Below are 53,236 nucleotides of genomic sequence, written 5' to 3'. Positions count from 1 at the left end.
CTCGCCGACTGGATCGCCACCCGCGGCTACTCCGCCACCTCCTGACACACCACAACGACAGGGCCGGCCCCCACCCGGGGCCGGCCCTTCGTCATGCCCGCATCCGCCGCCGTCCTGGGCGACAGGTCAGTGGTCGCTGCCGGCCCCGACCGGCTCCGCCGGCCCCGTCGCGGGCTCCTGCCCCAGGTGCCGGGCCCGGCGGCGCAGCCACCAGGTGCTGCCGAGCCCGGCCAGGACTGCGATGACCAGCCCGACCCAGGAGATATCCTTGAGCCAGTGCTCGGCGGCCCGGCCGACGGTGTAGAGCAGATACGTCGTACCGAAGGCCCAGGCCAGGCCGCCGGACGCGTTGGCCAGCAGAAACCGGCGGTACGGCACGTGCAGCGCGCCCGCGAGGGGCCCGGCCAGGATCCGCAGCAGCGCCACGAACCGGCCGAAGAAGACGGCCCAGACGCCGTACCGGGCGAAGCTCTGCTCGGCCCGGGCGAGCTGCGCCGGGCCGAGGTGTCGGGGGAAGCGCCGGCCCAGCCGGGCCAGCAGTGGACGCCCGCCGCGCCGGCCGACGGCGTACCCGATCGAGTCGCCGAGGATGGCGCCGAACGCCGCAGCGCAGGCCACCCACTCCGGCTCCACCACCCCGGCGGCGGCCAGCAGGGCGGAGCTGACCAGCACGATCTCCCCGGGCAGCGGGACGCCCATGCTCTCGACACCGATCACCCCGGCGACGATCAGGTAGACCATGACCGGGGGCAGCGCGGAGAGCCAGTGCTGTACGTCGACCACCCGTCACCCCTTCCGGCCCGGCCTCGAACACTACCCCCGGCGGGCCGGCCGGGTGGAGTGCTCGGGCCGTCCCGATCACCCCCGTGGGACCGGGACGGCCGGCCGGGAACGGTCGACGGTCAGCCGGCGATCGGGGCGACGAACTCCAGGCGGTTGCCGTGCGGGTCCTCGGTGTGGAACCGCCGCATGCCGGGCAGCTCGTCGTCACCCCAGGTGACCGGGTGGCCGGCGGCGGCCAGCCGGGCGGCGAGGTCGCCCAGGTCGGGGCGGAGCAGCGCCGGGTGTGCCTTGCGGGCGGGGCGGAAGTCGTCCTCGACGCCGAGGTGCAGCTCCGCGCCGTACCCGGTGAACCAGCAGCCACCGCGGGCGGCGAGGGCCGGCGGTTTGGGCTTCTCCGTCAGGCCGAGCAGGCCGGCGTAGAAGGCCCGGGAGGCCTCCTCCGAGTTGCGGGGGCAGGCGAGCAGGACGTGATGGATCATGGTGGCACCTCCTCGTCCCGAACCCTGCCACCGGCTTGCGTCAATAGCAAGACGGACGTACGGTTTTGTTGACGACGAGAATCGGCGGTAAGTGTCACCTAACCTGGGCGGCGCTCCGGCCGGTGCGACAAACTGCTCAGGACTACTCACGGTCGCTGGTGTGAAGGAGTACGACGTGGCGAGCCTCGACACCTTCGGTGCGAAGACCCAGCTACGCGTCGGAGACGCGAGCTACGAGATTTTCAAGATTGACAAGGTGGAGGGCCACAACCGGCTGCCCTACAGCTTGAAGATCCTGCTGGAGAACCTGCTGCGGACCGAGGACGGCGCGAACATCACCGCCGACCACATCCGGCAGCTCGGCGGCTGGGACCCCACCGCCGACCCGAGCGTGGAGATCCAGTTCACCCCGGCGCGGGTGCTCATGCAGGACTTCACCGGCGTGCCCTGCGTCGTGGACCTGGCCACCATGCGGGAGGCCGTCCGCGACCTCGGCGGCGACGCCACCAAGGTCAACCCGCTCGCGCCGGCCGAGCTGGTCATCGACCACTCCGTGATCGCCGACCTGTTCGGCCGCGAGGACGCCTTCGCGCGCAACGTCGAGCTGGAGTACGAGCGCAACAAGGAGCGCTACCAGTTCCTGCGCTGGGGCCAGACCGCGTTCAACGAGTTCAAGGTCGTCCCGCCGGGCACCGGCATCGTGCACCAGGTCAACATCGAGTACCTGGCCCGCACGGTCATGGAGCGCAACGGCCAGGCGTACCCGGACACGGTGGTCGGCACCGACTCCCACACCACCATGGTCAACGGCCTGGGCGTGCTGGGCTGGGGCGTCGGCGGCATCGAGGCCGAGGCCGCGATGCTCGGCCAGCCGGTCAGCATGCTGATCCCGCGGGTCGTCGGCTTCAAGCTGTCCGGCGAGATGCCGGCCGGCACCACCGCCACCGACCTGGTGCTCACCATCACCGAGATGCTGCGCAAGCACGGCGTCGTCGGCAAGTTCGTCGAGTTCTACGGCCCCGGCGTCAGCGCCGTGCCGCTGGCCAACCGGGCCACCATCGGCAACATGTCCCCGGAGTACGGCTCCACCGTGGCGATCTTCCCGATCGACGCCGAGACCGTCCGCTACCTGGAGCTGACCGGCCGGAACGCCGCGCAGGTCGCGCTCGTCGAGGCGTACGCCAAGGAGCAGGGCCTCTGGCACGACCCGGACCACGAGCCGGAGTACTCCGAGCGCCTGGAGCTCGACCTGAGCACCATCGAGCCGTCCCTGGCCGGCCCGAAGCGCCCGCAGGACCGGGTGCCGCTTGGCGCCGCCAAGACGCTGTTCCGCTCCGCGCTGACCGACTACGTCGCCGACGACGCCGCCGCCGGTGAGCGCGGCCTCAAGCCGGGCGTCGCCCGCGAGCAGCTGCCGCGGGGCGCCAACGGGCCGGCCGACGAGGCCAGCGCCGAGTCCTTCCCGGCCAGCGACCCGCCGGCCAACGAGTTCAGCGACCCGGCCGACGAGCCGCGCGACCTGGAGACCGCGGCCGTGGGCTCCGGCGGGCGGGCCAGCAACCCGATCCGGGTGACCGGCGCCGACGGCGTCGAGTACGAGCTGGACCACGGTGCCGTGGTGATCGCCGCGATCACCTCCTGCACCAACACCTCCAACCCGCAGGTGATGATCGGCGCGGCGCTGCTCGCCCGCAACGCGGTCGACAAGGGCCTGGCCCGCAAGCCCTGGGTCAAGACCACCCTGGCCCCGGGTTCCAAGGTCGTCATGGACTACTACGAGCGCGCCGGCCTCACGCCCTACCTGGACAAGCTCGGCTTCAACCTGGTCGGCTACGGCTGCACCACCTGCATCGGCAACTCCGGCCCGCTGCCGGAGGAGGTCTCCGCCGCGGTCAACGAGAACGACCTCGCCGTCGTCTCGGTGCTGTCGGGCAACCGGAACTTCGAGGGCCGGATCAACCCGGACGTCAAGATGAACTACCTGGCGTCCCCGCCGCTGGTGGTCGCGTACGCGCTCGCCGGCACCATGGACATCGACCTGGCCAACGAGCCGCTCGGCGAGGACAGCCAGGGCAACCCGGTCTTCCTGCGCGACATCTGGCCGAACACCGCCGAGATCCAGGACGTCATCGCCCAGGCGATCGGCGCCACCGGCTTCAGCGCCGCGTACGCCGACGTCTTCGCCGGCGACGAGCGCTGGCAGTCGCTGCCCACCCCGACCGGTGACACCTTCGCCTGGGAGGGCGCGAGCACCTACGTCCGCAAGCCCCCGTACTTCGAGGGCATGCGGCCCCTGCCGGCGCCTGTTTCCGACATCGGTGCAGCGCGGGTGCTGGCCAAGCTGGGCGACTCGGTGACCACCGACCACATCTCCCCGGCCGGCTCGATCAAGGCCGACTCGCCGGCCGGCAAGTACCTCGCCGAGCACGGCGTGCCGCGCCACGAGTTCAACTCGTACGGCTCGCGGCGGGGCAACCACGAGGTGATGATCCGGGGCACCTTCGCCAACATCCGGCTGCGTAATCAGCTGGTCCCGGGCGTCGAGGGCGGCTTCACGGTCAACCACCTGACCGGCGAGCAGACCTCGATCTACGACGCCTCCATGGCCTACCAGGAGGCGGGCGTCCCGCTGGTCATCCTGGCCGGCAAGGAGTACGGCTCCGGCTCGTCGCGCGACTGGGCGGCCAAGGGCACCATGCTGCTCGGCGTCAAGGCGGTCATCGCCGAGTCGTACGAGCGGATCCACCGCTCGAACCTGATCGGCATGGGCGTGCTGCCGCTGCAGTTCCCGGTCGACGTGACCGCGGAGTCGCTCGGCCTCACCGGCACGGAGACCTTCTCCATCACCGGCGTGACCGCGCTCAACGACGGCGAGACCCCGCGCACGGTGAAGGTCATCACCGACACCGGCGTGGAGTTCGACGCCGTGGTCCGGATCGACACGCCGGGCGAGGCGGACTACTACCGGCACGGCGGCATCCTGCAGTACGTGCTGCGCCGCATGATCGCCAGCTGACGTACCACCGACACAGGGCCCCTTCCCGCACTCGCGGGGAGGGGCCCTCCGTCCGGACCCGTTCGACCGGATGCTGGTCGCCCAGGCCCGGCACGCCGGCCTCACGCTGGTGACCCGGGACACCAACATCCAGAAGCACGACATGCCAATCCCGGCGGTGTGATCAGTCTGCGCGGCGACGGGCCTCCCGGGACTTCATGGCGTGCTCCAGGAGCGTGACCAGCACGTCCCGGCTGGACTCCCGCTGCCGGGCGTCGCAGAGCAACACCGGCACGCCCGGGTCCAGGTTGAGCGCCGCCTGCACCTCGTCCACCCGGTAGCGCCGGGCGTCCTCGAAGCAGTTCACCGCCACCACGAACGGTGTGCCCCGCTCCTCGAAGTAGTCGATCGAGGGGAAACAGTCCGCCAGCCGGCGGGTGTCGGCCAGCACCACCGCGCCGATCGCGCCGAGGGCCAGCTCGTCCCAGACGAACCAGAACCGGTCCTGGCCCGGGGTACCGAAGAGGTAGAGCACCAGGTCGTCGCTGATCGTGATCCGGCCGAAGTCCATCGCCACCGTGGTGGTGCTCTTGCTCTCCACGCCGGACAGGTCGTCGACCCCGATGCCCGTCTCGGTCAGCACCTCCTCGGTGCGCAGCGGCTTCGTCTCGCTCACCGCGCCGACCATGGTCGTCTTGCCCGTGCCGAACCCACCGGCGATCAGAATCTTGATCGCGGTGGGCAGCGGCGGGGCTCCCGCCGGCCGCTCAGAGTGCCCGTAGTCCATTGATCACCGCCTCGAAAACGCTTTCGTCGGGTAGGCCGGCGCTGCCGCGTGGCGGCCGCACCACCACCAGGTCGCGGGCCATCAGGTCGCCCAGGAGGACCCGGACGGTCCCCACCGGCAGGTCCAGGTGGGCGGCGACCTCCGCCACGGACTGCATCCGCTGGCAGAGCGCGACGATGGCCAGGTGTTCCGGGCCAAGCCCGGACTCCGAGCCGACGTCCGCACGGGTCGCCGTCACCAGGGAGATCAGGTCGAACGTGCCGGTGACCGGGCGGGCCCGGCCGCGGGTGACCGCGTACGGCCGGACCACCGGGCCGGCGTGGTCGTCCACCCACCTGTCCTCGGAACCGCCCCCGACCGTCATCGCCGCTACTTCCCGCCGGCCGGCTGGTCGAGCCCTCGGGTCGGCGACGCGACGAACTTGCCCACCCGGGTCACCAGCATCGCCATCTCGTACGCGATCAGCCCGACGTCGGCGTCCTCGGCGGCGAGCACCGCCAGGCACGCGTTGCGCCCCGCCGCCGTGACGAACAGGAACGACGACTGCATCTCGATGATGGTCTGCTGGACCTGCCCGCCGCCGAACCGCTTGCCGGCGCCCCGGGCCAGGCTCTGGATCCCGGCCGCCATCGCCGCCAGATGCTCACCGTCGTCCCGGCTCAGCCCCTGCGACGAGGCCATGAGCAGGCCGTCGGAGGAGAGCGCCACGGCGTGTTCGGCCTGCTTCACCCGACCGACCAGATCGTCCAGCAGCCACGTCAAGTCGGCACTTGAAGCCGTCTTCTGCCCCACTCGTCGTCCTCTTCTCCCCCGACTGGTGTTCGCCATACGTCCCGTTACCGTGCCGCGTCGCGCGGCGCTTCCGCACCCCGCCGTCAGGTGGCCTGACCGTCCCCGCTCTCCGGCCCGTTGCCGGCCCGTGCCCCGGTGGCGGCGCCTCCCAGCATGCGGGCGGCATCGGTCCGGCCACGCCGGGTGCCCGTCTGGTAGGAGCTCATCATCCGGCGCACCTGCTCCGGCGGGCGCGACGCGTGCCCGTCCGGGTCGTCGTCGCCCGCCGCCGGCTCGCCGCGCAACTCCGGCGCGATGTTCGCCTGCCGTACCCGGACCGGCAGGCCGGAGTCGGTCACCGTGCTGGCCGGTGCCGAGTCGTCGGTCGCCGCGTCCGGGCCGGCCGGATCGGCGGTCGCGGCGACCGCCGTCGGGACCGGCACGGGCGGCTCCGGCGTGGCCGGTCGGGCCACCATGGTCGGCAGGCCGGTCGGCACGGTGGGGCCGGTGAGCGCCTCCTGCCCGGGCCGGGTCCGGGACCGGATGGGCAGCCCGGACGCATCCGGCGACGGCGCGCTGCGGGCCCGCACGGGCAGTGCCGCTGCGTCGGTCTCGTCGACGTCCGCGGCGGTGTCGCCGCCGCCGACTGGTGACGCCTCGGCCCGCGGCCCCGCCGCCGCGCCCTCGCCGGCCGCGACGGGCGCGAGCGCGCCGGCCGCGACGGGCGCGAGCTCGCCGGCGAAGGCCGGGAGGCCGTCCGAGGTGGTGGCGTCCTGGCCGGTCTCCACCAGGTCGAGGGGGATCAGCACAACGGCGGTGGTGCCGCCGTACGCGGACTCCTTGAGCTGCACCCGCACGCCGTGCCGCTCGGTCAGCCGGCTCACCACATACAGGCCGAGCCGCGAGGCGTTGGCCAGGTTCAGTTCGGAGCGGTCCACGATGCGGTGGTTGGCAGCGGCGAGGTCCTCCTCGGTCATGCCGAGGCCTCGGTCCTCGATCTCGATGGCGAAGCCGTTGGCCACCAGCTGGCACCGCACCTCCACAGAGGTGTGCGGCGGGGAGAAGGTGAGCCCGTTCTCGATCAGCTCCGCCAGCAGGTGGATGACGTCGCCGACCGCCCGGCCGGCGAGCGAGACGGGGCCCAGCGGCAGCACGTTGACCCGGGTGTAGTCCTCGACCTCGGCGACCGCGCCGCGCACCACGTCCACCATGGGCACGTTGCGCCGCCAGGCGCGACCCGGGGTCGAGCCGGAGAGCACGATCAGGTTCTCGGCGTTGCGTCGCATCCGGGTGGCCAGGTGGTCCACCCGGAACAGGTCCTCCAGCTCCTCCGCGTCGTGTTCCCGGCGCTCCATCGAGTCGAGCAGGGTGAGCTGGCGGTGGACCAGCGCCTGGGTGCGCCGGGCCAGGCTGAGGAAGACCTCGCGGACGTTGCGGCGCAGCTCGGCCTGCTCGACCGCGGTGCGCACGGCGGTCTCCTGCACCACGTTGAACGCCTTGCCCACCTGGCCGATCTCGTCGTCGCCGAATTCCAGGGGCGGGGCCTCCCTGGCGACGTCGACCTGCTCGCCGTGGCCGAGCCGCTCCACCACGCCGGGCAGCCGCTCGTTGGCCAGCCGGAAGGCGGCCTCGCGCAACCGTTCCAACTGGCGGACCAGGGCGCGGGCGGTGGTGATCGAGACGATCACCGAGGCGATGACGGCGATCAGGCCCAGGCCTGCGGCGAGCACCATCCGGACGATCACCCAGATCGCCACCGGGGTGGCCCGGTCGACCAGGGCGTCGCCGCTGGCCAGCACCGCGGCCTCCTGGTCCTCCAGTGCGGGGGCGATGGCGGCCTGCCAGTCGTCGGCCTCGACGGGCAGTGGCGCGTTGGGGCGGCCGTCGCGGACCAGTCGGTCCTCCAGGGACCGCAGCCGGGTGAAGGACTCCCCCTCGGTCATCCGGACGTACCGTTCGCGGTCGGCGTCGGGCAGCTCGGCCAGCGCCTCGGCGACGAGGAACCGTTGCGCGCCGACGAGGTGGGCGAACTGGGCGTACTCCCGGTCGTTGATCCGACCGGCGGCGGCCACCCCGGCGAAGAGGGCGTCCTCCTGGGACATCAGCTCGCGCACCCGGACCAGCTGGGTGAGGGTGACGGTGTCCTTGGCGATCTGCTCGTCGTCGAGTTTGCCCAGTGAGGCGTACACCCGGAAGAGCGAGTCGAGGACCCCGGTGTACGCGTCGGCGGCACCGGCCCGGTCGACGGAACGGGCGGCCACGGCGTCCCGCACCGGGCCCAGCGCGTCCAGCCGGGTGACCACCTCGTCGACCCGCTCCACCAGCTCGTCGTTGGAGGAGAGCCGGGCCCGCCAGGTGCGGGCCGTCTCGGCGAAGTCGGCGGCCCGCTCCTCGCTGCGCCGGCGCTGCTCCCGCAGCTGCTGCGCCTGCTCCTGGCTCGGGCGGCCGAGGTAGGCCAGCGACATCCGGCGTTCCTGCTGGAGTTCGGTGCGCAGTGACTCACTCGGCTCGGCGACCTGCGCGTCGAGCGTCTGCACGCCGAGCACGTTGAGGCCGTCGCGCAGGGTCACCCAGGCCGCGAAAGCCCAGAGCGCGGTCAGCGAGACCAGCAGGGCCACAACCTTGGTACGCAGACTTGCACTGCGGGAACCCATCACACCCGTCCCTCGCCGGTCCTGATTCACGTTTCGAATTGGCCGAATAACGCGAAGCCGGCCCCGGCGCACGCTAGCAGTGTCCGCAATTTCCCTCAAGCGGCGCAGATCAGGGGGTGCTCGGGAGATGGGCGGAACCGCGCAACCGGTCGCCGGCCGACGTGCGGGCCGCCACCACGGCGGCCCGCACGATCAGTTCCGGATGGTAGAGATCCTTGTCATGCCATAGTGGAGGATGGTTGCGAACATCGTCTGCTGTGGACAGCCACCGCGCCGCCGTGGCGACGGCGGCGTCGACCGCCGGCGAGGGCCGCCCCGCCAGGAGCACGAGCAGGCCGTACGCGGTCTCCTCCGCGGTGCCGCGCCACCGCCCCCAGGAGCCGTCGGACTGCTGGCCGTCGAGCACCCAGCCGACAGCCCGCTTCACGGCCGGACGGGCCGAGGGACCGCCGTGGTCGCGCAGGGCGAGCACGGCGCAGCAGGTGGCGTAGTAGGGCGAGGCGTGCCAACGGTCCGACCACCGGCCGTCGGCCTCCTGCCGGTCGAGCAACCAACCGGTGAGCCGGCGTATGACAGCCGCCGTCCGGGGGCCGCCGTCGCCGACCTGTCGGCCCAGCGCCTCCAGCACGTGCGCGTTCGTGGTCACCGACGTGCCGTTCTCTCCCTGCCAGGTGCAGAAGTGCTCCCCGGTGTCGTACCGGGCCAGGCACGCCGGGTCGGCCGGACGGCCCAGCAGGGCCAGCGCGTACAGGGTCACCGCGGTGGTGTCGGCGTCAGTGGGCAGGCCCGGCCCGGTGGCCACGCCGTCCGGGCCGAGCGCGTCCCGCAGCTCGGCGAGGACCCCCGCCGGCACCGACAGGGGCACGCCGGCCCGCGCCAGGGTGCTCAGCACCCAGGACCGCTCGAAGACGGTGATCGGGGTGGCGCACGACACCGGACCGCCGTGGTCGCCGGTCGCCTGACGCAGGTAGTCCACCATGGCCGGTGGGATCCCGTCGGGGCCGCCGAGCCAGGCGGCGGTGGCGGCCGGGGAGGCGCCGACCGTGCCCGCCGCGGTGGCGGTCACGGTGGGCAGCCGCCGCGCCGCGGGGCCGAGGACCTCCAGGGCGTGCAGCAGCTTCGGCGGCATCGGGCGGCCGGACCGGGCGAGCAGGCGTACCCGGTCGAGGCGCCGGCGGTCCATGCCGGCTGGCAGCGGCGGCGGGCCGGCGGCGCGCCAGCCGGCGAGTTCCGCGGGCGGCTCGGCCAGCCGGTCACCGATCCGTTCCACCAGCGCCGGGACGATCAGGTCCGCGGCCGGCAGGTCCGGCACGGGGTACGTCGCCGGGCCGGCCGCCCGGTCGTACAGCAGGCGCAGCGCCCGGTCGACGGCGCTGCGCACCCCGTCCGAGGACCAGCCGGCGGGGGTGTCCCGCGCCAGCGCGGCGAGCAGCCCCTCGGCGGCGCTCAGCGTGGGCACCAGCGCGTAGCCCTCCGGCCCGCCCCAGCCGCCGTCCGGGCGCTGCCCGGCGAGCAGGTAACGGATCCGTTCGGCGTTCCCCGGCAGCCAGGGCGCCAGGGAGACCAGCCGGGCAGTCTCGTACGGCGAGGCGGACGTGCGCCCGCCCGGCCGGACGGTCAGCCCGGCGACCAGTTCGCCGGCCGCGATCGCCGGCCCGGGATCCCCCGGAGAGGCGGCGTCCCGGGCCAGCGCCTCGGTGCTCACGGCACCCCCCAGAAGTCGGTCGACCGGTAGAAGCCGCTGGTGTAGCCGAGCTGCCGGGTCAGGTAGGCCGCCTCCCGGGGGCAGTCGGCGCGCAGCTCGTTGAGCAGCTCGGTGGCCCGCGCGACCAGGCCGGTCAGCTCCCGCTCGACGACGGCCCGGTCGTCGACCAGCATGATCGCGTTGAGGTCGCCCCAGCGCAGGTCCCGGTCGTAGGTGGCCAGGTCATTGACCAGCCGCAGGGCCCGTTGCACCGCGTCGCTGGCGGCGACCAGCCGGTCGAGCCGGGCGTGCGCGTCCGCCTCGCCGGCCTGGATCCAGTGGGCCACGTTCACCACCGTGCAGGCCAGGTTGTCGGCGTTGGCCAGGTAGTCGGCGAGCGCCGGCAGCGGTAGCAGGCCATCGCGGCCGGCCGCCCTCCAGTGCCACTCCCGCCGCATCGCCTCCAGCGTCCGACGTACCGCCTCCCGCCACGTCCCGCCCAGTGTGGCGAAGGCCGGCGCAGCGGCCAGGTCGGCGCGGATCCCGGCGAGGAAGCGGCCCAGCGGGTCGTCCGCCGCCGCGGGCGCACCGTTGGCGACCGCGAGCTGCCGGCGCACCAGCTGGTCGAGTTCGGCGGCGGAGGCGGCCAGGTGGTCCACCTGCCAGTCCAGCGCGAACCCCCAGAGCACCGCCCGGTTGGTCAACCGCAGCTCGGCGGCGTCGCACCAGGGCGCGCTGAACGCGATGGCCAGGGCGACGCTGCTGGTCAGGGCCGCGTCGAAGGGCCCAGCGGCGAAGAGGTCGGGGTGGGCGGCCAGGCCGCGTTGCAGGTCCCGCTGGCCCTGCGCGGCGAGGGCGCAGACGCGTCCGTGCTCGGCGGCCTCCCGCAGCTCGTCCATGGCCGGTACGACAGCTGTCACGGCGATCAGGCCAGCGCCAGCTGCCGGTGCGGGGTGAGCATCAGCGGCACCCGCTCCTTCGGTCGCAGCGACGCGGCGAGCTGCGGGTTGGGCATCCCGGGCTCGCAGAGCCGGTACCGGAACCGGCTGAACAGGGTCGCCACGATCAGCGGCGCCTCCAGCTGGAAGAGGTACTGGCCGATGCACTGGTGGGCGCCGCCGCCGAACGGATAGTAGGCGTACCGGTGGGCGCGCCGGGGCGCGTCGGGGGCGAAGCGTTCCGGGTCGAACACCTCGGGGCGGTCCCAGAACCGGGCCAGCCGCTGGGTGACGTACGGGCTGAGGACGATCGTCCCGCCGGCCCTGATCCGGGTGCCGCCGATGACGTCGTCGGCGATCGCGGTGCGCGGCACCAGCCAGCCGGACGGGTACGCGCGGACCAGCTCGTCCAGCACCATCCGGGTGTAGCGCAGCTCGCCGAGCTGTTCGCGGCTGACCACGTCACCGGGGCCGACCACCCGGTCGATCTCCTCGTAGAGCCGGGCGGCGATGTCGGGAAGCTGCTCCAGCAGCGGGAAGAGCCAGGTGAGCACCACGTACGTGGTCTCCGTGGTGGTGGCGAAGATGGACACCAGGTCGTCGCGGACCCGCTGCTCGTCCAGCTTGCGGCCGTCGGCGTCGCGCGCCCCGGCCAGCGCGGCGAGGATGTCGTCACCGCCCTCGGGATGGGCGCGCTCGGCGCGGACCAGCGGCAGCAGGATGTCGTCGATATTCCGCACGGCCCGACGGAACGCCCGGTCGCCCGGCATCGGCACGGCGTCCGGCAGGAACGGGGCGAGCAGCCGGAACCGCAGCGCGGTCGCCACCGTGTCCTGCTCGGCGACGACCCGTACGCCGTCGGCGACGGCGATCTTGTCGCCGAAGAAGACCCGGATGACTGCCTGGCAGATGATCCGGGAGATCTCGGCGGCCGCGTCGACCGGTGCGCCGTCGCGCGCCGGGCCGGCCAGCTCGTCGACCGCCTCGCTGATCGCCCGGCTCAGGTCGTCCACCACCGCGTCGATCCGCTTGGCGGTGAAGTGCGGCTGGAGCCGTCGCCGGCTCGCCTCCCACTCCGGGCCCTCGGAGAGGATGCCGTCGCCGGCCAGCTTGCGGACGGACTTCCACATCATGCTGTCGCCGGCCCGGGTGTAGTTGGCGGCGTTGTCGCGCAGCACGTGCTGGACGTGCGCCGGCTCGGTGACCAGGTACGGCCGGATGGTGCCGAGGTTCAGCCGGACGACCTGCCCGGGCGCCGCGTCGGCGAGGCCGACCAGGGTGCCCAGCGGGTCACGGAGCAGCCGGGGCAGCGTGCGACGCAAGGTGGCGACGTGGGGTTCAGGGTGTATTGGGGCGGTCGACTCAGTCATGGCTTACCTGCACGGCTCCTCCTCCGATGACGCACCACCTTGCGCTGCGTGCTGCCGGGGTGATGGCGCGTGACGGTTCCAGAGAGCATGTCATTGATGAATCGGCTTTTCCAGATCTTGCGTCCTGAGAAATTCTCACAGTCAACAAAAGACGTCCACGGTGGACGGTGAGGCGGGGAGCTCAGTCCGACAGATCGCGCAGGTAGTGCCACTCGGCGGCGACCGTTCGGTAACCTAATCGACGGTTGAGCGTAAGCATGGCCACGTTGCCGGCGTCGTTGCTGGTGTACGCGTACCGCAGCCCGGCCGCCCGGACCCGGCTCAACGACCGCTGCTTGACCGCGCGGGCCAGCCCGCGCCCCCGGTGCCCGCGCCGGGTGCCGGTCATCCCCGAGCGGTAACGGTCCCGCCGGTCGGCCATCGCGAAACCGAACGCGAGCACCTCCCCGTCCCGCACCGCCACCGTGGTCAACTCGCGGTCCAGGTCGGGGCGCTCCCAGTAGGCGGCCAGCCAGTCGGCGTAGCCGACCTCGTCCATCGTCACCTCGCCCGGCTCGTCCCGGGAGGCGTGGAGGTCCGCCGTGCAGAGCGGGTGGGGACCGGGCAGCTCGGCGGCGGCGAGCAGCCGCACCCCGGCCGGCAGCACCGGGTGCGCCGGCAGCACCGCCTCGGCCAGGTCCAGCATCAGGAACTCCGCCCGCCGTCCCCGCCGGTAGCCGCGCCGCTGGGCGAAGCCGACGCCGGCCGGGTCGTCGGCGACCTTCGCGTACGCGGCCACGGCCCCCAGCCCGGTGAGCCGCCGCTGCGCGGCGGTCAGCAGGGCGCCGCCGGCGCCCCGGCCGCGCCGCTGCGGGTGCACCGTGAGGTTGACGAAGCCCAGCCCGGCTCGGCGCTCTCGTGCAGCAGCCCGGTCAGCGCCGCGCCGACCACCCCGTCGGCGGTCCCGGCGACCAGCACGCCGAACCGCTCGGCCGCCGGCGCGCCGGTGAGGTGCCAGCCCAGCCACTCCTCGGTGATCATCTGATACGGCGCGGCGGCGGCCAGCACCTCGACGACCGCCGGGAGGTCGGCGGGCCGCAGCGGGCGTACGACCGGGGTCATGGTGGGCAACCTACCGTGGCGCGGCGCCGTCCGGGGGGTGTGAATCCGGGCGCGCCGGGGCACCCTGTGCCAGGCTCAGGGGCATGGACGACACCACCATCCTGAACCGGATCTCGGAGCTCGTCGACGAGGAGCACCGGCTGCGCTCCGCGGCGCAGGCCACCGAGTCCGGCACCGACGACGCGGCGCGCGACCGGCTGCGCGCGCTGGAGGAGTCCCTGGACCAGTGCTGGGACCTGCTGCGCCGCCGCCGGGCGGCCCGGCAGGCGCACGGCGACCCGGAGGCCCAGGGCGAGCGGCCGGTGCCGGAGGTCGAGCGCTACCTCCAGTAGGCCGGCACGCCGGCGACAGCCGGCACGCGAGGCGGGTACGCCCCGGACGGTCACCGGACCGTCCGGGGCGTCGCCGGATCAGCGGATGCCCGCCTCGTGCAGCAGCAGACCGGTCAGCTCGGCCGGGTCGGCCTCGGCCGCCGGCAGTCCCCGCGCGGCGAACCAGGCGCCGACCACCTTCACGTCCCGGGCCAGGAACTCCGGCCCCTGCGGGTTGGCCACCACGTCGACCACCTGCGGCAGGTCGATCATGACGAGTCGACCCTGGTGCACCAGCAGGTTGTACGGGGACAGGTCGCCGTGGGCGTACCCGGCGCGGGCCAGCACGACCAGGGCGTCCACCAGCTGCCCCCAGAGCGAGCGCAGCTCGCCCGCCTCGGGGCGCAGCTGGGCCAGCCGGGGCGCCGCCGCGCCCTCGTCGGGGTCGCCGACGAACTCCAGCATCAGCTCGGTGCCGATCAGCTGGACCGGGTAGGGCACGGCGATCCGCCCGGAGGCGGCGCCGATCTCCCAGAGCCGGCTGAGGGCGGCGAACTCGGCCGCGGCCCACTGCCCGGCGATCATCTGCCGGCCGAAGGCGGTACGCCCGGCCATCGCCCGGTTCTCCCGGGACCGGCGGACCCGGCGCCCCTCCAGGTAGCCGGCGTCGCGGTGGAAGAGCCGGTGCTGGGCGTCCCGGTACCGCTTGACCGCCAGCAGGCAGGACTGGTCGGTGTCCGGCACCGCGCGGCGGACGAGGTGGACGTCCGCCTCCTTGCCGGTCTTGAGCACACCGAGTTCGGTGTCCCGGGCGGCCAGCTCGGTGACCAGCCAGTCGGGGTGGGGTTCGGGGCCGTGGACGGCCTCGTCCCAGGAGGACCAGCGGTGCTCGGGCTCGGGCTCGTCGTCGGGTTCGACGAGGGCCGGCTCGGCGTGCCGGCCGTGCTTCAGGAAGTGTGGTTCGTCGTCGTCGAAGCGGCTCTTGCCGCGGCCACGGCGCTGCGGCGCCGGGAGGTCATGTTCACGCACGGAGCTGGTGATCCCTTGATCGAGGCTGATGGAGGCAGGTGGTACGACCCTGCAAAGACGGCCATGACCGACCTCCTCTCCTCGACCGGGACCGGCCCGGCTGCGCGTCCGCGCGGCCCCATGCTGGTCGAGCCCGGATCCGGGGGCAACCGAATTACCAAACCCACCCGGGCCGCCGACGGTTCAGGCGGCGAGCACGGTGGCGACGGCCGCGATCAGCGAGTCGACGGTACGGGTCGGCGCGAACCGGCTGTCCGCCCAGCCGCGCCCCCGGTGCAGCCAGACGCTGGGCAGGCCGACGGCGGCGGCCCCGCCGATGTCCGCCTCCGGGCTGTCCCCCACCACCCACGACCCGCGCAGCGGCACCCGGGCCCGCTGGGCGGCCAGCGCGAAGATCCTCGGGTTGGGCTTGCTGACCCCGGCCTCCTCGGAGATCACCCAGTCGGCGATGTACCGGTCCAGCCCGGTCCGCCGGATCTTGGCGTCCTGCTGGCGGACCGAGCCGTTGGTGACCACGACCGGCACCCAACCGGCGTCGTCGGCGATCCGGAGCGCGCAGGCGACCAGCGGGTCGAGCCGGGTGTTCGCCACCACCCCGTCGTGCAGCTCCTCGACCAGGTCGATGGCGGGGATGCGCAGCGCGTACCGGTCGCGGAGGGCGTCGGCGACGTCCCACCGGTCGGTGAGCCCGTCAGCGTCGACGGAGAGCAGCCAGTCGATGTCGGTGTGGGGCGCGCCGATGCCGTCCAGGAAACGCTGACCCCAGGCGCGAAACGGACCCGCCCGGTCGAGCAGGGTGTTGTCCAGGTCGAGCAGGAGCAGCGGCACGCGGGCACCTTACGGGAGAGAGGGGCGCCGTCGACAGGGCTGGGGCCGGGCGGCGTCCGTCAGGCCGGCAGCGCCGTTCGGGGGAGCCCCTGGTCGGCGGGCCGGTCGGCGAGCATGGAGTGGGCCGAGCGGGTGGCCGCCAGCGCGGCCGGGTCCAGCGTGGCGATCAGCACGGCCTCGCCGTCGTCGGCGCCGCGCACCAGCGGACGGCCCTGCGGGTCGTAGACCGCCGCGCCACCGTTGAACCGCCACGGGTCGGCACCTCCGACGGCGTTGGCGAAGACGACGTACATGGTGTTGTCCAGGGCCCGGGCGGCGTAGTAGAGGTCGCGCCGGTGCGCCGACCCGGCGAGGTAGCCGCTCGGGCAGAGGTAGCCGTGCGCGCCGTCGGCCGCGGCGGCCCGGGCGTGCTCCGGGAAGCACCCGTCGTAGCAGATGCCGAGGCCGAGCCGCCAACTGTCGACCAGCAGCGTGGCGCCCCGCCGGCCGGCGTCGAACAGGTCCCGCTCGCCGCCCCAGAGCTGCTGCTTGTCGTACCCGGCCCGGACCGTGCCGGTCGGGTCGACGACCAGGGCGGAGATGGTCCGGCGGCCGTCCGGGTGGCGGACCGCCGCGCCGACCACCACGGTGATCCGGCCGTCGCGGGCGGTGGCCCGCAGCGGGTCGAGCCGGGAGTCGTCGACCGCGCGGTCGCCGGTCGCGGCGATGTCGGTGCCGGCCGGGTCGGCGGCCAGCGTGGGCGGGTGGTACGCCGGCAGGAACAGCTCAGGCAGGACGGCGACCCGGGCGCCGTGCCCGGCGGCCCGGGCGGCCAGGCCGGCGGCGGCCACGGCGTTGCCGGGCACGTCGCCGGGGACCGGGTCGGCCTGCACGGCCGCGACGGTCAGCGGGGCGGAGGGCATGGGGGCGGAGGCGACCGGGGGCGTCGTCACCCGGCGATCCTAACCGGATCGCCGAGCCGGCCCGTCCCGGGACACCGGGTCCCAAGCCGTACGTACGGTTTGCGTAACGGAGGGTCAGCTGGAACGATCGACCTGTGCCCAGAGTAAGTCAGGACCAGCTCGACGCGCGCCGGCAGGAGATCCTCGCCGCGGCGCGGGCCTGTTTCGCCCGGCACGGCTACGAGGGAGCCACCGTGCGCCGGCTGGAGGAGGCCACCCGGCTGTCCCGGGGCGCCATCTTCCACCACTTCCGCGACAAGGACTCGCTCTTTCTCGCGGTGGCCGAGGACGACGCGGCGGCCATGGTGGAGACCGTGGCCCGCAACGGCCTCGTCCAGGTCATGCGGGACCTGCTCGCCGGGGCGGTCTCGCCCGACACCACCGGCTGGCTGGGCAGCCAGCTCGAGGTCTCCCGCCGGCTGCGCACCGACCCGGCCTTCGCCCGCCGCTGGGCCGAGCGCTCCGCCGCCATCGCCGAGGCCACCCGGGACCGGCTGGTCCGGCAGCGGGAGGCCGGGGTGCTGCGCGAGGACGTCCCGATCGACGTGCTGGCCCAGTTCCTGGAACTCGCGTACGACGGTCTGGTGCTGCACCTGGCGATGGGGCGGCCGGCCGGCGACCTGGGCCCGGTGCTGGACCTGGTCGAGGAGGCCGTGCGCCGGCGCTGACCGCCGGACGTCTCGGCTTGGTAACTCGGCGTCCTCGCACTCCGGCGCGTGGCGGCGCTGCTCCACAATGGGGCTGCGTTCCCCCGCACGACAGGAGCAGCCATGACCGACCTCGCCGCCCCGGGCGACACCTGGGGCATCCCCGGTCCCACCTTCCTCGGGCTCTACCTGATGGCGGCGCTGCTGGTCGTCGTCGGTTCGATCGTGCACCGGTCCCGGATCCTCGCCGGGCGGCCCGTCTCCGGGGCCGCCCAGCTCGGGCCGCAGCAGGTGGCCTACCTCAACGGCGGCGACCAGCTCGCGGTCTGGACCGCGCTGGGCGGCCTGCGTGGCAGCGGCGTGGTCGGCGTCCGTGCCGACCGGCGGCTCACCACCGGCGGCTCCCTGCCCACCGTGGTCACCCCGCTGGACCAGGCGGTCTACCACGCCGCCCGGCGCAACCTGCACTCCCGCGAGCTGGCCCGCGACGAGTGGGTCGCCCGCGCGCTCACCGACCTGCGCGAGGGTCTCGAACGGCAGGGCCTGGCGCTCTCCCCCGCGCAGCGCGCCGCCGCCCGGCGTGGCTCGTGGGTGCTGTTCGCCCTGGTGGTGTTCGGCGCGGCCCGGATCGCCGCCGGGCTGGCCAACGGGCGGCCGGTCAGGTTCCTGCTGGTCGCCGCCCTTGTCCTGGCCGTCGCGCTCGTGCTCTTCCGGGTGCCATGGCGGACCCGGGCGGCCGACGCCGCGCTGCGCGAGCTGCGCCGGCGCAACATCCACCTCTCCCCCGCCTCCACGCCCGCGTACGCCACCTACGGCGCAGCCGGGGCGGCGATGGGCGTCGCCCTCTTCGGCACCGCCTCGCTCTGGACGCTGGACCCGGGCTTCGCCGAGCAGGCGGAGATCCAGCGGCAGGCGCTGAGCAGCGGCGGCAGCAGCGGCGGGTCCTGCAGCTCCGGTGCTGGCGGGAGTTCCTGCGGTGGCGGCAGCTCCTGCGGCGGAGGCGGTGGAGGCGGCGGCTGCGGAGGCGGCGGTGGGTGCGGCGGATGACCGGCCCGAACGGGGTGGGCATCGGCTGGCGGCCGGAGATCGCCGGGTTCGTCGCCGAGCTGCCCGGACTGCGCTTCGTCGAGGTGGTGGCCGAGACGGTCCCGCCGGCCGGCCCGCTCCCGCCGGGGCTGGCCGAGCTGCGCGGGCGCGGCGTCACCGTCGTACCGCACGGGGTGCGGCTCTCCCTCGGCGGCGCGGAGCCGGTCGACCCGGCGCGGGTGGCCCACCTGGCCCGGGTCGCCGAACTGGTCGACGCGCCGCTGGTCAGCGAGCACATCGCGTTCGTCCGGGCCGGCGGCCTGGACGCCGGCCACCTGTTGCCGCTGCCGCGCAGCCGGGAGGCGGTGGCGGCGGTGGTGGCGAACGTCCGGCGGGCGCAGGCCGAGCTACCTGCGCCGCTCGCGCTGGAACCGATCGCCGCGCTCTTCGACTGGCCCGACGACGAGCTGGACGAGGCGGACTTCCTCACCGAGATCCTGGACGCGACCGGGGCGACGCTGCTGCTCGACGTGGCCAACGTGCACGCCAACGCCCGTAACCGGGGCGGCGACCCGCTCGCGCTGCTCGACCGGCTGCCGCTGGACCGGGTCTCCTACGTCCACGTGGCCGGGGGCGCCGAGCGCGGCGGCTTCTACCACGACACGCACACCGACCCGGTGCCGGCGGAGGTGCTCGACCTGGTCGGCGCGCTCTGCGCCCGGCGCCGGCCACCGGCGCTGCTGCTGGAGCGCGACGGGCACTACCCGCCCGCGCCGGCCCTGCGAGCGGAGCTGGACGCGCTCGCCGCCGCCTCCGGGTTCCCGGTGGTCACGTGAGCGGCCGCGCCGTCTCCAGGCCCCGCACCCCCGCCGGCCGGTCGGGGGCGGCCGGCGACCTCGCCACCGGTCGGGGCGGGACACCGGGCGGCGACCTGGCCGCCCGGCAGGCGGAGCTGGTCGCGGCGCTGGTCGCCGGCGCGCCGACCCCGGCCGGCTTCGCGCCCGCGCCGGTGCGGGCCGCCCGGGTCGCGCTGCTGGGCAAGCGCGCCGGCGAGGTGGCCCGGCACTGGCCGCTGCTCGCCGCCGCCCTCGGCGACGCCTGGTGGGACACCTTCCGCGAGTGGGCGGCCGGCCGCCCCACCAACGGCTCGCTGCGCGACGGCTGGGACCTGGCCCGCGCCCTGCGTGAGCGGGGCACGCTGCCTCCGCTCGGCGCCGAGGAGCTGGCCGCGCGCGAGGCGGGCAGCCGTTACGACGGCCACCGCCCGCCGCGACCCCGCCGCTTGCCGGCCGTCGCCCGCGCCGGCGGCGCCGTCGCGGTCCAGCTCGCCGGTCGGGTACGCCTGCTGCGCCCCGCCCGGCGCTGACCACCCACCCGGGTGCGTCGGGTACGCCCGTACGGCAGGATCTCAAGCATGGATCTCGGACTCACCGACCGGGTGTACGTACTGACCGGCGCCTCCCGGGGCCTGGGCTTCGCCACCGCCGAGTGCCTGGTGGCCGACGGCGCGCGGGTGGTCGTCTCGTCCCGCGCCCCGGAACTGGTCGCCGCGGCCGTCGAGCGGCTCGGCGGTCCGCGGCACGCCATCGGGCTCACCGCCGACCTGGCCGACCCCGACACCCCGCAGCGGCTGGTGGTGGCGGCGCGGGAGCATTTCGGCCGGCTGGACGGCGCGCTGGTCTCGGTCGGCGGTCCGCCTCGCGGCACCGCCGCCCAGGTGACCGACGAGCAGTGGCGGCAGTCCTTCGAGACGGTGTTCCTCGGCAGCGTCCGCACCGCCCGTGAGGTGGCCGGCGCGCTCACCGACGGCGGCGCGATCGGGCTGGTCCTGTCCACCTCGGCCCGTGGCCCGGTGCCCGGCCTCGGCATCTCCAACGGGCTGCGTCCCGGCCTGGCCGGGGTGGCCAAGGACATGGCCGACGAGTACGGCCCGCGCGGCGTGCGGGTGCTCGGCCTGCTGCCCGGACGGGTCATGACCGACCGCAACCGGGAACTCCTCGCCGCCACCGGGGACGCCGAGACGGCCCGGGCCGAGGCGGAGGCCAACATCCCGCTGCGCCGGTTCGGTGATCCGGCGGAGTTCGGCCGGGTGGCCGCGTTCCTGCTCTCCCCCGCCGCGAGCTACCTGACCGGGGCCACCGTGCCGGTCGACGGCGGCGCGCTGCGCGGCCTGTGAGCCCGGCACGCCGCACGCCCGACGCCCCGAACCCGACCGGCGGCGGGTCGGACCAGACGGGCAGCGTCCCGGACCCGACCGGCAGCCCCTCGGACCCGACCGGCGGCGGATCGCGCGCCCGGGTACGGCGAGCCGGCACCGCCGGCCGTGACGTGCGGCCGACGAAGGCGGAGCTGGCCGCTGCGGCGGACCGGACCCTCCCGGACCTGATCGCCCCCGGGCTGGACGTGCTCTTCGTCGGCATCAACCCGGGGCTCTGGTCGGCGGCCACCGGCTGGCACTTCGCCCGGCCGGGCAACCGCTTCTGGCCGGCGCTGCACCGGGGCGGCTTCACCCCGCACCAGCTGCATCCGAGCGAGCAGGACCAGCTCCCCGGCCTCGGCCTGGGCATCACCAACATGGTGGCCCGGGCCAGCGCCCGCGCCGACGAGCTGACCGCGGCGGAGCTGGTGGCCGGGGCGGAGATCCTGACCGGCAAGGTCGCCGAGCACCGGCCGGCCTGGGTGGCGGTGGTCGGGGTGACCGCGTACCGGATCGGGTTCGCCCGGCCGAAGGCCGGTTTCGGCCCGCAGCCGGAGACGCTGGCCGGGGCCCGGCTCTGGGTGCTGCCCAACCCGAGCGGCCTGAACGCGCACTTCACCCCGCAGACGCTCGGGGCGGCCTTCGGCGAGCTGCGGGCGGCCGTCGCCGGCTAGTTGGCCGCAGCCGGGGGCAGCGCCTCCTGGGCGACGTACGTGCCCAGCGGCACCGTGGTGATCACCGTCTCGGGCTCCGCCGGCGCGTACGGCGTCGGCGAGTCGGCGACGGCGAACTGGGTGCGGTACAGCTCGGCGTAGAGCCCGCCGACCGCGACCAACTCGTCGTGCCGGCCCCGCTCCACGATCCGGCCGTCGTCGAGGACCAGGATCTGGTCGGCGTCGCGCACCGTGGAGAGCCGGTGCGCGATCACCAGCGCGGTACGGCCGGTCAGCGCCACCGCCAGCGCCCGCTGCACGGCGGCCTCGCTCTCCGAGTCGAGGTGGGCGGTGGCCTCGTCGAGGATCACGATCGACGGCGCCTTGAGCAGCAGCCGGGCGATGGCGATGCGCTGCTTCTCGCCGCCGGAGAAGCGGTAGCCCCGCTCGCCGACCATCGTCTCCAGCCCGTCGGGCAGGGCGCGGACCAGGTCGGCGACCTGCGCGCCCGCCAACGCCGCCCAGATCTCGTCGTCGGTGGCGTCGGGCTTGGCGTAGCGCAGGTTCTCGGCGATCGTCTCGTGGAACAGGTGCGAGTCCTGGGTGACCACGCCGATCTCGTCGCGCAGCGAGGCGAGGGTGGCGTCGCGGACGTCCACGCCGCCGACGCGTACCTCGCCGTCGGTGACGTCGTAGATCCGGGAGATCAGCATGGACAGCGTCGACTTGCCGGCCCCGGAGGGGCCGACCAGGGCCACCATCTGGCCCGGCTCGACGGTGAACGACACGCCCTTGAGCACCGGCTCGTTGACCGTACGGTCGAGGGTGGCGACCTCCTCCAGCGAGGCCAGCGACACCTCGGCGGCGGCCGGGTAGCGGAACCGGACCTCACGGAACTCGACCCGCCCGTTGCCGCGGGGCACCGACACCGCGTCCGGCTTCTCCTCGATGCCCGGGCGCAGGTCGAGCACCTCGAAGACCCGGTCGAAGGAGACCAGCGCGCTCATCACGTCCACCCGGACGTTGGACAGCGCGGTCAGCGGGCCGTAGAGGCGGGTGAGCAGCAGCGCGAGGGTGACCACCGTGCCGGCGCTGACCCCGCCGGTGACCGCGAGCCAGCCGCCGAGCCCGTAGGTCAGCGCCTGGGCCAGCGACGCGACCAGCAGCATCGCCACGAAGAATGTCCGCGAGTACATGGCCGACTGGATGCCGATGTCGCGGACCCGCTCGGCCCGGCCGGCGAAGCGGCGGGCCTCGACCTCGGGCGAGCCGAAGAGCTTGACCAGCAGCGCCCCGGCCACCCCGAACCGCTCGGTCATCGTCGCGTTCATCTTGGCGTCGAGGTTGTACGACTCCCGGGTGATCTCGGCCAGCCGCCGCCCGACCCGCCGGGCCGGGATGATGAAGATCGGCAACAGGACCAGCGAGAGCGTGGTGATCTGCCAGGAGAGGGTGAACATCACCCCGGCGGTCAGCACCAGCTGGATGACGTTGCTGACCACGCCGGAGAGGGTCGAGGTGAACGCCCGCTGGGCGCCCATCACGTCGTTGTTGAGCCGGCTGACCAACGCGCCCGTCTGGGTACGGGTGAAGAACTGCAACGGCATCCGCTGCACGTGGTCGTAGACCCGGGTGCGCAGGTCGAGGATGATCCCCTCGCCGATGCGGGCCGAGTACCACCGCTGGGCGAGGGAGAAGAGCGCGTCGGCGACCGCCAGCACGGCGATCACCAGCGCCAGGCGGACCACGGTCGCCCCGGCCTCGGCGCCACCCCGGGTGATGGCGTTGATGACCTTACCGGCGAGCACCGGGGTGGCCACCCCGATGATCGCGGCGATCACCACGGTGATCAGGAAGACCACGATGTCCCGCCGGTAAGGCCCCGCGAAGGCGACGATCCGCCGGGCGGTGCCCTGCTTGAGCCGGTGCGCGGAGACCTCGTCGCGGCTGCGCATCGACCGGAGCATGCTCCACCCGGCCATGCCCCCGCCAGACATCGGGTTGGACATCGGTCACCTCCGGGCTCCAAGCAGCGCGCACCGTCGGGTTCGATTCTCCCGCCGACTACGACAACCTCAGTAGTGACCCGGATCTTCCCGAACGGTCCTTACTATTCTCCCCGTCCGGCGAGGTCGCGCAGCCGGCGGGTCTGTGCCTCCCGCTCGGCGCGCTGTTGGTCGGCGTGCGAACGGCCGGCCGCACCGGCGAGCAACGCCTTGATCTCCACCACCGCGTCGCGGTTGTTGGCCAGCAGCCCGGCGGTGAGGTCCCGCACCGCGCTGTCCAGGTCGGCGGTGGGCACGACGAGTGTGGCCAGCCCGATCCGATCGGCCTCGGCGGCGTCCATCCGCCGGCCGGTCGCGCAGATCTCCAGCGCCCGCGAGTAGCCGACCAGCTCGACGAGGCGCTTCGTCCCGGCGAGGTCGGGCACCAGGCCCAGGGTCACCTCGGCCATGGAGAGCTTGGCGTCCTCGGCGAGCACCCGCAGGTCGCAGGCGAGTGCCAGCTGGAAGCCGGCGCCGATCGCGTGCCCCTGCACGGCCGCGACGGAGATCACGTCAGGGCGGTGCAGCCAGCTGAAGCCGGCCTGGAACTCCGCGATCCGGTCCGCGCACTCCTGCTCGGGCAGCGTCGCCAGCTCGGCGAAAGAGCCCGGCCCGGACGCCCCGGCCACCGACAGGTCGAGCCCGGCGGAAAACGACCGCCCCTCGCCGCGCACCACAACGACGCGCACGTCGCCGGGAAGATCCCGGGAGAAGTCGCTCATCGCGCGCCACATCGCCGGGGTCTGCGCGTTGAGCACGTCGGGCCGGCACAACGTCACCGTCGCGACCGGCCCGTCGCAGTCGAGTCGTACCCCGGTCGTCTCGGCGGTCACCGGACGGCCCGGAACGCGACGCTGATGGACGACGCTGGTGGGCGGGTCACGCCTTCTTGCGCCGCCGGGCGCCGCCGCGCTGCCGCAGCTGCACCCCGGACTCGGTGAGCACCCGGTGGATGAACCCGTAGGAACGTCCGGTCGAGGCCGCGAGCGCGCGGATACTCTCACCCGAGGTGTACCGCTTTACCAGGTCCTTGGCGAGCGTCTGGCGCTCGGCTCCGACGATCCGGCGACCCTTCTCAGTGCTGGTGGCTGTGCCAGTGGCTGCCATGCTGATTCCTCACGTCCCAGACTGTGCGGTTCGGATACGGTCCCACCTATTAGACCGCCTCGAACGATCATGCGCCAGATATCAACTCTTCGCCAACCGACACGCTATGCAATGTCAGCTTCCCGATAGAGTGATCCTTCCGACCGGGCGACAGGGCACCATCCGGGGGGGGCCGATCCGCGCCGACGGTCACGGGCCGCCCGGGCGGGGCACCCCGGTCCGGCGCACCCGCCGCCGGTCCCGGCCCGTCCAGCGGGCCGTACCCTGCCTGGCGTGACCGACCCGCTCGCCGCCGCCGCCGGCGCTGCCCTCGTGTTCACGGCGACCAATCTGGACGACATCGTCGTGCTCACCGTGCTCTTCGTGGCCGCGCGGGGCAGCGGCCGGCCCCGCGCCTGGCACATCGTCGCCGGGCAGTACCTGGGCATCGGCGCGCTGGTCGCGACGGCCGTGCTGGTCGCGGCGGGGCTGCTCGTGGTGCCCGACCCGTGGACCGGTCTGCTCGGCCTGCTGCCGATCGCGCTCGGCGCGCGAGCCCTGCTGGCGCGCACCGACGACGAGGCGCCACCGGCGGTGGTCGACAGCCTGCTCGGGGTGGCCGGGGTGACCGTCGCCAACGGCGCGGACAACATCGCGGTCTACGTGCCGGTGTTCCGCTCGCTGGAGCCGGCGGCCGGGCTGGTCTGGCTGCTGGTCTTCGCCACGCTGGTGGCCGTGTGGTGCGCGACGGCGGCCCTGCTGGGCGGCCATCCCCGGGTGGTCCGGCTGGTCGGCCGCGCCGGCCACTGGCTGGTCCCGACCATCTTCATCGGCATCGGCCTGGTCATCCTGGTCACCTCCGGGGTCCTGACCCGCCTGGCCGGCCTGGCCACCTGAACCCTCCCGACGCCCGCGGCCGCCGCGCCGCCGTGACCGCGCCCGCCGCGCCCGCGCGCCGGGCGCGGTCGGTCAGGCCAGCTCGACCAGTTCGAGCAGGTCGTCGCTCCAGGCGTCCTCGTCGCCGTCGGGCAGCAGGATGGCCCGGTCCGGCTTGAGCGCGAGCACCGCGCCAGGGTCGTGGGTGACCAGCACGATGGCGCCCGGGTAGCGAGCGATCGCGTCGAGCACCTGCTCCCGGCTGACCGGGTCGAGGTTGTTCGTCGGCTCGTCGAGCAGCAGCACGTTGGCACCGGAGCAGACCAGGGTGGCCAGGGCCAGCCGGGTCTTCTCCCCGCCGGAGAGCACCCCGGCCGGCTTGTCCACGTCCTCGCCGGAGAAGAGGAACGCGCCGAGGATCTTGCGCAGGTCGGTGTCGGACTGCTCGATCGCGGCGGCACGCATGTTCTCCAGCACCGTCCGCTGCACGTCCAGGGTCTCGTGTTCCTGGGCGTAGTAGCCCAGCCGCAGCCCGTGCCCGGCGTGCACCTCGCCGGTGTCCGACGTGAGCAGGCCGCCGAGCATCCGCAGCAGGGTGGTCTTGCCGGCGCCGTTGAGGCCGAGGATGGCGACCCGGGAGCCACGGTCCACCGCGACGTTGACGTCAGTGAAGATCTCCAACGACCCGTACGACTTCGACAGGCCGGTGGCGGTCAGCGGGGTCTTGCCGCACGGCGCCGGGGTCGGGAAGCGCACCTTGGCCACCTTGTCGGCGACCCGGACCTCCTCCAGCCCCGAGATCAGCTTCTCGGCGCGGCGGGCCATGTTCTGCGCGGCGACGGTCTTGGTGGCCTTGGCCCGCATCTTGTCGGCCTGGGCCATCAGCGCGCCGGCCTTCTTCTCGGCGTTGGCCCGCTCGCGGCGGCGGCGCCGCTCGTCGGTCTCCCGCGCCTCCAGGTACGCCTTCCAGCCCAGGTTGTAGACGTCCACCACCGAGCGGGTGGCGTCGAGGAACCAGACCTTGTTGACCACCGACTCCAGCAGCGCGCCGTCGTGGGAGATGACGATCAGGCCGCCCTTGTGGTTGGCGAGGAAGCTGCGCAGCCAGGTGATCGAGTCGGCGTCGAGGTGGTTGGTGGGCTCGTCGAGCAGCAGGATGCCGCCGCCGTTCTCGCCGGCGTCGCGGAACAGGATCCGGGCCAGCTCGATACGGCGGCGCTGGCCGCCGGAGAGGGTGCCGATGGTCTGGGCGAGCGCCCGGTCGGGCAGCCCGAGGTTGGCGCAGATCCGGGCCGCCTCGGCCTCGGCGGCGTACCCGCCCAGGGAGGCGAACTGGTCCTCCAGCGCGCCGTAGCGGCGGACCAGCTTGTCGTCGGCGCTGTCGGCGAGTTTGGCCTCGATCTCCTTCATCTGGGCCATGAGCACGTCCAGCCCGCGGGCGGAGAGCACCCGGTCCCGCCCGGTGACCTCCAGGTCGCCGGTACGCGGGTCCTGCGGCAGGTAACCGATGGCGCTGCGCCGGTCGATCTGCCCGGCGTACGGCTGTCCCTCCCCGGCCAGCACCTTCAGCGTGGTGGTCTTGCCGGCGCCGTTGCGGCCCACCAGGCCGATCCGGTCACCCGGCTGCACCCGCAGGGTGGTGTCGGACAGCAGGATCCGGGCGCCGGCGCGCAACTCCAGGCCGGTGGCAGTGATCATTTCCGGTACTCGCTCTCGGGGTCTGGAAGGGCTGACTCAGGGCACGCGAAACGGCCGGCGGGCCCGATGGACCGTCGGCGCGGGGCGGTTCAGCCTTCGCAGAGCAGCACGAAGCAAGTGTACCGGGCCGCCTGCGGGGCTCCGCCCGGATTGCCAGGCAAGATCATCGGGTACCGGAACGCAGTCCGGACCCGGTCCGGTACCGCAACCACCAAACGTGATGAATCGGTGATCGGGGTCAACATGGAGCTGAACGAGAACGCGCAGATCGACACCAGCCAGGTGGACGATCGGCGAGGGTCCGGCGGAGGCAGCGGGATGGGCATCCCCATCCCGATCGGCGGCGGTCGCGGAGGGATCGTCGGCATCATCATCGCCGTGCTGGTGACGCTGGTCGGTGGGGGCTTCGGCCTGAACGCGATGAACGGTGGCGGCGGATCGGAGCAGGGCGACAACACGTCGCTGCAGCAGAAGTGCTCGGCCGACGACGCGCTCCAGCAGCTGGACTGCCGCAACACCGCCTACGTCAACTCGATCCAGGCGTACTGGCGCACCGCCCTGCCCGAGAAGTTCGGCGAGCAGTACCAGCCCGCCATCTCCAAGCGGGCCGGCCGGCCGGTGAACCCGGACGAGTTCACCCACGGCACCTCTGCCCAGCGCCAGCAGTGGTTCACCAAGGGCTATTCCAGCGGCGACCCGAAAGCCTGCGACACCTTCGGCGGCAAGCTCTGACATCACCTCGGGATCGGCACCCGAGCGAGATCGCCCTCGATCCTGGATGTAGTGGCCTCGGCATCACGGTGAGGCCACTACATCCAGGATTCAGCACGATCTTGAGCACGGCGGCGCGAGGTGCGTGGCCGGGTCAGTCGCGGTCGGGGTCGCGGACCAGGACGTGCACCGCCCGGGCCGCAGTGACCGCGTTGACCAGCACCGCGTGCCGGGGCTCTGGCACGTCGAGCAGCCGGTCGGCGCGCAGGGCCGCCAGCGGGGCCAGCCGGCGGTCCGCCAGCACGGTGTCCACCGCCCGGCGGTCGCCCCCGCAGACCAGAGCGGCCAGGGTCGCCGCCGCCGGCAGCAGCAGCCGCACGGCCAACTCGACCGCGTCGCCCAGGGCCGCCTTCGCCTGGTTGTCCCGCCGCCGGGCGAACCGCTGCTGCGACCAGCCACCCGCGGCGGTGCGCCCCTGCACATAGCGGGTGTCCACCTTGGAGACCGCCAGCTCCTCCCCCACAGCGACGCCGACCGCCACCGCACCCTTGCGGGCGAGCAGCAGGCCGATCCGGCGCGGCGCGGCGGCCGACGCCACGAAGCCGGGTACGTCCGCGCGGGGCGGCACCCCGGGCGGGGTGTGCAGCTCGGCCGTGGCGCCGTCCGGGGCGGCGAGCAGCAGACCGTACCCCTGGACGGTGGTGGTGGGCGGGCCGTGCCGGTCGGCGAAGCCCTCGACCCAGCGGGCGACGCGGGTCGGGTCGACCTCGACCCACCGGCCGCCCCCGGCTGCGGGTCGGCTGGTCACCGCTCGACCGTACGGCACCGGGAATCGCCACGGCACGGGGGGAAAGGAAACGCGGAGGACACCGCCATCGGCGTCCTCCCGCGCTACCGGTCGGTCCGTGCACGGTGAAGTTGCCACCCGTCAGCGTGACCTCGGCGGTCCCGTTCCCCGTCCAGCCGGACGAGAAGAGCAGGCCGCCGCACCGACCACACTGGGGTGGCGAGCGTCGGAGGTGGACGGGCGGGCGTGGCCGGGCCGCAGCGCCCGGTCAGCGGCCCAGCAGCATGACGACGGCGAGCGCCGCGATGATCGTGCTGGACGCCAGCGCGGTGAGCAGCCGGCCCCGGGGACCGGTGAGGGCCCGACCGACCAGGGTGCCACCGCCGGCAATGAGCAACTGCCAACTGGCCGAGGCGAGGAAGGCGCCGAGCACGAAGAGCACGGCGGCCAGGATGTCCGGTCCGGCCGCGTCTCCCCGGCCGAGGACGAGTGCCGCGAAGTAGACCACGGTGGCCGGGTTGAGCAGTGTCAGGGCCAGGATCCCGGCGAACGCCCGGGCCGGGGTGTCCAGACCGCGGCCGGCGACGCCCGCGCCGGTCCGCGGGCGCGCCCGCAGCGCCCGCCACCCGCCGTGCGCGGCAAGTGCGAACAGCACCGCGGCGCCCACCAGCCGCAACGGCCCGGCGAACGGGGCGATCAGGCCGGCGACCGCCGCGCCGCCGAGTGCCGCCAGGGCGGCGTAGAGGCCGTCGGCGGTGGCGACCCCGAGTGCCGCGGCCGCGCCGACCCGGAACGAGGTACGGGCGCTGAGGCCCATGATCAGCACGGCGATCGCGCCGACCGGCACGGCGACGCCGTAGCCGGCCACCAGGCCCGCGAGGAACGCCGTCACGACGGTGGGCGGAACATCGAGGCGCGGCCGGGATCGGTCCGCTGTCGACGCACGGCGGTGGCCGCGCGGACAGGAACCTGCCGGGAGTACGCCTCGATCACGCGCTCATCCTGCGCCCGAGGATCCGGCCACGCCAGCGAATTACCGCATGATCCACTCCGGTTGCGGCATGTCGCGGTGCCCGTCGGCTCGGACACCGCGACATGCCGCATCTCGGTGTGGACCAGGCGGCGCGGAGACGAAACGGGCGCGGCACCCACCAGGGGTGCCGCGTCCGATTGCGGTCGGAGAACCGGTCAGACGTTGAAGCCGAGGGAGCGGAGCTGGTCCCGACCCTCGTCGGTGATCTTGTCCGGACCCCACGGCGGCAGCCAGACCCAGTTGATCCGGATGTCGTTGACCAGACCGCCGCCGGGGCCGGTGGTCAGCGCCTGCCGGGCCTGGTCCTCGATCACGTCGGTGAGCGGGCAGGCTGCCGAGGTCAGCGTCATGTCCAGCGTCGCGACGTTCTCGTCGTCGACGTGCACGCCGTAGACCAGGCCGAGGTCGACCACGTTGATGCCCAGCTCCGGGTCGACGACGTCCTTCATCGCCTCCTCGACGTCTGCGACAGCGGCCTTGCCGCCGCCGGCCGCCGGCGTCGCCGCGGTGGCGGTGTCCTCGCTACTCATGCCTTCACCTCCGTCGGGCTCACGCCCATGCCGGCGCGTGCCGCGGCGTCCTTGAACGCCATCCACGGCAACAGCGCGCACTTGACCCGGGCGGGGTAGCGCGCGACACCCGCGAACGCCACCCCGTCACCGAGCACGTCCTCGTCCGGCGTGACCTGGCCACGACCGGCCATCAACTCGACGAACGCCTCGTGCACGGCGAACGCCTCACCCGCACCCCGACCGCGCAGCAGCTCGTGCAGCACGCTCGCCGACGCCTGGCTGATCGAACAGCCCATCCCGTCGTACGAGATGTCGCCGAGCGTCTCGCCGTCGGTGGCCACCCGGACGGTGATCTCGTCACCGCAGGTCGGGTTGACGTGGTGCGCCTCGGCGACCCGGGCGTCCGGGCCGGCGTCGCGCAGGCCACGCCCGTGCGGGTGCTTGTAGTGGTCCAGGATGATCTCCTGGTAGAGCTGGTCGAGCTGCATCAGTCGAACACCTTCCGCACCTGCTCGAGCCCCGCCACCAGGGCGTCGATCTCCTCCGTGGTGGTGTACAGGTAGAACGACGCCCGCGTCATGGCCGGTACGCCGAACCGGGTGCACACCGGCTTCGCGCAGTGGTGCCCCACCCGCACCTGCACGCCGAGCGAGTCGAGGACCTGCCCCACGTCGTGCGGGTGGACGTCACCGAGCGCGAACGAGATCGTGCCGCCCCGGCCGACCGGCACCTTCGGTCCGAAAACGCGCAGCCCCGGCACGGTGGCGAGGGCGTCCAGCGCGTACGCCGTCAGCTCCTTCTCGTGCCACTGGATCGCGCGCATCCCGATCCCGCTGAGGTAGTCCACGGCCGCGCCCAGCGCGACCGCCTCGGCGATCGGCGGGGTGCCGGCCTCGAACCGGGCCGGTGGCGCGGCGAACGTCGACCGCGCCATGCTGACCGTCTCGATCATCGAGCCGCCGCCGAGCACCGGGGGCATCGCGGCGAGCAGCTCGCCCCGGCCCCAGAGCACACCGATGCCGGTCGGGCCGCACATCTTGTGCCCGGTGAAGACGATGAAGTCGGCGTCGTAGTCGACCACGTCCATCGGCAGGTGCGGCACCGACTGCGAGCAGTCGAGCAGCAGCAGCGCCCCGACCTGGCGGACCCGCTCGGTGATCCGCGCGGTGGCGTTGACGGTGCCGAGGATGTTGGAGACGTGCACCAGCGAGACGATCTTCGTCCGCTCGGTGACGAGGTCCTCCAGCCCCGACTCGTCCAGCCGGCCGTTGTCGGTGACCGGGAACCAGCGCAGGGTCGCGCCGGTCCGCTCGGCCAGCAGCTGCCAGGGGACGATGTTCGAGTGGTGCTCCATCTCGGAGATCACGATCTCGTCGCCCGGGCCCAGCCGGAACCGCGGGTCGGCGTCGGGCCGCAGCGAGGCGTTGGAGAACGCGTACGCCACGATGTTGATCGCCTCGGTGGAGTTCTTGGTGAACACCACCTCGTCCACGCTCGGCGCGTTGATGAACGCGGCGATCTTCGCCCGCGCCCCCTCGTACGCCTCGGTCGCCTCGGTGCCCAGGGTGTGCACCGAGCGCGACACGTTGGCGTTGTGCATCGCGTAGTGCTCGGCGAGCACGTCGAGCACCTGCCGCGGCTTGTGCGAGGTGTTGGCGCTGTCGAGATAGACCAGCCGGTGTCCGTTGACCTCCCGGTCGAGGATCGGGAAGTCGGCGCGCACCGTGGCCACGTCGAAACGCGGCACGTCGTCGTACTGCGGCATCCCGGACGGGATCGCGATGGTGGTCATCTCAGCTGGCCCCTGTCGTGTCAGGCCCGCGCCGAACCGGCCCCGGCGACGTACCGCTCGTAACCGGATTCCTCGAGCTTGTCGGCCAGCTCCGGGCCGCCCTGCTCGACGATCCGGCCGGCGACGAAGACGTGCACGAAGTCGGGCTTGATGTAGCGCAGGATGCGGGTGTAGTGGGTGATCAGCAGCAGGCCGGTGTCGCCGGTGTCGCGGACCCGGTTGACGCCCTCGCTGACCACGCGCAGGGCGTCCACGTCGAGGCCGGAGTCGGTCTCGTCGAGGATGGCCATCTTCGGCTTGAGCAGCTCCAGCTGCACGATCTCGTGCCGCTTCTTCTCACCGCCGGAGAAGCCCTCGTTGACGTTGCGCTGGGCGAACGCCGGGTCCATCTGGAGGCGCTCCATGGCGCCGCGCAGCTCGCCGCCCCAGGTGCGCAGCTTCGGCGCCGTGCCGTCGATGGCGGTCTTCGCGGTGCGCAGGAAGTTGGCCACCGAGACGCCGGGGACCTCCACCGGGTACTGCATGGCCAGGAAGAGGCCGGCGCGGGCCCGCTCGTCGACGGACATGGCCAGCACGTCGGAGCCGTCGAGGGTCACCGAGCCGCCGGTGATCTCGTACTTGGGGTGGCCGGCGATCGAGTAGGCCAGGGTGGACTTGCCGGAACCGTTCGGCCCCATGATCGCGTGCGTCTCACCCGAGCGGACGGTCAGGTCGACACCGGCCAGGATCGGCTTGAGCTCACCCTCGGGCAGCTTGACCGACACCTTCAGGTCGCGGATCTCCAGGGTGCTCATTATCGGGTCACTCCATTGCTCGGCGTCGGGCGGCCGTCGTCGCCCACGGGAAGATAGATGTCGCCGTCGCGGACTTCGACGGGATAGACGGGGACGGGTTCGGTGGCGGGCAGCCCGGTGGGCGCGCCCGTCCGCAGGTCGAAACGGGATCCGTGCAGCCAGCATTCCAGCGTGCACCCCTCGACCTCACCCTCGGAGAGGGCGACCGAGGCGTGCGAGCACTCGTCGTACACGGCGTAGAACTGGTCGTCCTCGCCGTGCACGATGGCGATCTGCGTACCGTCCACGTCGGCGCTGATCGCGGTGCCCTTCGGCACGTCCTCGGTCGAGCAGATCTTGATCATCAGGCGCCGGCCTTGGCCAGCCGGGCCTCGATCGCGTCGCCGAGCCGCTCGCGCAGCTCCTCGACCGGGATCTTGTTGATCAGCTCGGCGAAGAAGCCGCGCACCACCAGGCGGCGGGCCTCGCCCTCCGGGATGCCCCGGGCCATCAGGTAGAACAGCTGCTCGTCGTCGAAGCGGCCGGTCGCGCTCGCGTGGCCGGCACCGGCGATCTCGCCGGTCTCGATCTCCAGGTTGGGTACGGAGTCCGCCCGCGCGCCGTCGGAGAGCAGCAGGTTCCGGTTGATCTCGTACGTGTCGGTGCCGGTCGCCTCGGCGCGGATCAGCACGTCGCCCACCCAGACGGTGTGCGCGTCGTCGCCCTGCAGGGCGCCCCGGTAGCCGACGTAGCTGCGGCAGTCCGGCACGTTGTGGTCGACCAGCTGCCGGTGCTCCAGGTGCTGGCCGCCGTCGGCGAAGTAGACGCCGTACAGCTCGGCCTCGCCGCCCCGGCCGGTGTACTCCACCGAGGTGTACTGCCGGACCAGGTCGCCGCCGAGGCTGACCTGGATGTGCGTCACCTTGGCGTCGCGGCCCAGCCTGACCTTGAGGTGCTGGGCCTGCACCGCGTCGGCGGCCCAGTCGGCGACGGTGACCAGGGTCAGCTTCGCGCCGTCGGCCACCGACACCTCGACGTTGTCGGCCAGGGTGGCCGGGCCGACGTGCTCCAGCACCAGGGTGACCTCGGCGAACCGGCCCACGTCGACGAAGGTGTGCCCGAAGGCCAGCCCCTCGACGCCGTCGCCGACCACCCGCAGGGTCACCGGCGCGCCGACCACGGCGTCCCGGGCGACCTCCACCAGCAGCGCGTCCCCCGCGCCGCCGTACGCCAGCGCGCTGACCCGGTCGACCGGGGTGAGCACGCTGCCCACCCGCGGGTCGTCCGCGCCGATCCGCCCGACGGTGACGCCCTCGGGCAGGTCACCGTACTCGTGCCGGACCGTGGCGGTGGCGGCCTGCGCCCCGCCGACCAGCCCGCGCAGCCGCTTGAGCGGGGTGAAGCGCCAGTCCTCCTCCAGGCCGGTGAGGGCCGGGAAGTCGGCGACGTCGTACGAGCGGAGCGCCTGCGTCTTGGTGCTGGGCGGCGCGGAAGCCTGGGTAGTCATCTCTTCCTTGGTCTGTTCTACGACGACGGTGTCAGTGAAACCGGAGGGCGGGCCGGGGATGCCGGCCTGCCCCGTGCAGCGGGCGGCGTCAGCCGACCGCGCCCTCCATCTGGAGCTCGATCAGGCGGTTGAGCTCCAGGGCGTACTCCATCGGGAGCTCCTTGGCGATCGGCTCGATGAAGCCGCGCACGATCATCGCCATCGCCTCGTCCTCGCTCAGACCGCGGCTCATCAGGTAGAAGAGCTGGTCATCGCTGATCTTGGAGACGGTCGCCTCGTGCCCCATCGCCACGTCGTCCTCGCGGATGTCGACGTACGGGTAGGTGTCCGAGCGGGAGATCGTGTCGACCAGCAGCGCGTCGCACTTGACCGTGCTCCGGCTGTGGTGCGAGCCCTCCAGCACCTGGACCAGGCCCCGGTACGAGGTGCGGCCGCCGCCCCGGGCGATCGACTTGGACACGATGGTGGAGGAGGTGTGCGGCGCGGCGTGCACCATCTTGGCGCCGGCGTCCTGGTGCTGACCCTCGCCGGCCATGGCCACCGAGAGCACCTCGCCCTTGGCGTGCTCGCCGGTCATGTAGACCGCCGGGTACTTCATGGTCACCTTGGAACCGATGTTGCCGTCGACCCACTCCATGGTCGCGCCCTCGTGGCAGACGGCACGCTTGGTGACCAGGTTGTAGACGTTGTTCGACCAATTCTGGATGGTCGTGTAACGGCACCGGGCGTTCTTCTTGACGATGATCTCCACCACCGCGCTGTGCAGCGAGTCGGAGGAGTACAGCGGCGCGGTGCAGCCCTCGACGTAGTGCACGTACGCGCCCTCGTCGACGATGATCAGCGTCCGCTCGAACTGGCCCATGTTCTCCGTGTTGATCCGGAAGTAGGCCTGCAGCGGGATCTCCACGTGCACGCCCTTCGGCACGTAGATGAACGAGCCACCGGACCACACGGAGGTGTTCAGCGCGGCGAACTTGTTGTCGCCGACCGGGATGACCGTGCCGAAGTACTCCTTGAAGACGTCCTCGTGCTCGCGCAGCGCGGTGTCGGTGTCCAGGAAGACGACACCCTGCTCCTCGAGGTCCTCACGGATCTTGTGGTAGACCACCTCGGACTCGTACTGCGCCGCGACACCGGCGACCAGGCGCTGCTTCTCCGCCTCCGGGATGCCCAGCCGGTCGTAGGTGTTCTTGATGTCCTCCGGCAGCTCCTCCCAGCTGGTGGCCTGCTTCTCGGTGGACCGGACGAAGTACTTGATGTTGTCGAAGTCGATCCCGGTGAGGTCGGCGCCCCAGGCCGGCATCGGCTTGCGGCCGAACAGCCGCAGGCCCTTCAGGCGCAGGTCGAGCATCCAGGCCGGCTCGTTCTTCTTCGCCGAGATGTCCCGCACCACCGCCTCGTTGAGACCGCGCTGGGCAGCCGCCCCGGCGACGTCGGGGTCGGCCCAGCCGTACTCGTACCGACCGAGGGCGGCGAGCTGCTCTTCCTGGGTCAGGGGCTGGACGATCTGCTCGGTCATCTATCTGTCCTCACAGTGGTGACGGTTCTACCGGACTGGGCACGCGGCTGGGCCGGGATGTGCGTGGTGCACACCCCGTCGCCGTGCGCGATGGTGGCCAGGCGCTGCACGTGGCTGCCGACCAGACGGGAGATCACCGCGGTCTCGGCCTCGCACAGCTGGGGGAACTCGGCGGCCACGTGCGCCACCGGGCAGTGATGCTGACAGAGCTGGCCGCCGGAGGCGATCGTGGACGCGTTGGCAGCGTAACCCTCGGCGGTGAGGGCCCCCGCGAGCGCCTCCGCCCGCGCGAGCGGGTCGTCCCCGGCGTCCTCCATGGCGGCCCGGCAGCGGGCCTCCAGCGTGACGACCTGATCGGCGGCGAACGCCTCGACCGCCGCCGATCCGCCGTTGTGGGCGATCCAACGCAGCGCGGCGGTGGCCATGTTGTCGTAGTGGTGCGTACCGCAGCGGACCCGGGCCGCCTCGGTCAGCAGGAAGACCTTCGCCGGGCGACCGCGCCCGCGGCTGCCGCGCACGGCCTGCTCGCGGGCGACCACGTCACCGTCGGCGAGCATCGCGTCGAGGTGCCGGCGGATCGCGGCCGGGCTGAGCCCCAGCGCCGAGCCGAGCTGGGCGGCGGTGGTCGCCCCCCGCTCCAGCAGCAGCTGGGTGACCCGGTCCCGGGTGGAGAGCTCGGTGGACGCGGCCTGCGACAACTCCAGCTCGGCGTGTCTGACGCCGCGCCGCGACCTGGAGCCGTCGCCGGCGACCGGGGCGGTCGCCGACAGGTGCTCGGGGAGCGCCGCCGCGTTTTTCACAACGACAACGTTACGTAATTCGCCGGAGGGCCGCAAACCGGGGTCCCGGTGATCCCCGACACCGGGGTGGCGGAGTCACCCGATCGGGCTCCACTACGGTGCGTAGGATTCGCTCCGTGAAGCGATCCGTCCGGTTCCCGGTCTCCACCGCTCTGCTGCGCCGCCTCGCGTACGCCTCGATCGTGGCGAACGTGGGCATCGTCGTGACCGGAGGGGCCGTCCGGCTCACCGCCTCCGGGCTCGGCTGCCCGACCTGGCCCCGGTGCACCGACGAGTCGTACCACGCCACGGCCGAGATGGGCGTGCACGGGGTGATCGAGTTCGGCAACCGGCTGCTCACCTTCGCCGTCGGCATCATCGCGCTGGCCATCGTGCTGGCGGTGCTGGCGTACCGGCCGCGCCGCAAGGGGCTGCTGGGGCTGTCGGTGGCCGTGTTCCTCGGCATCCCCGCGCAGGCGGTGGTCGGCGGGATCACCGTGCTGACCAACCTGAACCCGTGGGTCGTCGGGCTGCACTTCCTCGCCTCGATGGCGGTCATCGCGGCCGCGTACGCGCTGTGGCGGCGGATCAAGGACCCGGACGGCCCGGCGGTGGCCGTGGTGCCCGGCGCGCTGCGCACCCTGGCGGCGCTCACCACCGCGGTCAGCGTCGCGGTGCTGGTGGTGGGCACGTGGGTGACCGGCAGCGGCCCGCACGCCGGCGACCAGGGCGCGGCCCGCAACGGCCTGGACCCGGAGTCGATCTCCCAGTTGCATGCCGACGCGGTGTTCCTGCTGATCGGGCTCTCGGTCGCGTTGATCTTCGCGTTCCGGGCGGTCGGCGCCGCCGGTCCGGCCCGGGCGGCCGTGGTACTGGTCGCGGTGGAGCTCGGCCAGGGCCTGATCGGCTTCGTGCAGTACTTCACGCACCTGCCGGTGATCCTGGTCGGCGCGCACATGCTCGGCTCCTGCCTGGTGCTGCTGGCCACCCTCGCGGTCCTCTGGTCGACCCGCGAACGCCGCCCGACGGCTCCCGCCCCGGCCGCCACCCCCGCCGAGGCTCCCGCCCCGGCCGCCACCCCCGCCGAGGAACCGGTCCCCGCCGTCGCCTGATCGCGCGCCTGCGGCAGCGGCGCCGGCTGACGCGCGCCTGCGGCAGCGGCGCCGGCTGACGCGGAAGGACGAGAGCGCGGGTGCGTCCGTCGTCGTGGGGACGACGGGCGCACCCGCGCTTCGGGTTCAGCAGGTACCCAGCGCGTCAGGGGTGGCGGCGGGCCAGGTGGGTGAGGACGGCGTCGGCGAGGCGGTCGGCAGCCCCGTCGGCGTATCCGAGGAAGAGCGACGGCTCGGTCAGCTCCAGCTCCACCAGGACGGGTGTGCCGTCCGGTCCGGGGATCAGGTCCACCCGGGCGTAGAGCAGGCGCTGCGAACCGCCCGGCACCGCCGCCAGGACCCGCTCCGCGACGGCCAGTTGCTCCGGGCCAGCGATGCGGGCGCTGATCTCCTCGGGCTTGTAGAGCCCCTCCACCCCGAGATCCGGGCCGTCGAGCATCGCGCCCTTGCGGATCGCGTGGCTGAACGCCAGCCCCTGCGGGCCGGCCAGGAACAGCAGCGCCGTCTCACCGGCCGTGTCCACGGCGCTGAGGTACGGCTGCACCATGGTCAGCCGGCCCGCCTCCGAGAGCCGCCGCACGTGGGCGGCGGCCAGTTCGCGGTGCTCCGGGTCGGCCAGGTCGTAGCGGCCGGTGTCCTGGCTGCCGGCGCTGACCGCCGGCTTGATGACGTACTCCCCGGCGTCGGCGGGTGGTCGCCAGGACTCCCCTGGCGCGACCCACGAGGTCGGCACGACCGGTACGCCGGCCGCCGACAACTCGCCCAGGTAGCGCTTGTCGGTGTTCCAGTGGACCACCTCGGCGGGGTTGACCAGGGCCGGCACGGTCTGCGCCCAGGCGACGAACTCGTCGCGGCGCAGCGCGTAGTCCCAGGGCGACCGGAGCACGACCAGGTCGTACCCGACCCAGTCGACGGCCGGGTCGTCCCAGACGGCCACCTCGGCGGTGACACCGCGGGCGGCGAGCGGGGCGAGCACGAGCTGGTCGTCCGGGTCGAGTTCGGCGAGCCGGTCGCAGGTGACGAGAGCGACCCGGGTTGCCCCCCGGGTCGACTGGTGGTGGCTGGTCAATTTATCTCAACGGGCCATCGTGCGCCGGGCCATCGACCGCCAGAGGTCGTTGCTCGGACGCATCTGGTCCATCAGTTCACGCTCCCAGGCGTTCTCGACGGTGACTCCCGCCTTGGCGCACGCCTGCCGCGCGACGACGGTGTCGTCCGCGAACTGGTCGGCCCACGCCCCGTCCTCGCCGACGAGGACGATCCGTGCGCCACGCTTGCCGACGTACTCGATGACCGCCTTCGCGCCACCGTGACCGGCGGCGAACGACTTGATGCCGGAGACCAGCCCGTTGGGGGCCTGCTCGGCGGTCTGTTCAACCGTCAGCGTCGTATCGGAACCATCTGCCATGACGCGAAGCCTAAGCAGACATGAACCCGTAGGTGCGAGAAGCATGAACAATTTGTGATGCCAATTACCTACGGGCTTAAGGAAGACCACAGGTGATTCGCCCGGGCTTATCCGATATGAGAGGCCAAATCGGGCGGCCGGGATCGCCCCGATGAGTCCGAGTTGAGGCGATGGGACCCAGACCGAAAACCGACTCCGGAAATTTATGGTCGTGACGGCCGGAACGGGCCACGGGGCCTGCTCCGGCGGCCGTCAGACCAGCGCGTCGAGGGCGACCGCGACGAAGAGGATGGTGAGGTAGGTCGTCGACCAGTGGAACAGCCGCATCGGCTTGACGGCCTCACCCCGGGCCGTCCGGCGACAGAGCCGGTGCGCCTCGACCAGGAAGATCCCGCCCACCACCAGGGTCGGCACGCCGTAGATCGCGCTCATCCCCATCGGCCACAGCGCCAGCGAGACCAGCACGGTGATCCAGGCGAAGACCAGGATCTCGGCGTTGACCCGGCGGGTCGAGGCCACCACCGGCAGCATCGGGATGCCGGCCCGGGCGTAGTCGTCCTTGTATTTCATCGCCAGCGGGTAGAAGTGCGGCATCTGCCAGAAGAAGACCACCCCGAAGAGCACCCACGCCTGCGGCGCCAGCGAGCCGGTCACCGCCGCCCAGCCGATCAGCACCGGGGCGGCCCCGCAGGCCCCGCCCCAGAAGGTGTTCGTCGCCGTGGTGCGCTTGAGCCAGAGGGTGTAGACGACGTCGTAGTAGACGATCGCCGCCAGGGTCAGCCCGGCCGCCAGCAGGTTGGTGAGGGCCGCCATCAGGGCGACCGACACCGCCGCCAGCACCAGCCCGAAGACGAGCGCGCTGCGCGGCGAGACGGTGTGCGCCGGCAGCGGGCGCCGCTTCGTGCGCCGCATCACCTGGTCGATGTCCCGGTCGATGTAGCAGTTGAGCACGCTGGCCGCGCCGGCCGCGAGCGAGCCGCCGACCAGCACCACGGCCACCAACCAGAGCGACGGCAGGCCGCCGTCGGCGAGCATCATCGCCGGCACGGTGGTGACCAGCAGCAGCTCGACGATGCGGGGCTTGGTCAGTGCGACGTACGCCGCGACGACCGCCCGGATGTCGCGGCGGGCCGGCTCCTCGACCACCGTGCGCACCGGCGGCTGCCCGGCAGAGTTGCTGACGGGGCGCTCGGTGATCATGCTCACGGATTGCCACCTTCCGGCATCGGCAGGGGGATCAGGTCGGCGGGACCCGGGGAGGGTCCACACACCGACCCCAAGACTACGCGTCGTCGTTTTCGCTGCCCGGGCGACCCGACAACGGTGCGGGCCGTCACACCACCGAGCTGAACGACCCATCCGGTCCGACCGTACGCAACAGGGTGCAGTGATCCCCGGGCGGACGTTTAGGGCCGCTCGATAGGGTCATCGGTGAGGGTTCCGCCCATCTGCCGAGGAGCACAACCATCGTGGCTGCCAACCGACCCGAGCACCCCGCACTCAACTGGACCGACCTCGACCGCCGGGCCGTCGACACCGTACGCGTGCTGGCCATGGACGCCGTGGAGAAATCCGGCAACGGCCACCCGGGGACCGCGATGAGCCTCGCGCCCGCGGCGTACCTGCTCTTCAACCGGGTGATGCGGCACAACCCGGCCGACCCCAACTGGCCCGGCCGCGACCGGTTCGTCCTCTCCGCCGGGCACTCCAGCCTGACCCTCTACATCCAGCTCTTCCTCTCCGGCTACCCGCTCAGCCTGGAGGACCTGAAGTCGCTGCGGCAGTGGGGCTCGCTCACCCCGGGCCACCCGGAGCACGGGCACACCCCGGGCGTGGAGACCACCACCGGCCCGCTCGGCCAGGGCCTGGGCAACGCGGTCGGCATGGCGATGGCCGCCCGCCGCGAGCGTGGCCTCTTCGACCCGGAGAGCGAGCCGGGCGGCTCGGTCTTCGACCACGACATCTGGTGCATCGCCTCTGACGGTGACATCGAGGAGGGCATCAGCCACGAGGCCAGCGCCCTGGCCGGGCACCAGCAGCTGGGCAACCTCACGGTGATCTACGACGACAACGAGATCTCGATCGAGGACGACACCCGGATCGCCAAGAGCGAGGACGTCGCGGCCCGCTACGAGGCGTACGGCTGGCACGTGCAGACCGTCGACTGGCGCACCGGCGACGCCGACCAGGGTGACTACCACGAGGACGTGGAGGCGCTCCACCAGGCGCTGCTGGCCGCCAGGGCGGAGACCGGCCGCCCCTCCTTCATCGCGCTGCGCACCATCATCGGCTGGCCCGCGCCCAACAAGAAGAACACCGGCAAGATCCACGGCTCGGCGCTCGGCGGCGAGGAGGTGGCCGCCACCAAGCAGCTGCTCGGCTTCGACCCGGCGCAGAGCTTCGAGGTCGACGAGGAGGTGCTCGACCACGCCCGCCAGGTGATGAGCCGCGGCGACGCCGCCCAGCGGGAGTGGACGACCGCGTTCGACGCCTGGGGGAAGGCCAACCCGGAGCGCCGGGCGCTCTGGGAGCGGATGGCCGGCCGGGTGCTGCCGCAGGGCTGGGCCGACGCCCTGCCGACCTTCCCCGCCGACGCCAAGGGCGTGGCCACCCGGGCCGCCTCCGGCAAGGTCCTGGAAGCGCTCGCCCCGGTGCTGCCGGAGCTCTGGGGCGGCTCGGCCGACCTGGCGGAGAGCAACAACACCACCATGAAGGGCGAGCCGTCGTTCATCCCGGCCACCCACGCCACCAAGGACTTCCCGGGCCACGAGTACGGCCGCACCCTGCACTTCGGCATCCGTGAGCACGCCATGGGCGCGATCCTCAACGGCATCGCGCTGCACGGCGGCACCCGCCCGTACGGCGGCACCTTCCTGGTGTTCAGCGACTACATGCGCCCCTCCGTGCGGCTGGCCGCGCTGATGAAGCTGCCGGTGGTCTACGTCTGGACGCACGACTCGATCGGCCTGGGCGAGGACGGCCCGACCCACCAGCCGGTGGAGCACCTGACCGCGCTGCGGGCCATCCCGGGCCTGGACGTGGTCCGCCCGGCGGACGCCAACGAAACCACCTGGGCCTGGCGGCAGGCGCTGGAGCACACCGACCGGCCGACCGCGCTGGCGCTGAGCCGTCAGCCGCTGCCGACCCTGGACCGGGAGACGCTCGGTGGCGCCGAGGGCGCGGCCAGGGGCGGCTACGTGCTGGCCGAGGCGTCCACCGGCAAGCCGCAGGTGATCATCGTCGGCACCGGCTCCGAGGTGCAGCTCTGCCTCACCGCCCGGGAGCGGCTGGAGGCCGACGGCACCCCGACCCGGGTGGTGTCGATGCCCTGCCAGGAGTGGTTCTTCGCGCAGGACGAGGCGTACCGGGAGTCGGTGCTGCCGCGTGGGGTAAAGGCACGGGTGAGCGTGGAGGCGGGCATCGCCATGTCCTGGCGCGCGATCGTCGGCGACTGCGGCGAGAGCGTCAGCCTGGAGCACTACGGGGCGAGCGCCCCGCACACCATGCTCTTCGAGCAGTTCGGGTTCACCCCCGACCGGATCGTGGCCGCCGCGCACGCGGCGCTGACCCGGGTGGGCGACATCACCGGTTCTACGACCGGCAACTGAGGGGAGCGTGGACGGCATGACGGACAGGCTGGGTGAGCTGAGCGCCGCGGGTGTGGCGATCTGGCTCGACGATCTATCGAGGGTTCGGCTGAGCTCCGGCGGGCTGGACCAGCTGCGCCGGGAGAAGCACATGGCCGGGGTGACCAGCAACCCGACCATCTTCGCCAAGGCGCTCAGCGACGCCGACGAGTACAACTGGCAGCTGACGGACCTGGCCACCCGTGGGGTGGAGGTCGAGGAGGCCGCCCGCATGCTCACCACGTACGACGTACGGTGGGCCTGCGACGTGATGCGCCCGTCGTACGACAAGAGCGCGGGCGTGGACGGCCGGGTCTCCCTCGAGGTGGACCCGCGGCTGGCCCACGAGACGGCGAAGACCGTCGCCGAGGCCAAGGCGCTGTGGTGGCTGGTGGACCGGCCGAACCTGTTCATCAAGATCCCCGCCACCGAGGCGGGGCTGCCCGCGATCACCGCCACTCTCGCCGAGGGGATCAGCGTCAACGTCACGCTCATCTTCGGCCTGGACCGCTACTCCGCGGTGATGGAGGCGTTCCTCGCCGGCCTGGAGCAGGCGAAGGCGAACGGGCACGATCTCAGCAAGATGGGATCGGTGGCGTCGTTCTTCGTCTCCCGGGTCGACACCGAGGTCGACAAGCGATTGGATCGGATGGCCGGCCAGGCTTCCGACGCCGCAGGCAAAGAACGCGCGCTGGGACTGAAAGGGCGGGCCGCCATCGTCAACGCCCGGCTGGCGTACGAGCGCTACTGCGAGGTCTTCTCCTCCGGCCGGTGGCAGGCCCTGGCCGACGCGGGCGCCCACCCGCAGCGGCCGCTCTGGGCGTCCACCTCCACGAAGAACCCGGACTACCGGGACGTCATGTACGTCGAGGAGCTGATCGCCCCCGGCACGGTCAACACCATGCCGGAGTCGGTCATCCACGCCTACGCCGACCACGGCGAGACCCACCCCGACACCATCACCGGCAGGTACGACGAGGCTCGCAAGGTCTTCGACGACCTGGCGGCGGTCGGCGTCGACATGTCCGACGTGATCGCCACCCTGGAGCGGGAGGGCGTGGAGAAGTTCGAGGCCAGCTGGCTGGAGCTGCTCGACGGCGTACGCAAGTCGCTCACCGCCGCCGCGCAGGGCGCCGGCTCCCCGAACCGTGCCGCCAAGGGCAACGCGTGACGAAGAGCGTCGGACGCGTCGCGGGGCCCCGCCCCGCGGCGCTCCACGCCGTCGCCGACCAGGGGTGGCGACATGGGTGACCTGCTGGCCGGCCCGACGGACGCCGCCGCCGGGCTGGCCGTGCACGGCGCGGACGCGGTCGACCGGTCCGCGCCCGCGTCCGTACGGGACGCGCTGGTCGGCCGGGACGTCCCGGCCCGGCTGGCCGCCGGGGACCCCGGACTCTGGGGGCCCGGCGTCGAACAGGAGGCGAAGGCCCGCCTCGGCTGGCTGGACACCCACCGCCGCAGCCGGGAACTGCTCCCCCAGCTCGCCGAGCTGGCGGCGGAGCTGGCCGACCTGGACCACGTGGTGCTCGCCGGGATGGGCGGGTCCTCGCTCGCCGCCGAGACCATCACGCGCACCCTGGGCCGGCCGCTGACCGTCCTTGACACCACCGACCCCGGGCAGGTCCGGGCGGCGCTGACCGACCGGCTGGAGCGCACCGTGGTCGTGGTGGCCAGCAAGTCCGGCACGACGGTGGAGACCGACAGCCACCGCCGGGCGTACTGGCAGGCCTTCCTGGACGCCGGGATGACCGAGGCCGAGGCGGCCCGGCACTTCGTGGTGGTGACCGACCCGGGCTCCCCGCTGGAGGCCACCGCCGACGAGATGGGCGTGGTGGTGCTGCCGGCCGACCCCGGGGTGGGCGGGCGGTACGCGGCGCTGACCGCGTTCGGCCTGGTCCCCGCCGCGCTGGCCGGGGTGGAGGTCACCGAGCTGCTGGACGACGCCGAGGCGTTGTCGGCCGCGCTGGGCCGGGACCGGGACAACCCGGGCCTGGCGCTCGGGGCGGCGCTCGGCGCGGCGGCCACCACCGGCCGGGACAAGGTCGCCCTGGTCCCGGACGGCACCGGTCTGGACGGCCTGGGCGACTGGATCGAGCAGCTGGTCGCCGAGTCGACCGGCAAGGCCGGGCTCGGGATCCTGCCGGTGGTGGTGGAGTCCCCCCGGGCGCCCGGGGCCACCGGGCCGGACGTGCTGACCGTCAGCCACGGTGGCGCGCTGGCCGCGGGGGACGTTCCCGGCGGCGGCTGCGCCCCCGACCTGGCGGTGAACGGCCCGCTCGGCGCCCAGTTCCTGACCTGGGAGTACGCGACCGCGGTCGCCGCGGTGGTGCTCGGCGTCGACCCGTTCGACCAACCGGACGTCGCCGCGGGCAAGGACAACACCCGGCGGATCCTGGCCGCCGGGCCGCCGGCGCAGGCGCCCTCGTCCGCCGAGGGCGCCATCGAGGTGTACGCCCCGCCGGGCGCCCCCGCCGACCTCGCCGGCGCGCTGCGCCACCTGGTCGACGGGGTGGGCGACGCGGGCTACCTCGCCGTGACGGCGTACCTGGATCGGGTCGCCGACGCGGACGCGGCACGGCTGCGGCCGCTGCTCGCCGAGGCCGCCGGCCGACCGGTCACCTTCGGGTGGGGGCCCCGGTACCTGCACTCCACGGGGCAGTACCACAAGGGCGGACCGCCGGTCGGCAGCTGTCTTCAGCTCACCGGCACGGTGGACGTTGATCTGCCGGTGCCGGGTCGGCCGTACTCCTTCGGGGAGCTGCAGGCGGCGCAGGCCACCGGCGACCGGCAGGCGCTGGCCGACCGGGGTCGACCCGTGCTGCGGCTGCACCTGACCGACAGGTCGGCGGGCCTGGCCCAGCTGCTGGATGCGATCGGACGATGGCGGGCGTGACGATGGACGACATGGACCAGACGGAGCGAGGAGGCGGCGTGAACCCGCTGCGCGACGTGCAGGACCGGCGACTGCCCCGGATCCCGGAGCCCTGCGCTCTGGTGATCTTCGGGGTGACCGGTGACCTGGCGCGCAAGAAGTTGCTGCCAGCGGTCTACGACCTGGCCAACCGGGGGCTGCTGCCGCCCGGATTCATGGTGCTCGGCTTCGCCCGGCGCGACTGGGGCGACGGCGACTTCGAGTCGCTGGCCCACGAGGCGGCCAAGAAGCACGCCCGGACGCCCTGGCGCGAGGAGGTCTGGTCCCGGCTCGCCGGCAGCATCAGGTTCGTCGGCGGCTCGTTCGACGACGACGCCGCCTTCGACCACCTCGCCGTCACCCTGGACGAGCTGCGCGACACCCACGGCATCCATGGCAACGCCGCGTTCTACTTCTCCATCCCCCCGGCCGCCTTCCCGGTGGTGCTCAAGCAGCTGGCCCGCACCGGGATGGCCGACAACGCCAAGTCCGGCGGCTGGCGCCGGGTGGTGGTGGAGAAGCCGTTCGGGCACGACCTGCCGTCGGCCAAGGAGCTCAACGACCTGGTCGACGACGTCTTCACCCGCCAGGACGTCTTCCGGATCGACCACTACCTGGGCAAGGAGACGGTCCAGAACATCCTCGCCCTGCGGTTCGCCAACAACCTGTTCGAGCCCTTGTGGAACTCCAAGTACGTCGACTCGGTGCAGATCACCATGGCCGAGGACGTCGGCATCGGCACCCGGGCCGCCTTCTACGACTCCGTCGGCACGACCCGCGACGTGCTCCAGAACCACCTGCTCCAGTTGCTCGCCCTGGTGGCGATGGAGGAGCCGACCAGCTTCGACGCCGACGAGATCCGGACCGAGAAGCTCAAGGTGCTCAAGGCGATCACCCTGCCGAAGGACATCTCCCGGGGCACCGTGCGCGGGCAGTACCTGCCCGGTTGGGTCGGCGGCGAGCGGGCGGTCGGCTACCTGGAGGAGGCGGGCGTCCCGGCGGACTCCACCACCGAGACGTACGTCGCCGTGGAGCTGGGCATCCAGAACCGCCGCTGGGCGGGGGTGCCGTTCTACATCCGGGCCGGCAAGCGGCTGCCCCGCCGGGTCACCGAGGTGGCGGTCATGTTCAAGAAGGCGCCGCACCTGCCGTTCAACCCGGCCGACATGGAGTCACTCGGCCCCAACCAGCTGGTCATCCGGGTGCAGCCGGACGAGGGCGTGGTGCTGAAGTTCGGCTCCAAGGTGCCGGGCACCACCATGGAGGTCCGCGACATCGCGATGGACTTCCAGTACGGCGAGGCGTTCACCGAGTCCAGCCCGGAGGCGTACGAGCGGCTGGTGCTGGACGTGCTGATCGGCGACCGGACGCTCTTTCCGGACGCCGCCGAGGTGGAGCAGAGCTGGCAGGTGGTGGACCCGCTGGAGCACGCCTGGGCGGGCACGAAGCCGGAGCCGTACCGGGCCGGCGAGTGGGGGCCCCGGGCGGCCGACGAGATGCTGACGCGCGAGGTCCGCGCCTGGCGGCGGGCATGAGCGGGCACATCAGCAGGCACAGCGGCGTGCACGGGCACAGCCAGCGGACCGGGAGGCTCCAGTGATCGGCCTGTGGGACACCACCGGTAACGAGGTGGTCAAGGCGCTGGCCGCCGAGCGGCGCAGCGCGGGTGGGGTGGCCAGCGGCATGGCGCTGACCCTGATCGTGGTGGTGGACGAGAAGCGGGTCCGCGAGGCGGAGGCGGCGGCGACCATAGCGGCCGCCGCCCACCCGTGCCGGCTACTGGTGGTCGTCCGCACCGACGTGGAACGGGAGCGCAACCGGCTGGACGCGGAAATCGTCGTCGGCGGGCGGCTCGGCCCGTGCGAGGCGGTGGTGACCCGGATGTACGGCCGGCTGGCCCTGCACGCCGAGTCCGTGGTGATGCCGCTGCTGGTGCCGGACGTCCCGGTGGTGACCTGGTGGCACGGTGAGCCGCCGGCCGAGATCGCCACCGACTTCCTCGGCGTGGTCGCCGACCGGCGGATCACCGACGCCGCGCAGGCGGCCGACCCGATCGAGGCGCTGCGCCAGCGGGGCCGGGACTACGCCTCGGGCGACACCGACCTGGCCTGGACCCGGATCACTCCCTGGCGGACCCTGGTCGCCGGGGCGTTCGACACCATCGAGGCCCGGGTCACCGAGGCGACGGTGGTGGCGCCGCGCACCGACCCGACGGCGGCACTGATGCGCGGCTGGCTGGCCGCCCGGCTCGGCATCGAGCCGGTGTGGGAGCACACCGACGAGTTCCCGCGCATGCGTGAGGTGCAGCTGCGCTGCGCCAACGGCGACGAGCTGACGCTCACCCGTGACGACAACGTGGCGGTGTTCCGGCGTACCGGTCAGGAGAACCGGACGCTGCCGCTGGTACGCCGCCCGCTCGGCGACGAGCTGGCCGAGGAGTTGCGCCGGCTCGACGCCGACCAGGTGTACGCCGAGGCGCTGGGTGCGGCCGCCGGCATCTCCGGCCTGGAGCAGCGGCCCGCCGGGCGGGTGCACGTCTGGAAGGACCCGGCCACCGCGCAGCGGGCCGAGGCCGGGGTCACCGCCCACGCCGGCACCAGCGCGACCCCCTGACCGCTTCCCCAGGCGGGCCGGCACGGCTCGCCCGGGGGCGCGGGAGGGCGCGACGGACGGGCCGACCGGCCCCCGGGCACGACGAACACGGACCGCGCGAGAGCGGTCGGGAGACGAAGGCACAAGATGAGTGAGGCGAGTGTCGCCGTACACGCCGACGCCGACCTGCTGGCGCAGGCGGTGGCGGCCCGGTTGGTGGTGAAGCTGCTCGACGCGCAGGCGGACCGGGGTCAGGCGTCGGTGGTGTTGACCGGCGGGCGGATCGCTGCGGCGGTGTACCGGGCCGTGGCCGCGCTGCCGGCCCGGGACGCGGTCGACTGGTCCCGGGTCGACGTCTGGTGGGGCGACGAGCGTTTCCTGCCCGCCGGCGACCCGGAGCGCAACGAGACGCAGGCCCGGGCGGCGCTGCTGGACGCGGTGCCGCTGGACCCGGCGCGGGTGCACCCCATGCCGGCCGCCGACGGCCCGCTGGGCGCCGACCCGGAGGCGGCGGCCGCCGGGTACGCCGAGGAGCTGGCCCGGGCCGCACGACCCGGCCACGCCGCGCTGCCCCACTTCGACGTGCTGATGCTCGGCGTCGGCGAGGACGGGCACGTGGCCTCGGTCTTCCCCGAGCACCCGGTGCACTACGACAACCGGCCGGTCAGCGCGGTGCGGGGCAGCCCGAAGCCGCCGCCGCTGCGGACCACGCTCACCCTGCCGGCGATCAACACCGCCGACGAGGTCTGGCTGGTGGCCAGCGGCGCCGACAAGGCCCGGGCGGTCGGCATGGCGCTGGCCGGCGCGGGACCGGTGCAGCTGCCGGCGGCGGGCGTGCAGGGCGTCGCGCGTACCCTCTGGCTGCTGGACCGGTCGGCGGCGGCCGACGTGCCACCCCGGCTGCGCAGCCTGCGCTGAGCGACGAGGACGAGGACGAGGACGAGGACGAGGACGAGGACGAGGACGAGGACGAGGAGCCCCGGCCCCCGGTGGGGGCCGGGGCTCCGGCGCGTCAGTCCCGGCCGCGGCGGCGGCGCAGCGCGGCGAGGGCCTCGGCCAGGATGGCCGCCCCCTCCTCCTCGCTGCGCCGCTCCTTCACGTACGCCAGGTGGGTCTTGTAGGGCTCCGGGCGCACCCGCCCAGGTGGGTTCGCGGCGTCCCGGCCGGCGGGCAGCCCGCACCGGGGGCAGTCCCAGAGCGGGGGCGCCTCGGCGTCCACCGCCATCCTGATCGCGGTGGCGTGCCCGTTGCGGCACCAGTAGGTCACCGCCCGGCGGGGTGCGGGCTCGTAGCGCTCGGCGGGGCGTTCCGGGGCGGACCCGATCCGTGAGCCACGGATGACGTTGCCACTGGGCACGGCTGCTCGCTCCTGTCGTCGGAGGGGACCGCCGGCCGGGAGGGCGGGGCGGCGGCGACGCGGTGCACAACGAACTGCGCGCGGTCCGTGACGGACCGCGCGCAGATTGTACGCCGAGACTCCGACGGACTCAGGTCCCGCTGGTGAGCTGCAGCCGGAGCCAGAGACCGAGCCCGACGATGCAGGCGAACCAGACAATGCTCACCAGGACGGTGTAGCGGTCCAGGTTCTTCTCGGCCACTGACGAGCCGGCCAGGCTGGAGCTGACGCCGCCGCCGAACATGCTCGACAGCCCGCCGCCCTTACCGCGGTGCAGCAGGATGAGCAGGGTGAGCATGATGCTCGTGATGACCAGCAACACGATCAACGTGTATGCGAACCAGATCGGGAGCATAGCTGGGGTCAGTCCTCTCGTTACGATCCTTGCCCGGACAGATCGGGCACGGCGGCACCGACCGGTGGACGGGCGGAGTCAAGGATAGCGAGCGATCAGCGGGCGGTGTGCTCCGGGAACCGGCAGATCTTCGCGAACTCCTCGGCGTCCAGGCTGGCGCCGCCGACCAGGGCCCCGTCCACGTCCGGCTGAGCCATGATCGCGGCCACGTTCGAGGACTTGACCGACCCGCCGTAGAGGATCCGGACCTGGTCCGCCGTGCCCTGGCCGAAGGTCTCGACCAGCCGCTTACGGACCTCGCCGCAGACCTCCTGGGCGTCCTCCGGCGTCGCCGTCTTGCCGGTGCCGATCGCCCAGACCGGCTCGTACGCCACGACGACCTTGGTCACCTGCTCGGCGGTGAGCCCCTGCAGGGCGCCGTCGAGCTGGTCGCAGCAGTGCGGCACGTGCCGCAGCTGCTCCCGGATCTCCAGGCCCTCGCCGATGCAGAGGATCGGGGTGAGCCCGTTGGCCAGCGCCGCCGCCACCTTGGCGTTGACGATCGCGTCGTCCTCGTAGTGGTAGGCGCGCCGCTCGGAGTGCCCGACCACCACGTACGTGCAGCCCAGCTTGGCCAGCATCGGCCCGGCGACGTCCCCGGTGTAGGCGCCCGACTGGTACGGCGACAGGTCCTGCGCGCCGTAGCCGATCAGCAGCTTGTCGCCGTCCACCGCGGTCTGCACGGTACGCAGGTCGGTGAAGGGCGGCAGGATCACCGTCTCGACGTCGGTGAGCTGCTTCTCGGTCAGGCTCGCGGCCAGCTTCTGCACCAGCAGGTTGGCCTCGAGGTGGTTCAGGTTCATCTTCCAGTTGCCGGCCATCAGCGGCCGGCGGGTGACACTCGCCATCACTTCTCCAGGGCCGCGATGCCGGGGAGGGTCTGGCCCTCCAGGTATTCCAGGGAGGCGCCGCCACCGGTGGAGATGTGATCGAAAGCGGATTCGTCCAGGCCGAGGGCACGGACCGCCGCCGCGGAGTCACCGCCACCGACCACGGTGAACGCGTCGGCCTTCGCGATCGCCTCGGCGACCCCGCGGGTGCCGTTGGCGAACGCCGGCATCTCGAACACCCCCATCGGGCCGTTCCAGAAGATCGTCCGCGCGCCGCCCGGCCCGCCGCGCTGGGCGTCCTTGATGGCGGCGGCGAACCCGGCGACCGTCTCCGGGCCGATGTCCAGCCCGACCCGGTGGCTCGGGATGCCGTCGACGGGCACGGTGTCGTGCGCGGCGTCCGGCGCGAACGCGTCCGCGGCCACCACGTCGACCGGAAGCATGATCTTGCCCTCGGAGCGTGCCAGCAGGTTGCCGCAGGTCTCGACCATCTCCTCCTCCAGCAGCGAGCTGCCCACCTCGTGGCCCTGCGCCTTGAGGAAGGTGAAGCACATGCCGCCGCCGATGAGCAGCCGGTCGACCTTCGGCAGCAGCGCCTCGATGACCGCCAGCTTGTCGGAGACCTTGGACCCGCCGAGCACCACCACGTACGGGCGCTCCGGCTCGCCGGTCAACCTGGACAGCACCTCCACCTCGCGCAGCACCAGCCGACCGGCGACGTGCGGCAGCCGGGCCGGCACGTCGTACACGCTGGCGTGCTTGCGGTGCACGGCGCCGAACGCGTCGTCGACGTACGCCTCACCGAAGGCGGCGAGCTGGTCGGCGAACGCGCCCCGCTCGGCGTCGTCCTTGCTGGTCTCACCGGCGTTGAAGCGCAGGTTCTCCAGCAGGGCGACCTGGCCGTCGGCCAGCGCCTCCACAGTGGAGCGGGCCGAGTCGCCCACGGTGTCGGACGCGAAGTGCACCGGCGCGCCGAGCAGTTCGCCGAGGCGACCGGCGACCGGGCGGAGGCTGAACTGCGGATCGGGCGTGCCCTTCGGGCGGCCCAGGTGCGAGCAGACGACCACCTTGGCGCCGGCGGAGACCAGCGCGCTCAGGGTCGGCAGGACCGCGCGGATGCGGCCGTCGTCCGTGATGTCCCCGGTCTGCTTGTCGAGCGGAACGTTCAGGTCGGCGCGCACCAGCACGCGCCGACCCGACACCCCCTCGGCGAGCAGGTCGTCGAGGTTGCGGATGCTCACAGCGAGGAACCCACCAGCTTGACCAGGTCGACGAGGCGGTTGGAGTAGCCCCACTCGTTGTCGTACCAGCCGACGACCTTGACCTGGTTGCCGACGACCTTGGTCAGCGGCGCGTCGAAGATGCAGGACGCCGGGTCGGTGACGATGTCCGAGGAGACGATCGGGTCCTCGTTGTAGATCAGGATGCCCTTGAGCGGGCCGTCGGCGGCGGCCTTCATCGCGGCGTTGACCTCGTCCACGCTGGTCTCGCGGCCGACGTTGACGGTCAGGTCGGTGGTCGAGCCGGTCGGGATCGGCACCCGCAGCGCGTAGCCGTCCAGCTTGCCCTTCAGCTCCGGCAGCACCAGACCGATCGCCTTGGCGGCGCCGGTCGAGGTGGGGACGATGTTCAGCGCGGCGGCCCGGGCCCGGCGCATGTCCTTGTGCGGCGCGTCCTGCAGGTTCTGGTCCTGGGTGTACGCGTGGATGGTCGTCATCAGACCCTGCTGGATGCCGAACGTGTCCTGCAGGACCTTCGCCATCGGGGCCAGGCAGTTGGTGGTGCAGGAGGCGTTGGAGATGATGTTGTGCTTGGCCGGGTCGTACCGGTCGTGGTTGACGCCCATCACGACCGTGACGTCCTCGTTCTTCGCCGGGGCGGAGATGATGACCTTCTTGGCCCCGCCGTCGATGTGCGCCTTCGCCTTGGTGGCGTCGGTGAAGAAGCCGGTGGACTCGATGACGACGTCCACGCCCACCTCGCTCCACGGCAGCTTCGCCGGGTCCTTCTCCTCGTACACCTTGATGGTCTTGCCGCCCACGGTGATCTCGTCGGCGGTGGCCTTCACCTCGTGCGGGAGGCGACCCAGGATGCTGTCGTACTTGAGCAGGTGGGCGAGCGTCGCGTTGTCGGTCAGGTCGTTGACCGCCACCACCTCGACGTCAGCGCCGGACGCCAGCACTGCCCGGAAGAAGTTACGGCCGATCCGGCCGAAGCCGTTGATGCCAACCCGGATGGTCACAGGTCCCATCTCCTCGCGTTCTGGTCCGCCGGCGTCAGACCCGGGCCGGCGGAGGTGTGTGCGCCGACCGTTGGAGCCGGCCGTTGACGGTTCATCTCGGCCACCCCGCCGCGGTCTGGGAAGACCTGACCGCCGGAGGCGGTGAGCACGACGAGGAGTGCCTGTGCCGGCCCCCTTGCCGTACGCAGCGACCCTATCCGAGCGTGCGGCGTCACGCTGCGGCGGGTCGTGATCCCGCTCGCATCGTCCCGCCCCACCGTCCTATCAGACCACGAGCATGTCGGGCGTGACGGCCGCTTCCGTATCCGGGATGCCCAGGTCGTGGGCCCGCTTGTCGGCCAGCGCCAGCAGCCGGCGGATCCGGCCGGCGATGGCGTCCTTGGTCAGCGGCGGGTCGGCCAGCGTGCCCAGCT

General features: G+C 73.0%; 54 protein-coding genes and 1 pseudogene (1 of these 55 cut by a window edge). 18 read left to right on the top strand and 37 right to left on the bottom strand.

Annotated elements, in window-relative coordinates; translation table 11 throughout:
• Window positions 1-126: 126 nt before the first annotated feature.
• A complete protein-coding gene (locus ABZ807_RS12000; protein ID WP_357155583.1) occupies window positions 127-783 on the bottom strand; it encodes a DedA family protein in 657 nt (218 codons plus the stop codon).
• A gap of 119 nt (window positions 784-902) precedes the next feature.
• Window positions 903-1,262, bottom strand: coding sequence for a VOC family protein (locus tag ABZ807_RS11995; protein WP_357155581.1), 360 nt, complete (start codon window positions 1,260-1,262; stop codon window positions 903-905).
• Window positions 1,263-1,422: 160 nt separating this feature from the next.
• On the opposite strand from ABZ807_RS11995, the gene ABZ807_RS11990 reads away from it, so the two are divergent.
• The gene (locus ABZ807_RS11990) at window positions 1,423-4,278 is read left to right on the top strand and encodes an aconitate hydratase (RefSeq protein WP_357155580.1); all 2,856 of its coding nucleotides are present in this window, start codon (window positions 1,423-1,425) and stop codon (window positions 4,276-4,278) included.
• 61 nt (window positions 4,279-4,339) lie between these two features.
• Window positions 4,340-4,441, top strand: a pseudogene (locus tag ABZ807_RS11985) (PIN domain nuclease); the annotation flags it as partial.
• Here ABZ807_RS11985 and ABZ807_RS11980 read toward each other — a convergent pair.
• From ABZ807_RS11980 to ABZ807_RS11940, 9 genes are all read right to left on the bottom strand, one after another.
• Entirely contained in the window at window positions 4,442-5,044 is a 603-nt protein-coding gene (locus tag ABZ807_RS11980; protein ID WP_357155578.1) for an ATP/GTP-binding protein, read from the bottom strand.
• A complete protein-coding gene (locus ABZ807_RS11975) occupies window positions 5,025-5,408 on the bottom strand; it encodes a DUF742 domain-containing protein (protein WP_357155576.1) in 384 nt (127 codons plus the stop codon). Before ABZ807_RS11975 ends, ABZ807_RS11980 begins: the two co-directional genes overlap by 20 nt.
• Window positions 5,409-5,413: 5 nt before the next feature.
• Complete coding sequence (locus ABZ807_RS11970; protein ID WP_357155574.1) at window positions 5,414-5,872, bottom strand: roadblock/LC7 domain-containing protein; 459 nt, start codon at window positions 5,870-5,872, stop codon at window positions 5,414-5,416.
• A gap of 47 nt (window positions 5,873-5,919) precedes the next feature.
• Complete coding sequence (locus ABZ807_RS11965; RefSeq protein ID WP_357155572.1) at window positions 5,920-8,469, bottom strand: nitrate- and nitrite sensing domain-containing protein; 2,550 nt, start codon at window positions 8,467-8,469, stop codon at window positions 5,920-5,922.
• Between the two features lie 109 nt (window positions 8,470-8,578).
• On the bottom strand, window positions 8,579-10,174 hold the full coding sequence (locus tag ABZ807_RS11960; protein WP_357155570.1) for a prenyltransferase/squalene oxidase repeat-containing protein: 1,596 nt from the start codon (window positions 10,172-10,174) through the stop codon (window positions 8,579-8,581).
• Entirely contained in the window at window positions 10,171-11,073 is a 903-nt protein-coding gene (locus tag ABZ807_RS11955; RefSeq protein ID WP_357155568.1) for a terpene synthase, read from the bottom strand. The genes ABZ807_RS11960 and ABZ807_RS11955 overlap by 4 nt, the downstream gene beginning before the upstream one ends.
• Before the next feature lie 5 nt (window positions 11,074-11,078).
• A complete protein-coding gene (locus tag ABZ807_RS11950; protein WP_357155566.1) occupies window positions 11,079-12,461 on the bottom strand; it encodes a cytochrome P450 in 1,383 nt (460 codons plus the stop codon).
• A gap of 181 nt (window positions 12,462-12,642) precedes the next feature.
• Window positions 12,643-13,320, bottom strand: a complete 678-nt coding sequence (locus tag ABZ807_RS11945) for a GNAT family N-acetyltransferase (RefSeq protein ID WP_357155564.1) — start codon at window positions 13,318-13,320, stop codon at window positions 12,643-12,645.
• A complete protein-coding gene (locus ABZ807_RS11940) occupies window positions 13,275-13,562 on the bottom strand; it encodes a hypothetical protein (RefSeq protein WP_357155562.1) in 288 nt (95 codons plus the stop codon). The genes ABZ807_RS11945 and ABZ807_RS11940 overlap by 46 nt, the downstream gene beginning before the upstream one ends.
• A gap of 83 nt (window positions 13,563-13,645) precedes the next feature.
• Between ABZ807_RS11940 and ABZ807_RS11935 the strand changes: the two genes are divergently transcribed.
• Window positions 13,646-13,894, top strand: a complete 249-nt coding sequence (locus tag ABZ807_RS11935; RefSeq protein ID WP_357155560.1) for a DUF2630 family protein — start codon at window positions 13,646-13,648, stop codon at window positions 13,892-13,894.
• A gap of 78 nt (window positions 13,895-13,972) precedes the next feature.
• Here ABZ807_RS11935 and ABZ807_RS11930 read toward each other — a convergent pair whose 3' ends face one another.
• From ABZ807_RS11930 to ABZ807_RS11920, 3 genes are all read right to left on the bottom strand, one after another.
• A complete protein-coding gene (locus ABZ807_RS11930) occupies window positions 13,973-14,902 on the bottom strand; it encodes an RIO1 family regulatory kinase/ATPase (RefSeq protein ID WP_357155558.1) in 930 nt (309 codons plus the stop codon).
• Window positions 14,903-15,085: 183 nt separating this feature from the next.
• Window positions 15,086-15,730, bottom strand: a complete 645-nt coding sequence (locus ABZ807_RS11925; protein WP_357155556.1) for an HAD-IA family hydrolase — start codon at window positions 15,728-15,730, stop codon at window positions 15,086-15,088.
• Window positions 15,731-15,789: 59 nt separating this feature from the next.
• The gene (locus tag ABZ807_RS11920) at window positions 15,790-16,662 is read right to left on the bottom strand and encodes a carbon-nitrogen hydrolase family protein (protein ID WP_357155554.1); all 873 of its coding nucleotides are present in this window, start codon (window positions 16,660-16,662) and stop codon (window positions 15,790-15,792) included.
• 104 nt (window positions 16,663-16,766) lie between these two features.
• Between ABZ807_RS11920 and ABZ807_RS11915 the strand changes: the two genes are divergently transcribed.
• The 6 genes from ABZ807_RS11915 to mug all read left to right on the top strand — a co-directional run bounded on the left by ABZ807_RS11915 (window position 16,767) and on the right by mug (window position 21,215).
• Window positions 16,767-17,339: a helix-turn-helix domain-containing protein gene (locus tag ABZ807_RS11915; RefSeq protein ID WP_334527499.1), complete on the top strand. Its 573-nt coding sequence runs from the start codon at window positions 16,767-16,769 to the stop codon at window positions 17,337-17,339.
• A 102-nt stretch (window positions 17,340-17,441) separates the two neighbouring features.
• Window positions 17,442-18,365, top strand: a complete 924-nt coding sequence (locus ABZ807_RS11910) for a TIGR04222 domain-containing membrane protein (RefSeq protein ID WP_357155552.1) — start codon at window positions 17,442-17,444, stop codon at window positions 18,363-18,365.
• Complete coding sequence (locus ABZ807_RS11905; protein ID WP_357155550.1) at window positions 18,362-19,180, top strand: DUF692 domain-containing protein; 819 nt, start codon at window positions 18,362-18,364, stop codon at window positions 19,178-19,180. Before ABZ807_RS11910 ends, ABZ807_RS11905 begins: the two co-directional genes overlap by 4 nt.
• Before the next feature lie 95 nt (window positions 19,181-19,275).
• Complete coding sequence (locus ABZ807_RS11900) at window positions 19,276-19,710, top strand: hypothetical protein (RefSeq protein WP_357155611.1); 435 nt, start codon at window positions 19,276-19,278, stop codon at window positions 19,708-19,710.
• Window positions 19,711-19,758: 48 nt separating this feature from the next.
• Window positions 19,759-20,520: an SDR family oxidoreductase gene (locus ABZ807_RS11895; RefSeq protein ID WP_357155549.1), complete on the top strand. Its 762-nt coding sequence runs from the start codon at window positions 19,759-19,761 to the stop codon at window positions 20,518-20,520.
• Between the two features lie 152 nt (window positions 20,521-20,672).
• Window positions 20,673-21,215 carry a G/U mismatch-specific DNA glycosylase gene (gene mug, locus ABZ807_RS11890; RefSeq protein ID WP_357155609.1) on the top strand — a complete coding sequence of 181 codons (543 nt, stop codon included), beginning with the start codon at window positions 20,673-20,675 and terminating at the stop codon, window positions 21,213-21,215.
• Here mug and ABZ807_RS11885 read toward each other — a convergent pair.
• The 3 genes from ABZ807_RS11885 to ABZ807_RS11875 form a co-directional block, all read right to left on the bottom strand.
• Complete coding sequence (locus ABZ807_RS11885) at window positions 21,212-23,191, bottom strand: ABC transporter ATP-binding protein (protein WP_357155607.1); 1,980 nt, start codon at window positions 23,189-23,191, stop codon at window positions 21,212-21,214. The genes mug and ABZ807_RS11885 overlap by 4 nt on opposite strands.
• Before the next feature lie 113 nt (window positions 23,192-23,304).
• Window positions 23,305-24,072 (bottom strand): enoyl-CoA hydratase/isomerase family protein, encoded by a 768-nt coding sequence (locus ABZ807_RS11880; RefSeq protein WP_357155547.1) that lies wholly within the window; start codon window positions 24,070-24,072, stop codon window positions 23,305-23,307.
• A gap of 46 nt (window positions 24,073-24,118) precedes the next feature.
• Window positions 24,119-24,346, bottom strand: a complete 228-nt coding sequence (locus tag ABZ807_RS11875) for a helix-turn-helix domain-containing protein (protein WP_007462679.1) — start codon at window positions 24,344-24,346, stop codon at window positions 24,119-24,121.
• A 273-nt stretch (window positions 24,347-24,619) separates the two neighbouring features.
• Between ABZ807_RS11875 and ABZ807_RS11870 the strand changes: the two genes are divergently transcribed.
• Window positions 24,620-25,222: a cadmium resistance transporter gene (locus ABZ807_RS11870; protein WP_357155545.1), complete on the top strand. Its 603-nt coding sequence runs from the start codon at window positions 24,620-24,622 to the stop codon at window positions 25,220-25,222.
• Window positions 25,223-25,294: 72 nt separating this feature from the next.
• On the opposite strand, the gene ABZ807_RS11865 is transcribed toward ABZ807_RS11870, so the two are convergent.
• Complete coding sequence (locus ABZ807_RS11865; protein WP_357155543.1) at window positions 25,295-26,899, bottom strand: ABC-F family ATP-binding cassette domain-containing protein; 1,605 nt, start codon at window positions 26,897-26,899, stop codon at window positions 25,295-25,297.
• Window positions 26,900-27,142: 243 nt separating this feature from the next.
• On the opposite strand from ABZ807_RS11865, the gene ABZ807_RS11860 reads away from it, so the two are divergent.
• Window positions 27,143-27,631, top strand: a complete 489-nt coding sequence (locus tag ABZ807_RS11860; RefSeq protein WP_357155605.1) for a neutral zinc metallopeptidase — start codon at window positions 27,143-27,145, stop codon at window positions 27,629-27,631.
• 133 nt (window positions 27,632-27,764) lie between these two features.
• Here the strand turns inward: ABZ807_RS11860 and ABZ807_RS11855 are convergent, their stop codons facing one another.
• From ABZ807_RS11855 to ABZ807_RS11810, 10 genes are all read right to left on the bottom strand, one after another.
• A complete protein-coding gene (locus ABZ807_RS11855; protein WP_357155541.1) occupies window positions 27,765-28,418 on the bottom strand; it encodes an acVLRF1 family peptidyl-tRNA hydrolase in 654 nt (217 codons plus the stop codon).
• Window positions 28,419-28,665: 247 nt separating this feature from the next.
• Window positions 28,666-29,289 (bottom strand): LysE family transporter, encoded by a 624-nt coding sequence (locus ABZ807_RS11850; RefSeq protein ID WP_357155539.1) that lies wholly within the window; start codon window positions 29,287-29,289, stop codon window positions 28,666-28,668.
• A gap of 296 nt (window positions 29,290-29,585) precedes the next feature.
• Complete coding sequence (locus ABZ807_RS11845) at window positions 29,586-29,960, bottom strand: metal-sulfur cluster assembly factor (protein WP_357155537.1); 375 nt, start codon at window positions 29,958-29,960, stop codon at window positions 29,586-29,588.
• On the bottom strand, window positions 29,957-30,430 hold the full coding sequence (gene sufU / locus ABZ807_RS11840; protein WP_357155535.1) for a Fe-S cluster assembly sulfur transfer protein SufU: 474 nt from the start codon (window positions 30,428-30,430) through the stop codon (window positions 29,957-29,959). The genes ABZ807_RS11845 and sufU overlap by 4 nt, the downstream gene beginning before the upstream one ends.
• Window positions 30,430-31,734, bottom strand: a complete 1,305-nt coding sequence (locus ABZ807_RS11835; protein ID WP_357155533.1) for a cysteine desulfurase — start codon at window positions 31,732-31,734, stop codon at window positions 30,430-30,432. Before ABZ807_RS11835 ends, sufU begins: the two co-directional genes overlap by 1 nt.
• A 20-nt stretch (window positions 31,735-31,754) precedes the next feature.
• On the bottom strand, window positions 31,755-32,528 hold the full coding sequence (gene sufC / locus ABZ807_RS11830; protein ID WP_357155531.1) for a Fe-S cluster assembly ATPase SufC: 774 nt from the start codon (window positions 32,526-32,528) through the stop codon (window positions 31,755-31,757).
• Window positions 32,528-32,872 carry a non-heme iron oxygenase ferredoxin subunit gene (locus tag ABZ807_RS11825; protein WP_357155529.1) on the bottom strand — a complete coding sequence of 115 codons (345 nt, stop codon included), beginning with the start codon at window positions 32,870-32,872 and terminating at the stop codon, window positions 32,528-32,530. Before ABZ807_RS11825 ends, sufC begins: the two co-directional genes overlap by 1 nt.
• Complete coding sequence (sufD, locus tag ABZ807_RS11820) at window positions 32,872-34,014, bottom strand: Fe-S cluster assembly protein SufD (RefSeq protein ID WP_357155528.1); 1,143 nt, start codon at window positions 34,012-34,014, stop codon at window positions 32,872-32,874. The genes ABZ807_RS11825 and sufD overlap by 1 nt, the downstream gene beginning before the upstream one ends.
• Window positions 34,015-34,102: 88 nt before the next feature.
• Entirely contained in the window at window positions 34,103-35,533 is a 1,431-nt protein-coding gene (gene sufB, locus ABZ807_RS11815; protein WP_357155526.1) for a Fe-S cluster assembly protein SufB, read from the bottom strand.
• On the bottom strand, window positions 35,530-36,237 hold the full coding sequence (locus tag ABZ807_RS11810; RefSeq protein ID WP_357155603.1) for an HTH domain-containing protein: 708 nt from the start codon (window positions 36,235-36,237) through the stop codon (window positions 35,530-35,532). Before ABZ807_RS11810 ends, sufB begins: the two co-directional genes overlap by 4 nt.
• A gap of 194 nt (window positions 36,238-36,431) precedes the next feature.
• Here ABZ807_RS11810 and ABZ807_RS11805 point away from each other — a divergent pair, with 194 nt between their 5' ends.
• On the top strand, window positions 36,432-37,424 hold the full coding sequence (locus tag ABZ807_RS11805; RefSeq protein ID WP_357155524.1) for a COX15/CtaA family protein: 993 nt from the start codon (window positions 36,432-36,434) through the stop codon (window positions 37,422-37,424).
• 145 nt (window positions 37,425-37,569) lie between these two features.
• Here ABZ807_RS11805 and ABZ807_RS11800 read toward each other — a convergent pair whose 3' ends face one another.
• From ABZ807_RS11800 to ABZ807_RS11790, 3 genes are all read right to left on the bottom strand, one after another.
• Entirely contained in the window at window positions 37,570-38,493 is a 924-nt protein-coding gene (locus ABZ807_RS11800) for a hypothetical protein (protein WP_357155521.1), read from the bottom strand.
• A 6-nt stretch (window positions 38,494-38,499) separates the two neighbouring features.
• Complete coding sequence (locus tag ABZ807_RS11795) at window positions 38,500-38,832, bottom strand: hypothetical protein (protein WP_357155520.1); 333 nt, start codon at window positions 38,830-38,832, stop codon at window positions 38,500-38,502.
• 252 nt (window positions 38,833-39,084) lie between these two features.
• A complete protein-coding gene (locus ABZ807_RS11790) occupies window positions 39,085-40,038 on the bottom strand; it encodes a heme o synthase (RefSeq protein WP_357155518.1) in 954 nt (317 codons plus the stop codon).
• Between the two features lie 263 nt (window positions 40,039-40,301).
• On the opposite strand from ABZ807_RS11790, the gene tkt reads away from it, so the two are divergent.
• The 6 genes from tkt to pgl all read left to right on the top strand — a co-directional run bounded on the left by tkt (window position 40,302) and on the right by pgl (window position 48,879).
• Window positions 40,302-42,440: a transketolase gene (tkt, locus tag ABZ807_RS11785; protein WP_357155516.1), complete on the top strand. Its 2,139-nt coding sequence runs from the start codon at window positions 40,302-40,304 to the stop codon at window positions 42,438-42,440.
• A 16-nt stretch (window positions 42,441-42,456) separates the two neighbouring features.
• A complete protein-coding gene (tal, locus tag ABZ807_RS11780; RefSeq protein WP_357155514.1) occupies window positions 42,457-43,629 on the top strand; it encodes a transaldolase in 1,173 nt (390 codons plus the stop codon).
• Window positions 43,630-43,701: 72 nt separating this feature from the next.
• Window positions 43,702-45,351, top strand: coding sequence for a glucose-6-phosphate isomerase (locus ABZ807_RS11775; protein ID WP_357155512.1), 1,650 nt, complete (start codon window positions 43,702-43,704; stop codon window positions 45,349-45,351).
• A gap of 2 nt (window positions 45,352-45,353) precedes the next feature.
• Window positions 45,354-46,904 carry a glucose-6-phosphate dehydrogenase gene (gene zwf, locus ABZ807_RS11770; protein WP_357155601.1) on the top strand — a complete coding sequence of 517 codons (1,551 nt, stop codon included), beginning with the start codon at window positions 45,354-45,356 and terminating at the stop codon, window positions 46,902-46,904.
• Between the two features lie 61 nt (window positions 46,905-46,965).
• Window positions 46,966-47,982, top strand: coding sequence for a glucose-6-phosphate dehydrogenase assembly protein OpcA (locus tag ABZ807_RS11765; protein WP_357155511.1), 1,017 nt, complete (start codon window positions 46,966-46,968; stop codon window positions 47,980-47,982).
• A 126-nt stretch (window positions 47,983-48,108) separates the two neighbouring features.
• Window positions 48,109-48,879 (top strand): 6-phosphogluconolactonase, encoded by a 771-nt coding sequence (pgl, locus tag ABZ807_RS11760; protein ID WP_357155510.1) that lies wholly within the window; start codon window positions 48,109-48,111, stop codon window positions 48,877-48,879.
• A gap of 94 nt (window positions 48,880-48,973) precedes the next feature.
• On the opposite strand, the gene ABZ807_RS11755 is transcribed toward pgl, so the two are convergent.
• The 6 genes from ABZ807_RS11755 to whiA form a co-directional block, all read right to left on the bottom strand.
• A complete protein-coding gene (locus ABZ807_RS11755) occupies window positions 48,974-49,318 on the bottom strand; it encodes an RNA polymerase-binding protein RbpA (protein ID WP_357155508.1) in 345 nt (114 codons plus the stop codon).
• A gap of 130 nt (window positions 49,319-49,448) precedes the next feature.
• Entirely contained in the window at window positions 49,449-49,712 is a 264-nt protein-coding gene (gene secG, locus ABZ807_RS11750) for a preprotein translocase subunit SecG (protein ID WP_357155506.1), read from the bottom strand.
• 95 nt (window positions 49,713-49,807) lie between these two features.
• Entirely contained in the window at window positions 49,808-50,599 is a 792-nt protein-coding gene (gene tpiA / locus ABZ807_RS11745) for a triose-phosphate isomerase (protein ID WP_357155504.1), read from the bottom strand.
• Window positions 50,599-51,822, bottom strand: coding sequence for a phosphoglycerate kinase (locus ABZ807_RS11740; protein WP_357155502.1), 1,224 nt, complete (start codon window positions 51,820-51,822; stop codon window positions 50,599-50,601). The genes tpiA and ABZ807_RS11740 overlap by 1 nt, the downstream gene beginning before the upstream one ends.
• Window positions 51,819-52,823, bottom strand: coding sequence for a type I glyceraldehyde-3-phosphate dehydrogenase (gene gap, locus ABZ807_RS11735; RefSeq protein WP_357155500.1), 1,005 nt, complete (start codon window positions 52,821-52,823; stop codon window positions 51,819-51,821). The genes ABZ807_RS11740 and gap overlap by 4 nt, the downstream gene beginning before the upstream one ends.
• A gap of 264 nt (window positions 52,824-53,087) precedes the next feature.
• Window positions 53,088-53,236, bottom strand: partial view of a DNA-binding protein WhiA gene (gene whiA / locus ABZ807_RS11730; RefSeq protein WP_357155498.1) — the 3' end only. It continues 832 nt past the right edge of the window; the window shows 149 of its 981 coding nt (coding positions 833-981); its start codon lies beyond the right edge, outside the window; it ends in the stop codon at window positions 53,088-53,090.

The sequence above is a fragment of the Micromonospora sp. NPDC047548 genome, assembly GCF_040642975.1.
Lineage (GTDB): Bacteria > Actinomycetota > Actinomycetes > Mycobacteriales > Micromonosporaceae > Micromonospora.
This window is presented reverse-complemented; position numbering and strand designations above follow the sequence as displayed.

Excerpts from the sequence above, each read along its gene's own strand:
- ABZ807_RS11995 (WP_357155581.1), bottom strand. The coding sequence starts at position 1,262 with ATGATCCATCACGTCCTGCTCGCCTGCCCCCGCAACTCGGAGGAGGCC.
- ABZ807_RS11980 (WP_357155578.1), bottom strand. The coding sequence starts at position 5,044 with ATGGACTACGGGCACTCTGAGCGGCCGGCGGGAGCCCCGCCGCTGCCC.
- ABZ807_RS11975 (WP_357155576.1), bottom strand. The coding sequence starts at position 5,408 with ATGACGGTCGGGGGCGGTTCCGAGGACAGGTGGGTGGACGACCACGCC.
- ABZ807_RS11970 (WP_357155574.1), bottom strand. The coding sequence starts at position 5,872 with ATGGCGAACACCAGTCGGGGGAGAAGAGGACGACGAGTGGGGCAGAAG.
- ABZ807_RS11965 (WP_357155572.1), bottom strand. The coding sequence starts at position 8,469 with ATGGGTTCCCGCAGTGCAAGTCTGCGTACCAAGGTTGTGGCCCTGCTG.
- ABZ807_RS11950 (WP_357155566.1), bottom strand. The coding sequence starts at position 12,461 with ATGACTGAGTCGACCGCCCCAATACACCCTGAACCCCACGTCGCCACC.
- ABZ807_RS11940 (WP_357155562.1), bottom strand. The coding sequence starts at position 13,562 with ATGACCCCGGTCGTACGCCCGCTGCGGCCCGCCGACCTCCCGGCGGTC.
- ABZ807_RS11935 (WP_357155560.1), top strand. The coding sequence starts at position 13,646 with ATGGACGACACCACCATCCTGAACCGGATCTCGGAGCTCGTCGACGAG.
- ABZ807_RS11910 (WP_357155552.1), top strand. The coding sequence starts at position 17,442 with ATGACCGACCTCGCCGCCCCGGGCGACACCTGGGGCATCCCCGGTCCC.
- ABZ807_RS11905 (WP_357155550.1), top strand. The coding sequence starts at position 18,362 with ATGACCGGCCCGAACGGGGTGGGCATCGGCTGGCGGCCGGAGATCGCC.
- ABZ807_RS11895 (WP_357155549.1), top strand. The coding sequence starts at position 19,759 with ATGGATCTCGGACTCACCGACCGGGTGTACGTACTGACCGGCGCCTCC.
- ABZ807_RS11885 (WP_357155607.1), bottom strand. The coding sequence starts at position 23,191 with ATGTCTGGCGGGGGCATGGCCGGGTGGAGCATGCTCCGGTCGATGCGC.
- ABZ807_RS11875 (WP_007462679.1), bottom strand. The coding sequence starts at position 24,346 with ATGGCAGCCACTGGCACAGCCACCAGCACTGAGAAGGGTCGCCGGATC.
- ABZ807_RS11865 (WP_357155543.1), bottom strand. The coding sequence starts at position 26,899 with ATGATCACTGCCACCGGCCTGGAGTTGCGCGCCGGCGCCCGGATCCTG.
- ABZ807_RS11860 (WP_357155605.1), top strand. The coding sequence starts at position 27,143 with ATGGAGCTGAACGAGAACGCGCAGATCGACACCAGCCAGGTGGACGAT.
- ABZ807_RS11845 (WP_357155537.1), bottom strand. The coding sequence starts at position 29,960 with ATGAGTAGCGAGGACACCGCCACCGCGGCGACGCCGGCGGCCGGCGGC.
- sufU (WP_357155535.1), bottom strand. The coding sequence starts at position 30,430 with ATGCAGCTCGACCAGCTCTACCAGGAGATCATCCTGGACCACTACAAG.
- ABZ807_RS11835 (WP_357155533.1), bottom strand. The coding sequence starts at position 31,734 with ATGACCACCATCGCGATCCCGTCCGGGATGCCGCAGTACGACGACGTG.
- sufC (WP_357155531.1), bottom strand. The coding sequence starts at position 32,528 with ATGAGCACCCTGGAGATCCGCGACCTGAAGGTGTCGGTCAAGCTGCCC.
- ABZ807_RS11825 (WP_357155529.1), bottom strand. The coding sequence starts at position 32,872 with ATGATCAAGATCTGCTCGACCGAGGACGTGCCGAAGGGCACCGCGATC.
- sufD (WP_357155528.1), bottom strand. The coding sequence starts at position 34,014 with ATGACTACCCAGGCTTCCGCGCCGCCCAGCACCAAGACGCAGGCGCTC.
- sufB (WP_357155526.1), bottom strand. The coding sequence starts at position 35,533 with ATGACCGAGCAGATCGTCCAGCCCCTGACCCAGGAAGAGCAGCTCGCC.
- ABZ807_RS11795 (WP_357155520.1), bottom strand. The coding sequence starts at position 38,832 with ATGGCAGATGGTTCCGATACGACGCTGACGGTTGAACAGACCGCCGAG.
- tal (WP_357155514.1), top strand. The coding sequence starts at position 42,457 with ATGACGGACAGGCTGGGTGAGCTGAGCGCCGCGGGTGTGGCGATCTGG.
- ABZ807_RS11775 (WP_357155512.1), top strand. The coding sequence starts at position 43,702 with ATGGGTGACCTGCTGGCCGGCCCGACGGACGCCGCCGCCGGGCTGGCC.
- zwf (WP_357155601.1), top strand. The coding sequence starts at position 45,354 with ATGGACGACATGGACCAGACGGAGCGAGGAGGCGGCGTGAACCCGCTG.
- pgl (WP_357155510.1), top strand. The coding sequence starts at position 48,109 with ATGAGTGAGGCGAGTGTCGCCGTACACGCCGACGCCGACCTGCTGGCG.
- secG (WP_357155506.1), bottom strand. The coding sequence starts at position 49,712 with ATGCTCCCGATCTGGTTCGCATACACGTTGATCGTGTTGCTGGTCATC.
- tpiA (WP_357155504.1), bottom strand. The coding sequence starts at position 50,599 with ATGGCGAGTGTCACCCGCCGGCCGCTGATGGCCGGCAACTGGAAGATG.